Annotated in this window: 53 protein-coding genes and 1 riboswitch (2 of these 54 running past the window's edge); of the genes, 10 read left to right on the top strand and 43 right to left on the bottom strand. The window is 50.0% G+C overall.

Features of this window, described 5'->3' with window-relative positions:
• From LK536_RS36885 to LK536_RS36760, 26 genes are all read right to left on the bottom strand, one after another.
• On the bottom strand, nt 1-547 hold the 5' portion of the coding sequence (locus LK536_RS36885; RefSeq protein WP_227795249.1) for a LicD family protein. The gene continues 344 nt to the left of window position 1, outside the view; 547 of the gene's 891 nt are visible here — the first part of the coding sequence; it begins with the start codon at nt 545-547; its stop codon lies off the left edge, out of view.
• 115 nt (nt 548-662) lie between these two features.
• Nucleotides 663-1,472, bottom strand: coding sequence for a WecB/TagA/CpsF family glycosyltransferase (locus LK536_RS36880; protein WP_329602198.1), 810 nt, complete (start codon nt 1,470-1,472; stop codon nt 663-665).
• 11 nt (nt 1,473-1,483) lie between these two features.
• Entirely contained in the window at nt 1,484-2,272 is a 789-nt protein-coding gene (locus LK536_RS36875) for a sugar phosphate isomerase/epimerase family protein (protein WP_235712087.1), read from the bottom strand.
• The gene (locus LK536_RS36870; protein ID WP_227795248.1) at nt 2,242-3,198 is read right to left on the bottom strand and encodes an NAD-dependent epimerase/dehydratase family protein; all 957 of its coding nucleotides are present in this window, start codon (nt 3,196-3,198) and stop codon (nt 2,242-2,244) included. The genes LK536_RS36875 and LK536_RS36870 overlap by 31 nt, the downstream gene beginning before the upstream one ends.
• Nucleotides 3,199-3,202: 4 nt before the next feature.
• Nucleotides 3,203-4,087 carry a glycosyltransferase gene (locus tag LK536_RS36865; protein WP_227795247.1) on the bottom strand — a complete coding sequence of 295 codons (885 nt, stop codon included), beginning with the start codon at nt 4,085-4,087 and terminating at the stop codon, nt 3,203-3,205.
• On the bottom strand, nt 4,080-5,204 hold the full coding sequence (locus LK536_RS36860; protein ID WP_227795246.1) for an FAD-dependent oxidoreductase: 1,125 nt from the start codon (nt 5,202-5,204) through the stop codon (nt 4,080-4,082). Before LK536_RS36860 ends, LK536_RS36865 begins: the two co-directional genes overlap by 8 nt.
• 50 nt (nt 5,205-5,254) lie before the next feature.
• Nucleotides 5,255-5,548 (bottom strand): hypothetical protein, encoded by a 294-nt coding sequence (locus LK536_RS36855; protein ID WP_331472105.1) that lies wholly within the window; start codon nt 5,546-5,548, stop codon nt 5,255-5,257.
• A 200-nt stretch (nt 5,549-5,748) separates the two neighbouring features.
• Nucleotides 5,749-7,179 carry a sugar transferase gene (locus tag LK536_RS36850; protein ID WP_227795245.1) on the bottom strand — a complete coding sequence of 477 codons (1,431 nt, stop codon included), beginning with the start codon at nt 7,177-7,179 and terminating at the stop codon, nt 5,749-5,751.
• 117 nt (nt 7,180-7,296) lie between these two features.
• A complete protein-coding gene (locus LK536_RS36845; RefSeq protein ID WP_227795244.1) occupies nt 7,297-7,992 on the bottom strand; it encodes a hypothetical protein in 696 nt (231 codons plus the stop codon).
• 78 nt (nt 7,993-8,070) lie between these two features.
• Entirely contained in the window at nt 8,071-9,123 is a 1,053-nt protein-coding gene (locus tag LK536_RS36840) for an LCP family protein (protein WP_227795243.1), read from the bottom strand.
• A complete protein-coding gene (locus LK536_RS36835) occupies nt 9,120-9,869 on the bottom strand; it encodes a CpsD/CapB family tyrosine-protein kinase (RefSeq protein WP_227795242.1) in 750 nt (249 codons plus the stop codon). Before LK536_RS36835 ends, LK536_RS36840 begins: the two co-directional genes overlap by 4 nt.
• On the bottom strand, nt 9,866-10,648 hold the full coding sequence (locus tag LK536_RS36830; protein ID WP_008721480.1) for a YveK family protein: 783 nt from the start codon (nt 10,646-10,648) through the stop codon (nt 9,866-9,868). The genes LK536_RS36835 and LK536_RS36830 overlap by 4 nt, the downstream gene beginning before the upstream one ends.
• Before the next feature lie 9 nt (nt 10,649-10,657).
• Entirely contained in the window at nt 10,658-11,380 is a 723-nt protein-coding gene (locus tag LK536_RS36825) for a CpsB/CapC family capsule biosynthesis tyrosine phosphatase (protein ID WP_227795241.1), read from the bottom strand.
• Nucleotide 11,381: 1 nt separating this feature from the next.
• Nucleotides 11,382-11,840 carry an AfsR/SARP family transcriptional regulator gene (locus LK536_RS36820; protein WP_227795240.1) on the bottom strand — a complete coding sequence of 153 codons (459 nt, stop codon included), beginning with the start codon at nt 11,838-11,840 and terminating at the stop codon, nt 11,382-11,384.
• A gap of 267 nt (nt 11,841-12,107) precedes the next feature.
• Nucleotides 12,108-12,560, bottom strand: a complete 453-nt coding sequence (locus tag LK536_RS36815) for a hypothetical protein (RefSeq protein WP_008721474.1) — start codon at nt 12,558-12,560, stop codon at nt 12,108-12,110.
• 435 nt (nt 12,561-12,995) lie between these two features.
• Nucleotides 12,996-13,481 carry a xanthine dehydrogenase subunit XdhC gene (gene xdhC, locus LK536_RS36810; RefSeq protein ID WP_008721468.1) on the bottom strand — a complete coding sequence of 162 codons (486 nt, stop codon included), beginning with the start codon at nt 13,479-13,481 and terminating at the stop codon, nt 12,996-12,998.
• Entirely contained in the window at nt 13,474-14,361 is an 888-nt protein-coding gene (xdhB, locus tag LK536_RS36805; RefSeq protein ID WP_008721467.1) for a xanthine dehydrogenase subunit XdhB, read from the bottom strand. Before xdhB ends, xdhC begins: the two co-directional genes overlap by 8 nt.
• A 16-nt stretch (nt 14,362-14,377) precedes the next feature.
• Complete coding sequence (gene xdhA / locus LK536_RS36800) at nt 14,378-16,666, bottom strand: xanthine dehydrogenase subunit XdhA (RefSeq protein WP_227795239.1); 2,289 nt, start codon at nt 16,664-16,666, stop codon at nt 14,378-14,380.
• A 269-nt stretch (nt 16,667-16,935) separates the two neighbouring features.
• Complete coding sequence (locus LK536_RS36795) at nt 16,936-18,330, bottom strand: NCS2 family permease (protein WP_025483449.1); 1,395 nt, start codon at nt 18,328-18,330, stop codon at nt 16,936-16,938.
• Nucleotides 18,331-18,435: 105 nt separating this feature from the next.
• The gene (locus LK536_RS36790) at nt 18,436-19,710 is read right to left on the bottom strand and encodes an amidohydrolase family protein (RefSeq protein ID WP_008721461.1); all 1,275 of its coding nucleotides are present in this window, start codon (nt 19,708-19,710) and stop codon (nt 18,436-18,438) included.
• Nucleotides 19,711-19,817: 107 nt separating this feature from the next.
• A riboswitch (purine riboswitch) is annotated at nt 19,818-19,913 on the bottom strand.
• A 307-nt stretch (nt 19,914-20,220) separates the two neighbouring features.
• A complete protein-coding gene (locus tag LK536_RS36785) occupies nt 20,221-23,322 on the bottom strand; it encodes a beta-ketoacyl synthase N-terminal-like domain-containing protein (protein ID WP_227795370.1) in 3,102 nt (1,033 codons plus the stop codon).
• Nucleotides 23,309-25,552, bottom strand: coding sequence for a pentapeptide repeat-containing protein (locus LK536_RS36780; RefSeq protein WP_227795238.1), 2,244 nt, complete (start codon nt 25,550-25,552; stop codon nt 23,309-23,311). The genes LK536_RS36785 and LK536_RS36780 overlap by 14 nt, the downstream gene beginning before the upstream one ends.
• 116 nt (nt 25,553-25,668) lie before the next feature.
• Nucleotides 25,669-26,469, bottom strand: a complete 801-nt coding sequence (locus tag LK536_RS36775; RefSeq protein ID WP_268886853.1) for a hypothetical protein — start codon at nt 26,467-26,469, stop codon at nt 25,669-25,671.
• Nucleotides 26,470-26,485: 16 nt separating this feature from the next.
• Nucleotides 26,486-27,793, bottom strand: coding sequence for a hypothetical protein (locus LK536_RS36770; protein WP_227795377.1), 1,308 nt, complete (start codon nt 27,791-27,793; stop codon nt 26,486-26,488).
• Between the two features lie 4 nt (nt 27,794-27,797).
• Nucleotides 27,798-27,977, bottom strand: coding sequence for a hypothetical protein (locus tag LK536_RS36765; RefSeq protein WP_008721451.1), 180 nt, complete (start codon nt 27,975-27,977; stop codon nt 27,798-27,800).
• On the bottom strand, nt 27,959-31,909 hold the full coding sequence (locus LK536_RS36760; protein ID WP_227795237.1) for an NHL repeat-containing protein: 3,951 nt from the start codon (nt 31,907-31,909) through the stop codon (nt 27,959-27,961). The genes LK536_RS36765 and LK536_RS36760 overlap by 19 nt, the downstream gene beginning before the upstream one ends.
• A gap of 205 nt (nt 31,910-32,114) precedes the next feature.
• Here LK536_RS36760 and LK536_RS36755 point away from each other — a divergent pair, with 205 nt between their 5' ends.
• Nucleotides 32,115-32,540, top strand: a complete 426-nt coding sequence (locus LK536_RS36755) for a helix-turn-helix domain-containing protein (RefSeq protein WP_120057727.1) — start codon at nt 32,115-32,117, stop codon at nt 32,538-32,540.
• A 68-nt stretch (nt 32,541-32,608) separates the two neighbouring features.
• Nucleotides 32,609-33,121, top strand: a complete 513-nt coding sequence (locus LK536_RS36750; RefSeq protein ID WP_227795236.1) for an ImmA/IrrE family metallo-endopeptidase — start codon at nt 32,609-32,611, stop codon at nt 33,119-33,121.
• Here LK536_RS36750 and LK536_RS36745 read toward each other — a convergent pair.
• Both LK536_RS36745 and LK536_RS36740 read right to left on the bottom strand, forming a co-directional pair.
• Nucleotides 33,096-33,764, bottom strand: coding sequence for a potassium channel family protein (locus LK536_RS36745; RefSeq protein WP_008721443.1), 669 nt, complete (start codon nt 33,762-33,764; stop codon nt 33,096-33,098). The two genes, LK536_RS36750 and LK536_RS36745, sit on opposite strands and share 26 nt — an antisense overlap.
• A gap of 62 nt (nt 33,765-33,826) precedes the next feature.
• Nucleotides 33,827-35,119, bottom strand: coding sequence for a TrkH family potassium uptake protein (locus LK536_RS36740; RefSeq protein ID WP_008721441.1), 1,293 nt, complete (start codon nt 35,117-35,119; stop codon nt 33,827-33,829).
• Between the two features lie 200 nt (nt 35,120-35,319).
• Between LK536_RS36740 and LK536_RS36735 the strand changes: the two genes are divergently transcribed.
• From LK536_RS36735 to LK536_RS36720, 4 genes are all read left to right on the top strand, one after another.
• Complete coding sequence (locus LK536_RS36735) at nt 35,320-36,852, top strand: ATP-binding protein (protein WP_025483461.1); 1,533 nt, start codon at nt 35,320-35,322, stop codon at nt 36,850-36,852.
• On the top strand, nt 36,845-37,543 hold the full coding sequence (locus LK536_RS36730; RefSeq protein ID WP_227795235.1) for a response regulator: 699 nt from the start codon (nt 36,845-36,847) through the stop codon (nt 37,541-37,543). Before LK536_RS36735 ends, LK536_RS36730 begins: the two co-directional genes overlap by 8 nt.
• Before the next feature lie 398 nt (nt 37,544-37,941).
• Complete coding sequence (locus LK536_RS36725) at nt 37,942-38,145, top strand: helix-turn-helix transcriptional regulator (RefSeq protein ID WP_008721433.1); 204 nt, start codon at nt 37,942-37,944, stop codon at nt 38,143-38,145.
• Nucleotides 38,130-38,591, top strand: coding sequence for an NUDIX domain-containing protein (locus LK536_RS36720; RefSeq protein ID WP_506092096.1), 462 nt, complete (start codon nt 38,130-38,132; stop codon nt 38,589-38,591). Before LK536_RS36725 ends, LK536_RS36720 begins: the two co-directional genes overlap by 16 nt.
• Before the next feature lie 124 nt (nt 38,592-38,715).
• Here the strand turns inward: LK536_RS36720 and LK536_RS36715 are convergent, their stop codons facing one another.
• The 5 genes from LK536_RS36715 to LK536_RS36695 all read right to left on the bottom strand — a co-directional run bounded on the left by LK536_RS36715 (nt 38,716) and on the right by LK536_RS36695 (nt 45,144).
• Nucleotides 38,716-40,017 carry a hypothetical protein gene (locus LK536_RS36715; protein WP_227795234.1) on the bottom strand — a complete coding sequence of 434 codons (1,302 nt, stop codon included), beginning with the start codon at nt 40,015-40,017 and terminating at the stop codon, nt 38,716-38,718.
• Nucleotides 40,018-40,021: 4 nt separating this feature from the next.
• Nucleotides 40,022-41,377, bottom strand: coding sequence for a coiled-coil domain-containing protein (locus LK536_RS36710; protein ID WP_227795233.1), 1,356 nt, complete (start codon nt 41,375-41,377; stop codon nt 40,022-40,024).
• 99 nt (nt 41,378-41,476) lie between these two features.
• Nucleotides 41,477-42,691, bottom strand: coding sequence for an ABC transporter permease (locus LK536_RS36705; protein WP_008721425.1), 1,215 nt, complete (start codon nt 42,689-42,691; stop codon nt 41,477-41,479).
• Complete coding sequence (locus LK536_RS36700) at nt 42,681-43,496, bottom strand: ABC transporter ATP-binding protein (RefSeq protein ID WP_120057749.1); 816 nt, start codon at nt 43,494-43,496, stop codon at nt 42,681-42,683. Before LK536_RS36700 ends, LK536_RS36705 begins: the two co-directional genes overlap by 11 nt.
• 88 nt (nt 43,497-43,584) lie before the next feature.
• Entirely contained in the window at nt 43,585-45,144 is a 1,560-nt protein-coding gene (locus LK536_RS36695; protein ID WP_227795232.1) for an efflux RND transporter periplasmic adaptor subunit, read from the bottom strand.
• Between the two features lie 174 nt (nt 45,145-45,318).
• Here LK536_RS36695 and LK536_RS36690 point away from each other — a divergent pair, with 174 nt between their 5' ends.
• Nucleotides 45,319-45,537, top strand: coding sequence for a hypothetical protein (locus LK536_RS36690; protein ID WP_506092095.1), 219 nt, complete (start codon nt 45,319-45,321; stop codon nt 45,535-45,537).
• 88 nt (nt 45,538-45,625) lie between these two features.
• Here LK536_RS36690 and LK536_RS36685 read toward each other — a convergent pair whose 3' ends face one another.
• The 6 genes from LK536_RS36685 to LK536_RS36660 form a co-directional block, all read right to left on the bottom strand.
• Nucleotides 45,626-46,873 (bottom strand): aspartate aminotransferase family protein, encoded by a 1,248-nt coding sequence (locus tag LK536_RS36685; protein WP_227795231.1) that lies wholly within the window; start codon nt 46,871-46,873, stop codon nt 45,626-45,628.
• A complete protein-coding gene (gene argB / locus LK536_RS36680) occupies nt 46,866-47,756 on the bottom strand; it encodes an acetylglutamate kinase (protein WP_008721415.1) in 891 nt (296 codons plus the stop codon). Before argB ends, LK536_RS36685 begins: the two co-directional genes overlap by 8 nt.
• A gap of 55 nt (nt 47,757-47,811) precedes the next feature.
• Nucleotides 47,812-49,050, bottom strand: a complete 1,239-nt coding sequence (argJ, locus tag LK536_RS36675; RefSeq protein WP_227795230.1) for a bifunctional glutamate N-acetyltransferase/amino-acid acetyltransferase ArgJ — start codon at nt 49,048-49,050, stop codon at nt 47,812-47,814.
• Nucleotides 49,051-49,169: 119 nt separating this feature from the next.
• A complete protein-coding gene (locus tag LK536_RS36670) occupies nt 49,170-49,634 on the bottom strand; it encodes a GNAT family N-acetyltransferase (RefSeq protein ID WP_008721412.1) in 465 nt (154 codons plus the stop codon).
• Nucleotides 49,635-49,661: 27 nt separating this feature from the next.
• Nucleotides 49,662-50,702 (bottom strand): N-acetyl-gamma-glutamyl-phosphate reductase, encoded by a 1,041-nt coding sequence (argC, locus tag LK536_RS36665; RefSeq protein ID WP_008721411.1) that lies wholly within the window; start codon nt 50,700-50,702, stop codon nt 49,662-49,664.
• An 80-nt stretch (nt 50,703-50,782) separates the two neighbouring features.
• Nucleotides 50,783-50,932 (bottom strand): hypothetical protein, encoded by a 150-nt coding sequence (locus LK536_RS36660; RefSeq protein WP_506092094.1) that lies wholly within the window; start codon nt 50,930-50,932, stop codon nt 50,783-50,785.
• A gap of 57 nt (nt 50,933-50,989) precedes the next feature.
• Here LK536_RS36660 and LK536_RS36655 point away from each other — a divergent pair, with 57 nt between their 5' ends.
• On the top strand, nt 50,990-52,222 hold the full coding sequence (locus tag LK536_RS36655) for an argininosuccinate synthase (protein ID WP_008721409.1): 1,233 nt from the start codon (nt 50,990-50,992) through the stop codon (nt 52,220-52,222).
• Between the two features lie 104 nt (nt 52,223-52,326).
• Here LK536_RS36655 and LK536_RS36650 read toward each other — a convergent pair whose 3' ends face one another.
• From LK536_RS36650 to LK536_RS36635, 4 genes are all read right to left on the bottom strand, one after another.
• Complete coding sequence (locus LK536_RS36650; protein WP_008721408.1) at nt 52,327-52,746, bottom strand: HIT family protein; 420 nt, start codon at nt 52,744-52,746, stop codon at nt 52,327-52,329.
• Between the two features lie 76 nt (nt 52,747-52,822).
• Nucleotides 52,823-54,130 carry a TRAP transporter large permease gene (locus LK536_RS36645; protein WP_008721407.1) on the bottom strand — a complete coding sequence of 436 codons (1,308 nt, stop codon included), beginning with the start codon at nt 54,128-54,130 and terminating at the stop codon, nt 52,823-52,825.
• Nucleotides 54,130-54,627, bottom strand: coding sequence for a TRAP transporter small permease (locus LK536_RS36640; RefSeq protein WP_227795228.1), 498 nt, complete (start codon nt 54,625-54,627; stop codon nt 54,130-54,132). Before LK536_RS36640 ends, LK536_RS36645 begins: the two co-directional genes overlap by 1 nt.
• 80 nt (nt 54,628-54,707) lie before the next feature.
• On the bottom strand, nt 54,708-55,703 hold the full coding sequence (locus LK536_RS36635; RefSeq protein ID WP_025483483.1) for a TRAP transporter substrate-binding protein: 996 nt from the start codon (nt 55,701-55,703) through the stop codon (nt 54,708-54,710).
• A gap of 413 nt (nt 55,704-56,116) precedes the next feature.
• On the opposite strand from LK536_RS36635, the gene LK536_RS36630 reads away from it, so the two are divergent.
• Together LK536_RS36630 and LK536_RS36625 are read left to right on the top strand one after the other, a co-directional pair.
• A complete protein-coding gene (locus LK536_RS36630; RefSeq protein ID WP_227795227.1) occupies nt 56,117-57,265 on the top strand; it encodes an iron-containing alcohol dehydrogenase in 1,149 nt (382 codons plus the stop codon).
• A gap of 182 nt (nt 57,266-57,447) precedes the next feature.
• Nucleotides 57,448-57,671, top strand: the 5' end (the start) of a protein-coding gene (locus LK536_RS36625; RefSeq protein WP_008721403.1) for a GntR family transcriptional regulator. The gene runs 892 nt beyond the window's last position; the window shows 224 of its 1,116 coding nt (coding positions 1-224); the start codon lies at nt 57,448-57,450; its stop codon lies off the right edge, out of view.

The following is a 57,671-nucleotide window of genomic DNA, read 5'->3' as shown; positions in this document are numbered from 1 at the left end:
TTTTTGAACCATATTTAATAAGGTCATCTTTTTGATTTCTCGTAATTGAGCAAGAAACAATGAATAAATATACAGTGCATTTAATACCATGAAGGAAGCGCAAAGTATTATTATCATATGTATCATCAATCACAAATAACTCTATATATATTCCCTTTCCTCTTTTGTTTTTTTGAATCATTTCAGCCGTTGTAGCTGTGTTGAATATCCTCGGAATATGTGCATAATAATCTTTATCTCCAGGACAAAGGAAATCATATTTAGGATTCTTTTCGCTCGGGTATACTTTGACAAACTTCAGATAATCTTCTCTGGAAATAAAGAGATCAACATCATCATCCCAAGGAATAAAGCCTTTATGTCGAACAGCGCCAAGTGCGCATCCGCCAGCTATCCCCCACTTAATATTGTATTGATCGCAAACACGTTTTACATCATCAATCATCTCCAGAAAAATTTCATGGATTGTCACCAGTTCTTCATCTGTAACAACGTGAAGACCCATCTCTTGGGCATTTAGTGTTTTTATTTCATGAAGTAGCCCCATTATTACATCCTTCCTTTGTCTATATATATTGTCCGACCAGACACATATCAGAATAAAAAGATTCCTATTATTTCTCTTTACCCAGTTTTCTGCTGCTCAGTTTTTTCCCATCTTCTCATTTCTTTCTCACATACGCAAGCCACAAAAATCGCGGAATGATATTAAAGTACCTCTTCATCATTCTCTTCGGTTCTTGAAAAATCCGGTATAACCACTCAAGATCATGTGTCTGCATCCACATAGGAGCACGTTTGATATTATCAGCATAATAATCAAAGCCAGCGCCCACACTCATCATGAACCCTTTAAGAATTCCTTGATGATTCGCTGCAAAATAGTTCCCTTTAGGTGCTCCCAAGCTGAACCAAATGAAGTCAGGGTTTGTAGCGTTAATTTCCTCAACAGTCTGCCGGTTTTCCTCTTCTGTTAGATTTCTAAATCTCGAAGGTCTCATTCCAGCAATCTGAAGACTTGGATACTCCTTCTCCAGTTTAACTTTCATCTTGTCCAATGTATCTTGCGTCGTCCCATAGAAGTAATGCCGCAAACCTAATCCTTCAGAAGCCTTAAACAATTCAATCATAAGATCAGGTCCTGTGATACGTTCCATTTTCGTATAACCCTTCTTCTGACCGTAAGTCTTAAGCGGGCCTCCATCGGGAATAGACATCACACCACTATTTTGACATTTAAAGAACTTATCATCCTTATATGCCATAATAATTTCATTTGTTGCGGTAATGGTTAGGTAGTCGCCGGAAAGTTCTTTGATATTCTTAGTCAAATACTCAACCAGCCATTTTATATTACCGACAACTACTTCAGTTCCAAGAATAGTACATGTCGGCAATTCTGCTTTATTAACCTTTCTCTTATAGTCTGGTCTATATACCATCTTATTGATAGTTGCTTTACTCTTATCCACTATTTAATCCCTCACAGTGTCGTCAAATAATCGACTGTTCTATAGACATCATAGATATCCCCGCATCTACCCATTTCAATAGAAACATACCCAAAGTATCCTCCATCCCTCAACATCCCCATCAAGTCCTTGTGTTCATCTCTATGCTCAATCAGCTTTAGGTTCGGTTCACTGAGATGGACATGATTGATGAGATCAACATAGGGAGCAACCTCATAAATACTTTCCTCATTATAGATGATTGTTCCGAAATCCAGATTCAGTTTAAATCCTTTGGAACCCACTAGCTTAATCAGGTCAATGGCATCTTTGGTCTTATTAATGAAATTTGTTCCATAAATAACTGGATTTGCTTCCATCGCAAGAACGGTTCCATGCTCCGCCGCATAGTCGCCTAGCTCTCCGAAGAACTGAACGGCTATGTTCCTATCATCTTTTTCACTAATCACTCTATTCTTTGGACAACCGAACACAAGATTTCTGACACCGATTACCTCGGCAAAATCTATAGCCTGCTTTGTATAATCCAGCAGAATTCCTCTTTCTTCGGATGTGCCGAATATCTTATAGCCGTGTCCATACCAGATAGACTGCATTGAACAAATCTTCAATCCATATATTTTTTCCAAACTTTCTTCGTATTCTCTTGCTTCTGTCTTCTTCTCATATGGTTTATCAGGAAACAACCGCGTTGGAGCAATTTCCAATCCGAGGAAACCGGCTTTTTTTATATACTCATAGACTTGCTGATCATATTCCGAAGTCCATGCTATATTTGAAATGGATAAATATATCCCCATATCCTTCTTTTCTCCTCATCCACATATTTTTTTAAATCAGCAAGTTCATCGTCTCTATTTATCAGATACCCACTTTCGCCGCCAAACCGTTCTGCGTGAATACTCTTGATGTCATAGTTATATGGCACCTTCGCCAGTTCATTCTTAAAGTCATCTCCAGTCAACCCCCTATACACTTCGGCAACGCTTATCGGTTCAGTGACAATATTCAGAAGATGGATATCATTATTTAACGCATCCTGTATATCTGACCACAATCTTCCAAGGTTATAGAACTGATAGACTGACCTGCTATCCGTGAAGCTTATGGCATTGAACGAGGAGGTACTAAAATACTCATAAACCTTCTTCTTTCTATCGCCTGTTACTGTTAGATGATAAAATTTGTCATCGAACAACGTGTATGCTTTGCCTATCAGGGTACTCTTCCTCACAAGTTCCTGATACTTCTTTTCATTAAGCATTGCAGGTATAACATGGATATAGTCGTATATGAAGTTCTTCTTTAGGTTTATACCGTAGAGTGCTGGAAGGCGAACTATCAGATTATTATCACAGTTCTCTTCTATCCACTTCTCCAGATACAATCTGTTCTTACCATATGGTAACAACCGTCCTGTATCAATCACATGGTTTTCATCTACATCGTAGGTTTTGTCATATACAGCGACAGAGGATATTAGAACAATCTGCTTCGGACGGATAGCTTTTATGTTCTCGATAGCCTGAAGAATGTCTGCAAAATCAGCCTCTGGATTTGCATTGGCTTTATACATTGCAGAAGGCAATCCCGCATATACCAAAAAGTCCGGTTCTGTTTCGTAAGCCTCCTGGATATTCTTTGAGTTGTATAACTCCGTGAACTGGTATGAGACTTTAAGATTAGATCCTACAAAACCTGTATGCCCAACCAAAGCTGTTCTCATTACATTATCCTTTCTGTACCTTCTCAATATTGCTTATCAAATACTTTTTGTCTTTCTCCTCAAGAATGAGCCGTGAGTAATAAAGAAGAAACACAACATCCACGAGAATCAAGGCTACTCCAACTAAAACAGAAACGTTAAACAACCAGTTCAACTCTGTAGCTAATCCTACAATTCCCCCTACTATAAATAAGAATAAGAAAATCAGCGATAACGTACATACATTCCGACTAAATTCTGTATACAGAAGGAAGCTATCAATTGCCAAATCTAACCTTCTAGCTTTCCTTGGACTAGCTGATCCCTTATACTCAATTCTGGAATTCTTCAGACCACACGAAGCATATACAGCCTGTCTAAAGGCACTACTCATATTCAGTTCAAGAACGCGGTTTATTGCTCTTCTACTCACAAGTCTAAAAGCAGAAGCGTTTATGTCATAGTTCGCATTCGAATATTTGTTAAACAACTTGTAGAACAGACTTCTGCTCATATTATTCTGTTTCGATTCAATGGAGACCACATCGTTTCCTTTGAGCGCCTCCTGATAGACATCCCACAGAAGACTCTTATCAAACACCATCTCAAGTGTATCAAACTCGAAAACAAAATCTCCAATGGATACATCCAGTCCTGCGCGCAGGCATGCTTCTATCCCCTGCTTTACGCTCATATGAACCACAGTAATCGTACTGTCGGCGAGGGAGGGTAATACCTCTTTCAGGAATCTCCCATGTTTTGTGCTACAATCATCCACAATGATGACTTCATAATGGTCAAAATAAGACTTCATCGAATCAAGTAGATTTTTCGTAAACTTTCCTGCGTCGTTGGCAAAGTCCGAAAGATAGAGGACTGCACTAATAAAAACCGACTCTTTCTTATTCATTTAAGAGCACCTCATCCAAATCGTAGATAGTATTTATCTTCCCACTAAATGCACTAACGAAGGTCGGATTTTTTTTCTCTACCTTAATCATTGTGGGTCTTGAATCATCAATCTCCGCCACCTTTAAAATAGGCTTCATGGAGAACAGCGATTTCACATAGGTAAACTTAAGTTCCGGCAGCATATATTTTCTTGCCAACTGACTCATATAAGGCCATGCGGACTCAGGTTTTGCTGGACAATAGTTACAGTTTGCCAAATGTTGTGGGGAACACGCTCCGTTGCTCCGGCTCTGGCACTCGAATGTAGCTGTCTCATCATATGAAGTGATGTGCGGAGTAAAAGTCACACTGGTAAGGCTGTGGTATCCTGTTTTTCCGAAAGGCATAATGGAGAAAAATGGACCATCCATAACGGTCAGCCCCATGTCCTTCAGCTTTTCGTCCACTTCGCAAAGGATAATCTCACACAATTCATATTTGAGATTGAAAGTCACATACCCCATCATCTTCTGAATCTCGTTGATTCCAGCATATGTAGCATTCAAGATAAACGGAGATTCATAGTTCTCGCCCGATGATGAAACGACCCAACGATGACCACACTCTTTGATTTGCTCAATCTTCTGACTGTAGAGGATATCCACGCAGCCTGATTTAACTAACTCTTCTAAAAAGTAATCTTTAAGAATCATCGCATCATAGGTGAACTCTTCCGTGAGAAATGCACCATCACAAAGCCCTGTTCTGAAGTATTCTTTCTCATTTATCCGCTCACATGGAATATTTGAATCGCTACAGAACTTATGGAATGCAGTCGCATTTGTCCATGACAAGGCGGCACTGGTTGCATATATCTGTTTGAAATCACGTTTTATACAGAATCCATAGCCCTCACAAAAACGCTGGAAGTAATGAGCACTCTTAAGAGCCGTCATCTTGCTTCTGGGATAGTGGTATCCCATATGAACACGCGCCTGGTTAATGTAAGTTGCTCTCATAAACGCATTTGAATCACGTTCGAGAACAAGAATTCGCTGGCCTTGCTTTGAACAAGTTAGAGCGGAATAAAGGCCGTATATTCCGGCACCAAATACTATCTTGTCATAATATTTCATTGCAGCTCCACTTCCCACTCAATTTCAGTAAAATCATAATTAATTATTGTTTATTTTTCTTTGTATCTCTCATTATCCGAAATAATATCGGGTAGTTTGAGATTTCTGTCCTTGATACTTCGTTTCTTGGCGTAGCCGTCTCTCATGGTACGCTTTTCAAATTTGATATACTTTGGCTTTGCATGGTTTTCAGATTCCTTGAACAATTTCTTCACACCTGGCATCCGGCGCCCTTCTTTGGACTGCTTGACCCGGTCATCGGCAAGGACATGAAAATCCTCTTCTTTGTAAAGTGGTGCGTGCTCCCTGACGGCATAGAACCAGCGCTGGCGTATTTCTTCCAAAGACCTGGAAAAAGCCCAGAAAAAACGGAGTATCGGAAGATAACAGTCCGGTCCAAGTGCTGTCTTTTATGTAACCAATATCCAACGCATTTCCCTCTGCATCCTTTTTCTCGACTGCACTTACATGCAAAAGCACATACATAGGGGCGTTTGGCATCCTATATTTATGAGCAGCTATTATTATCTTTACCTTCCTCTACCTACATCGCCCCACCCTTCCCCAACACCACCTGCACCGTCTTCATCAATATTCTCATATCCAACGCGGGCTTCCACTCCGTTATATACTCCCTATCCAACTTCACGACTTCCTCAAAATCCGTAATCTCACTCCTCCCGCTCACCTGCCACATCCCGGTAATACCCGGCTTGATACTCAATCTGGCCCGGTGGTGCAGATCATACTTCTCCCACTCATCCACCGTAGGCGGCCTGGTGCCTACCAGGCTCATGTCCCCCTTCAGCACATTCCAAAACTGTGGGAATTCATCAATGGAGTATTTCCGAATAAAGTTCCCAATTCCATTTGCGCCCCCAATAATCCGGGGGTCATTCTCTATCTTGAACATCATCCCGCCCTCTACGCGGTTCTGATTCATTAATTCCTTTTTCCGTTCTTCCGCATCCATATACATGCTGCGGAATTTATATAGTTTAAACCGTCTTCCATTCCTTCCGATGCGAATCTGCGAAAAGAGGATTGGTCCTGGTGACTGGATGTAGATACAAGGGGCAACAATGAGGAACAGAAGCACGGTTAATATACAACCCACGATTCCCCCTGCAATGTCCATGGCGCGTTTGAAAAACGCCTGACGCCAGGAGGCCATGTTGATGCTGCTGGTCAAGACCGTATATGTACCCATGCGTTCCACATGCTGCATCTGGCCTTTCAGCCTCCCCATTTCGATAAGTTTCAGATGTACGGTTACACCCATGTCAATGAAACTATCCATCAGTTCCTGTGGCAAAGGCATCTTTTTGGGAAGATTGATAAATACCTCGTCCACCCATTCCCGGCATACGTATTCTGCCACGGTGTCTTTGTCTGCCACAATGTCTATCCCATTTATATTCCGCCCGGTCCAGTCAGCATCCAACAGCGTCACACCTACAATCCTGAAACACTCATAATTGTTGCTGCGGATGTTTTCCACCACTTCTTCTACCATATCCATTGAAGTCAGGATAAGAAGGGACCGTTTTCCCTTTCCGCCTTCTCCTCTGGTAAGGAGATATTTCTTCCAGATGATTCTGCACGCATAAGTAATTACTGCATACAGGATACCGGTCATTATCAATGTGATTCTTGAGTACTCTTCCCCTTGCTGGGTTGCGAACAGGTAAAATGCCGCAATCAATACCACAAGACCCACATGCTTTATTGTTGAAGTAAATTCTTTTAAGTACCCTCGTTTCAGCACATTCTTGAAACTTTCACCAAAGAATGTAACGAATATCTGAATCAGCAAAAAAACCAATACCATATTCCGGTATAACTGGCTTCCATAAGGCCAGTGGACCCCATGGCGCACAAAGTAGGCTGCAATATAGGCTAATTGCAGGCACATTGCATCGATTAATGTGAAATCCAGATGCTTCATCCATCCTTTATCTGCTTTTCGATACATTTTTCCCCACCAGACTTTTTCTCATAATCTCCCGGGACAATTCCCTTTAAAACCGGGGGCATGACACTTGTGTCCTGATACCCCCGGTCAGCATTTTTCAATGCAGTCAGTGCAATATTACTGGTTCTTGTACACTACGGATAATGTACCGGATCCAGGAACATTGACAGCTACGGTCTTGGTAACCGGATCCACCTTAACGGCTGGAATCAGCTGCCACTGGCCTGTAGCATTGTCGTAGAACAGTACCTGTACATTAGCCAGGTTTTCAACCAGGTTTGGTACATACAGGGATACTTCTACAGCACCTGTCTTCACAGCGCCTGTGTTGGCATCCATGGTAATGATTGCATGGGTACCGGTCAGGGCATTGTAGCCAGTCAGGTCCAGGGTCTGAACAGCCTCAGCCAGTGGCTTTCCTGCGTTGATCTCATTGATTGCAGATACTACGTTCTCAGGAAGACCTGCTGTTGCTGCCACGCTTGAAGCAAATCCAACTGCTGTATCGCCGATAACAGCCTGTCCTTTTGAGTTGGTTGTTACCTGCTGGCCTGTGGTTGTCACAGTGTCTACAGCAACACCGATTGTGCTTCCGGTTGGGCTTGCACTGGTTGTTGCGCCTGTGGTCTTTACGCCAGTAGACGATACAGTTACTGTGGTGTTGGAATTCTTGCTCGTGTTGGTTGTTGAGGAAGTGATTGAACCGCTTCCGTCACTGCCGCTGCTGGATGAGCTGCTGCTTGCAAACGCCCACATTGGCTGTACTGCCAGAGCTGCTGCCAACACTATAGCTGCTGCGCATTTCTTTTTCATATCCTTCACCTCTCCTTTCTTTTCTCCTAAGAGTTTTATATTCAATAAACAGCATGTTTCCACGCCGGTTATTGCACCTTATTGAAGTTCCCGGTAAAACAGTTCCAGTATGACAGGAGTCAGCGCCTCCTGGTCCGCGTAGAACTCATCATACCGGGGAGTTACTACTCCCTCTCCGGGAACCGTGTAGAAATCCTCATCGCTGAGTCTTCCGCTTCCCACGGCATCCATGGCAATCTTAAGGTACTGGTCCTTGGCCATATTGGTTACCATGTATTCCTGGACCTTGTCGAACAGCCGTACCACCAGGCCGCTGTCATGGGCAGACCCCTTTTGTACTGCCTCAAAAAATGCCTTGATGTATTGCTGCTGCTGATCCATCCGGAATAGGGCCGAATGCCCTATTTTTATATCCCTGAACCGGACAAATGTCTCTGCCTGTTTCCCCTTAAGTGTTACGGTTTCCCCCTTTACCAGGGCAGGGTCCCTCTGTTCCATGCCTTCTGTTTCAATGGTTACGGTCACGCCGCCCACCTCATCGTTCAGCATGGGGATTGCGCTCATGTCTGCCGCCAGATACCACTCTATCTTCAGTCCGCCTAATAGGCCGGATACCGCATCCACCATGTATTCGCAGCTTTTTTCCCTGCCGTCGCCGTAAGCATAGGCCAGGGTCAGATGCTGCATATCCTTTCCTAATATATTGCCGCTTAAATCCGTCAGCGTTATATCTGTCATGGTGTCCCGGGGTATCATCAGTATTTTTATGGTATTGCGGACCGTATCCTGGGCAATGAGGAATATTCCGTCGGACTGTCCCCCAAAACCAGATGTGGTCTTTTCTGTCATTTCCCCTGCGCGGTCCACGCCCATGCATAGGATGGCTTTTACATAACTGTTGCGCCTGTATTTTTTTCCGTTATATTCAACAATGTCCCCGCTGAACAGGTATGTATCATTCTGCTGTCCGCCCGTGTCTGCCGTGTAGTTCCTGGCTGCGATTTCTGCTTCTATGGCTTTCCGCTGTCTGTACAGACCCACGCCTGTCCATATGAAACCAACCAGGGAAACCGCCGCTAACCCAATACCGACACGGTATACTGTGGTTTTATGATTGCGCAGCCAGCTCATGCATTCGCCTTCTCGTATTTTTCATATTTTCCGTATTTGCCATACTTCCCATATTTGGAGTATTTTCCATATTTCCCGTAACGGCCATAGTACTTACTGTAGTATCCGCTGCGTTCCATGCTCACCTTGTTGAGCACCACGCCCAGGATACGGCAGCCGCTCTTATCCAGCTGGCTTTTTACCCGCTGTTCCAGGCGGTAGCTTATGCATCCGCTTTCCACCACCATCACTGCGCCGTCGCACTGTCTTGCGACAATGGCCCCGTCTATCAGGTTGGCCATGGGCGGCGTGTCTATAATCACATAGTCGTATTCTTCCTTAAGCGTATCAATCATTTTGCCAAACAGGTCCTCTTCCAGAAGTTCGGCGGGATTGGGAGAGTATGGACCGGCAAATACCATGCTCAGGTTCTCCACATTCGTATCATAGAGGACTTCCTCCAAGGTCTTCTGACCGCTTAGGTACTGGGACAGGCCGTATACTTCCGTATCCAGCTGATACCTGGACACCAGGACGGATTTACGTATGTCGGCGTCTATCATCACCACCTTTTTCCCAATCTGTGCCAGGGATGATGCCATTGCAAATGTAATGTCACTTTTTCCTTCATCGGGAAGGGAACTGGTCAGCATGATGGTCCGGATGCCGCTTCCGCAAAACTGTATGTTGGTCCTCAGGGTCTTGATGGCTTCGTTGTAGTGATAGTCATCTTTCATTTCCCTGTTTAGTGTAATTATCTGCTTCATGATGCACGGCCGCCTTTCTTTTTCCTGGATTTCCCGGGAGCTGTCTTGGTTTTGGATTTGGAAGATATCATGGCTTCCTTGTCCTCCGGCTTTTCTCCCTCCCTGATTGGCACGGATGCCAGTACGGACAATCCCAGGTATTTAGTAACGTCTTCTTCAGTACGGATTGTATCGTTCATCACAACCTGGACCGTAATCAAGCCGCATACGATTACAGCTCCCAGCAACGCGCCGATAAGGGCGTTCTTCACATTGCTTGGGCTGGATTTCTGTATGGGGATTTCTCCTTCTTCAATCAGCTTGGGCGGCACCATTTCCATGATGTCCCCGATATAATCGGAAGAAACAGTGGCGATTTTGTCTGCAATCAGTTTTGCCATGTCAGGCGCCGGGTCTTCCACTGATATGGACAGGATACGGGTATCCTGGGGATTGTCTATGGTAACCTTTTCCAGCAATTCCTTGTATGTAAGATTCAGCTTCATATCATCAATTACCTGATTCAGCACCCTTCTGCTGGTAACGATGATTTTATAGTCCTTTGTCAGCTGGCTGCCTATCTGCAGGTCTGCCAGTGAGGTCAGTGTGGTTTCCTTGGAGAGGATATAAACCATGGCAGTGGATTTGTACTGGGGCGTGAGGACAAATTTACTGAATGCGCCAGCTACTCCGCCGAACAGGACTATCACTCCCAATATAATCCATATCTTGCGCCGGAACTCCCCCAAAAGCTCCAAGAGGTCTATCTCAATCTCGTCATCTTCATATGTCTTTTCCATACTTTTTCCCTATTCTCCTGTTTTTCCTTTTTGTAATATCTTGTCTGCATTGCTGCTGACCAGGGCATTTAATGCATGTTCCCCAACATGTTTTTCCAGCCATCCAAGGCTCGACTGGATATCTGGTTTCCTGTAATCCATCCTGTGCATGTCCGTACCCAGGATATGGATCCTTCCTTCCAGGACCTGCCTGCGGCACCACCGCACCTCCCGGTTCCATATACCATTCCCCTCCAGGCTGCTGTAGTTCATTTGAAGCCTGCAGCCGCATTGGAGCAGTTCTTCCAGGTTCTTGCCTTCCCTCAGGCAAAAGTACCGTTCCACATGGGCAATGACCGGTATGTATCTGGCCATGGTCATTTTCCTTACTGCCTGATACAGGCTGTGGTAAGCTTCCTGTGGGTCGAATTCCACCAGCACGTAACGGGTTCCCGCGAGGGTCAGGGCCTGTCCCTGTTTCAGGTTTTCAACCAGCCCCTCATGGTAATAGGTCTCCTGTCCCAGACCCGTCTTAAAATCAGATGCAATCTTTTGGGCCTCCTCGGAAAGTCTGGCAGACAATTCGTATATCTCAGGACGGAGCCCTCTTCTGGAATAGTGGGGCGTGGCCACAATATGGCGTATCCCCTGGCTGTAGGCCGTTTCCAACATCCTCCTGCTTTCATCCCAATCCCTTGCCCCGTCATCAATGCCCGGAAGGATATGGGTGTGTATATCAATCATTCCTGTCATGTCACTTTAACGCTCCATTGTATTTTCGGTATAAATTCTTCAGATACGGCAATGTATCCTCTGCCCAGGAATATTCCGGCATGTAACTTCCGGAAAACAGGGTAATATAATCAGGATTGCCCTCTATGAACTCGTAGAAATCGCACAGGAACAGTTCCGTGTCAACCGCATAACTGCCCCGTTTCTTTATTAATATGTGTTCAATCCCATATTCTTCAAGGTTTCTGCGCAAGCGGTAATAAATTACCCTCAGGTTGTTTTTTGCGGTCTTTTCTTCTATACTTTCATATAATAAATATGTCATCTGGGATAACGATACGCTGCTTCCTCGTTTTTCGACCAAAACCGCCAGCATCTCCTTAGCCTTGCTGCTGGGAAAATAAATTAACCTGCCATTCACATAGACATCAAAACCATCAAAGGTCTTTACGAATATCTTCGCATTTTTCACTACCGACATCAGCGTTGTTACTCCCATTAATTCCAGCCGCATAGTACTGTTCTCTGTAAGGATATACCACCCTATTGCTTTCAGTTTCGTTACAAAACCGTTTCAATTCCATGCTGCGAGTAATTTTTTGTAGTTTTCTGGAAATATTGGTTATATTTTGTTATTTATGTACATATAAAAAAAGAAGCTATCTTTTCAGATTGCTTCTTTTTTGTTCCCAGAAAACCAAATATATTGTTATTATTTGATTTTTTACGTATTTAATTTAGAATTTTTCTAAAATTTTTCTTCAAAATAATCCCTCATAAGACTTGACAAAGTTACTTCCGCCCAACTGTACTCAGGCATATATTCACCTGCAAAGTAATTAGATGCGCCTTCTACCTGGCGCACCATATCATAACTATCGCAGACAATCTGCTCCTTATTAATGGCATATGTACCTCTTCCCTTAATGACGATTTTTTCGATTCCGTACTTTTTTAGAGTCTGCTTCAGCCTGTGCCATGCCAGATGGACAGCCTGCTTGGCTGCCGCCTCATCCCGCTCTCCCTCTGATAAAACGCCTGCCAGATGGGCCAGCGTGACCGCCTTACCTCTCCAGTCCACAAGAACTGCCAGTAATTCCTTGGCCTTACTGCTGGAAAAGTATATCAGCTCGCCTCTATAATACAGATCAAAGCCGCCAAAGGTTTTTACATATACTTTGTCCATATTAATATCAAACATGTTGCATACTCACCTTTATCCCACATTTTTGGAACACATAGTTCCGTTCTCTCTCCACAGGGCCTGATTGCCCCTACCTATATGTTAACATAAATGCTCCTCTAATTCCAGTAATATAGGCCTAAATCCCCCTCCATATTTTACACAAAAACAATACTTTTTCAACACGTTTATGATGTATATCTAAAAAACCGTTTAATCTTTTTAGATTTCTTCATCCAAAAGCAGCGAGGTATTTCCTATAAAAAACTCCCCTTATCCCCAAGAGTTGCTTCACCAGTCTTTCAATAGAACCAGTTAATGAATCGGGCGCCGCATTACCTGCGGCGCCCTCTCTTTTCACTATGGGTTATCCCAAACCCTTATATTTTAAGATGCCGGCCAGGACTTCCTCAGGGTCCCGGCCATACACCGCATCTTCCTATCCATGGGCCGTTATTTCCCGACCACCTTATATGTTTCCTCCACAATACGCTCCATTGCATTGAGGATGTTCTCATATCCGGTACACCTGCACAGATGACCGGAAATCAGCTTGCGCAGTTCCTCGCGGTTGTACCGCTTGCCTGTGCCTACAATCTCCACCGCGGACATGATTAATCCCGGTGTGCAGAAACCGCACTGTACGGCTGCTTCCTCAATAAATGCGGTCTGAATGGGGCTTAGTTCGCCGCCCGGTCCCTTAAGGCCCTCCACTGTCATGATCCGGCGTCCCTCGGCCCACATGGTCAGATAAATGCAGCTGTCAATGGCCTCGCCGTCAACCAGCACGGTGCATGCGCCGCATTCCCCAACCTCGCAGCCTTTTTTCACGCTGGTCAGTCCAAGGCGGTTCCTCAGGGTGTCTAACAGGGATTCCCTTGGGTCCACGGCCAATTCCACTTCTTTTCCATTGACAGTCATATGAACGATATTAAGCATCCCACTCACCTCCTGCGTTGATTACTGCCTGTCTGAGAGCCCTCTTGCCCAGTTCTTCCACCAGCTGCAGACGGAACTCCTTGGATGCCCTCCAGCTGGAACGCGGATTCACTTCCGTCAGCGCTCCCTTTCCAACCTTCTCAGCCAGCGCCTCCCCAATCTCCATGCCGATGACCGACTGCTCTGTCTCACGGCAGCGGATGGGTGTGGGCGCAGCCACTCCGTATGCAAGGCGCAGATCTGCTATCTGTTTTTTGTCTTCTGTCAGTTTTACGGTTACGGCGCAGCCCAGGGTTGCTATCTCCATGGCTCCCCTTTTTCCATATTTGATGTAATGGCCGCCGTAGCCTTCGTAATTTTCCTTTTTAATCCGGATGGAAACCAGCACTTCCTCATGCTCCCTCACGGTCCTGCCTGGCCCGGTGTACCACTGGCTGATTGGCACTTCCCGCATGCCCTTTGGTCCTTTTAATACCAGGATGGCATCTAGGCAGCAGAGGCTGCTGGCGCTGTCCGCACTGGTGACGCCGTTGCATACATTGCCGCCCACTGTCCCGATATTGCGAAGCTGGGGGCCGCCTGCCATGTCCACTGCATCTCCCAGGATTGGGATCAGCTCCTGTATTATCTTATTGTTTGTAATATGGGAAAATGTGGTAGCCGGGCCTATTGCTATGGTGCCGTCCTCCTCCACACGGATGCCTTCCAGTTCCTTAATCCCGTGTATGCTCACCAGGGAACAGCCTGCCAGCTTTCCTTCCCTGATTTTAATCAGTACGTCGCTTCCCCCGGAAATCACCACTGCTTCCGGGTCCTTTGAGAGGGCGCGCACCGCATCGTCTACATCAACTGCCTGATAGTATTTTTCAATATCATACATGCCAACACCGCCCTTCCTATATAAGTCCTGCTGCTTTAAAGTGTTCCACCAGTTTCTGCGGGTCCAGGGGCAGGGAATCCACTGCGACTCCCGTGGCATGAAGCACCGCATTGCGCACGGCCGGCGCCACCGGAATGGCCGGCGGCTCGCCCAGGGCCTTGTTGCCAAATGGTCCCGTTGGGTCATCCAGTTCCACAAACAGCGCGTTAAGGTCCGGCGTGTCCATGGATGTGGGCAGCTTGTAATCCAGCAGGTTGTCATTTAACGGCCTTCCCTTTGCATCAAAGAGCAGCTGTTCGCTGAGTCCGTATCCAAGCCCCATGCTCATGCCTCCGTGTACCTGGGCAGCCGCCAGCTTGGGGTTAATCAGGTTACCGCTGTCATGGACATTTACAATATTGGTAACCTTTACCTTGCCCAAAGGCATATCTACCTCTACCTCGGCAAAGCATACGCCGGTTGCAAAGGTATTGGTCTTGCAGTGGCTGGTTGCCTCTGCCGTGATATGGACGGAACGGTCCAGGCTGTAAAAAGCCGTGGTAGCCAGTTCCTCCATGGCAAGAAGAGTTTCCCCCGTCTCCTTATCCACCACGGAATTGTTCTCCACATCCAGTGTGTCCTGGCTGCGGTCCAGCATATAAGCGCCGTATTCCAGTATCTTTTCCTTAAATATGGCCCCGGTCTTCTTAATCGCCATGCCGCTTACATAGGTCTGCCTGGATGCATAGGCCCCTGTGTCAAAGGGCGTTATATCCGTATCCTGTGTGGACATGACATTGATCCTGTCTTCTGTTATCCCTGTCACTTCCGCCGCCATCTGGGTAAACACCGTGTCGGCGCCCTGGCCGATTTCGGTTGCTCCCATGGAAAGCTGCATGGAGCCGTCCTGGTTCAGTACCATCCGGCAGGCCGCTGTCTCCAGGGAAATGGGATATACGCCTGTCTTGTAACAGAAGATGGCCATTCCGATTCCTTTTCTTATGGGACCTGTCTGGTTTTCATATTCCTTGCGCTTCTCGTCCCAGTGAATGAACCGGCGGCCCTTTTCCATACATTCCTCAAGACCGTAGGTGTTGCATTTCACATGGGTGTGCGGGTCTTCATATCCCGGTCTCATACAGTTCTTCCTGCGGAACTCCAGAGGATCCATATGTAGGGCCAGGGCCAGGTCATCCGCCATGCACTCCGCCGCAAAGGCTGCCTGGGGGATTCCGTATCCTCTCATGGCCCCGCCTGTAGCAATGTTGGTGTACACCGTATACGCGTCGGACTCCAGAACCTTTTCATCATGATATATCTGCTTAAACTCATTGGATGTGTTGGCTACGATGGCATGTGCATGGGACGCATAGCCTCCCTGATTGGAGTAAGCCTCCAGCTTCCTTGCCACCAGGGTGCCGTCCTTTCTGGCAGCCGCCTTTACCTTAAGCTCTATGGCATGGCGTACACGGGTGCATCCAAGGGTTTCCTCCCTGGATATTTCCATCCTCACGCCGCGCCCGCCCACCTGGGTGGTAAGGAATGCGTTCAGCGGCTCATAGAGCACATCCTGCTTGTTGCCGAAACCACCTCCGATGTACGGCTTGATGACGCGGATCCTGCCCATGGGCAGCCCCAGGGCCTGACTGATGACGCGGCGCACGATGTGGGGAATCTGGGTGGAGGTGGTGACAATGATGCGGTCCTTTTCCATATAGGCAAAGGAAACAGGCGTCTCGATATGGCAGTGCTGCACGCTCTGGGTCTTATAATCCTTGTCAATCACCACCAGGCCGTCCTCTTTCACCGCCTCCTCATAAGTACCCTCCCCCACTGTAAAGGAGGAATGTGCAATCACATTGCCGGGTTTTTCATCGTGCAGCCGGGTTGCCCCCTCTGCCATGGCTGCTTCCACTGTCAGTAATGGTTCATATTCCTCGTACTCCACCTTTACCAGGCGGGCCGCCCTTGCAGCGGCAATCTCATCCTCTGCAATCACGGCAGCGATGTCATCGCCGTATACCCTAATCCGGGTATTGAGGAGCTTCCTGTCTGCAATATCCTGGTGGGCAGTCTCCACGGACCATGGATGGCCGGGAGTGGGGAATTGGATATCCGGCACATCGAAACATGTGACAATCTTCACAACCCCCGGGACAGCCAGTGCCTCGCTTAAATCAAAGCTTTTTACCACGCCGTTGGCAATGGTGCTGCGCACCACCTTGGCCGTCAGAAGGCCCTTGGGCTCTAAATCTGCCGTGTACCTGGCTTCCCCGGTCACTTTATCCTTTGCATCAACGCGGGTCATGTTCTTACCAATTCCCATTCTATCTCCCTCCTGCATTGAGCACTTAGCGCCTGTCTTTTAGGCGCTTAGGTGCGAAAGCACTCCGTGATACTTAGTGAGGTCCTTTCGAACTTAGTATCACGAAGTTTCCTCTGTGGCACTTAGCGCCTGCCTTTTAGGCGCTCAGGTGCGAAAGCACTTCGTGATACTTAATGAGGTCCTTTCGAACTTAGTATCACGAAGTTTCCTCTGTGGCACTTAGCGCCTGTCATTCAGGCGCCTGTGTGCAAAATTAATTATATCAGTAGTTAAATCAATACGTATTTCAGAACAAACAGCACAGCCAGGACATACATTAACAGGCTGATTTTCTTATCTTTCGCATGGCCGGTCACTACATTGATTACCACGTAGGAGATGACGCCCATTGCAATACCTTCGGAAATACTGTACATGAAAGGCATTGCGATGATTGCGATGTAGCTTGGGATGGCTTCCGTGAAATCGTTAAAGTCAATCTTCAGGACAGAGGATATCATCAGGAAACCTACGATAATCAGGGCCGGAGCCGTTGCAAATGACGGGATGGCCAGGAAAATCGGTGACAGGAACAGGGACAGTCCGAAGAAAATAGCAGCTACTACGGATGTAAGGCCTGTTCTTCCGCCTTCAGCAACACCGGATGCACTCTCTACAAACGTGGTTGTGGTGGATGTACCAAATACAGCGCCAAGGGAGGTACCGATGGCATCGGACAGCAGCGCGCCCCTGATTTTCGGAAGCTTTCCGTCCTTATCCAGCATGTCGGCCTTGGATGCAACACCAATCAGGGTTCCCAGTGTATCAAACATATCCACGAACAGGAATGCAAACATGATGGTCACGAAGTTCAGTGACAGGATACCGGAGAAGTCCATCTTGAAAAAGGTAGATGCCATGCTTGGGATACCAAGTCCGCTTGAAAAATCCGGTAATACGCTGAACATGCCAAGCTCTGCATTGGGCTGGTACAGTCCGGTCACTTCACAGATGATTCCTAAGATCCAGGTAATCAGGATTCCCCAAAGGATGTTACCCTTTACATTCTTCACAACCAGGATACCGGTTATCAGTACGCCTAACAGGGCCAGAAGCACCGTGATGCCTACTGAGTTAAAGGTCCCTGCCTCCAAGGATCCCTTAAATGAAAACACGGATACAAGCGTGGCGCTGTCCACTACAATCTTGGCATTCTGTAAACCGATGAATGCAATGAAAAGTCCGATACCAGCGGATACTGCATGTTTCAGGTTCATTGGTATGGCGTTGAAGATGGCTTCACGGACATTGGTCAGTGACAGCAGGATGAAGATGACGCCTTCCACGAATACGGCTGCCAGGGCCATCTGCCATGTGTAACCCATCTGCAGTACAACGGTGTAAGCAAAGTAGGCGTTCAGTCCCATGCCGGGAGCCAGTACGAAGGGATAGTTTGCAAATGCCGCCATGAGCAGGGTCGCCACCAGTGACGCAAGTGCGGTGGCTGTGAAAACAGCTCCCCTGTCCATGCCTGTGGCGCTTAAGATGTTCGGGTTAACTGCAAGTATGTACGCCATGGTCATGAATGTCGTGATTCCCGCGATGATTTCTGTCTTCACGTCTGTGTGATGTTCTGATAGATGAAATACTTTTTCTAAAAACCCCTGATTTGCTTTGTTTTCCATACTTCATACCTCCTTGGTTTTAAGTACATGTGGTTTTACTTCTATCTAAAGAACGTTTACCCCTTACCGCTCTTTCTCACATATTCAGTTTTAATTCCGGCTTGTTCAGAATACCTGGCAGCCGGCTACATACTTGGCATCTATATGACGTTCATCCGAAATGTAGATGAACCGCTCCAGCCTGTCTTTTAAATCCAGCGGCTGCGGATGCCTGAGGCTTTCATCATTCAGTACCACTGCGTCCAGTTCATACCCCTGTTCAAAGCTTCCTGTCTTTCCAAAGAAGGCCCCGCCGCCCTTGGTTCCCAGGTAAAATGCTTCTTCCACGGTCAGTGGCTTAAGGCTCTCATCCACCAGTCTCCAGCGCAGCTTTGATACCTGGATGGCGTCTGCCATGGCCCGGAATATGGATTCCCCAACGCCCCCGGCCACATCTGTCCCAAGTCCCACCTGGATGCCCTCATCGAGATAGGTCCTCACCGGCGCGATTCCGGATGACAGGTTGGTATTGGACTGGGGACAATGGGCAACAAAAACTCCGTTATCCCGCATCCTGGCGACCTCCTCCTCAGGCGGCCATACGCAGTGGGCCATGATGGTCCTCACGCCATTGCCAAACAGTCCGAAATGGTCGTATGCATCCCCATAAAATCCGGACCATGGACAAAGCTCCTTTACCCATGCAATCTCCCCCTGGTTCTCCGACAGATGGGACTGCATGGCCAGACCATAGCGGGTCTGTATCTCTTTCAGCCTTTCCATCAGTTCATCGGAACAGGTGGGGATGAAACGCGGCGTGAGGATCGGTTCCGTGTTCCTGTACCTGCCGCTTATCTCCTCCAGCCATCTCACTGTTTCTTCTGCAGACGCCTCTGCGCTGTCCTCAATCAGAAAGTCAGGACTGTTCCTGTCCATGTTCACCTTTCCAATCATGGTCTTTAATCCGCTTTCCTCCATCAGATCCATCAGTACCTCGGTGGCTTCCCTGTGAAGGGTGGCAAAAATACATGCTCTTGTTGTAGCGCTGCGTTTCATGTTATCCGCAAATATGGAATATGCTTTCTTCGCATACTCCGTGTCCCTGTACTTGGCTTCCTCCGGGAATGTCCTTGTATTCAGCCATTCCAGCAGTTCTAAGTCCATACCAAGTCCCCTGAATGAATACTGTGGCGCATGGAGATGCAGATCCACAAGCCCCGGAACAATCATCCGGTCTCCATAATCCGTCAGGGGAAATGATGCATACTCTTGGGGAAGTTCTCTGTACACTCCGGCCGACCTGCCATCCAGACATACCAGATATCCCTGTTCTACGGTTACAAGGGTCTGGGCATCCTGGCTGTAGCAGATATTGCCTTTTAATACAAAATTCTCTGCCATATGCTCCTCCTGTCCGTATCCACCTGGACAGCGGCGGGCCCGGGCAAATAAAAAAACCACCGCTGTTCCTAAGGTTCCACAACTGTCTGTCCCCGGCGCCCCGGGCAGTACTGATTGTGAAAACTTATAGTCAACTATTACGGTAGTTGGTAGAAACGCTCAACCTATTTTGAGCATATATAAGTTTTGAATACTTATACTTTTATTTAGTTACGTCATCTTCTGACAACTTGAGTCTATCACAATAGACAACTGTATGTCAATACATCGCATATTTTTTGTGCATTTTCTACATTTTGAATAAAATTTCTGTTAATTATTCTGTTAAAACCAATATTCTTTGTAAGAAATCGATATTCTTGTCAAAGTATAACGTTTTCTTTTGGCAGTATGGCACGGTCCTATCCGCTGACCAATCAGATGTGCTTTCCATGCCTGTAAGACGGAAGTACCGCCTGGTGACATGGTATGGTGCCTGTACCATATTCCATGTCAGGAGCGGCACTTCTGCTATTGGTTTCTAATGTATCCATAATCCTTAAGAATCGTATCCATCCATTCCCCCAAGGGCTGACTGCCCTGAAGTCCATCCAGGGACACTTGTATCTTAAGCATATCTTCCAAATCAGCCTTGATTGCGTATATGGATAAGGAATCCGGCTCCATTTGCGCAAGGGACTGCCCCTCATCCAGGGAATCAGCATCCAGGCTTAAGGCATCTGCAATTATATCCAGTATCTTATTTCTGACAGAAAGGATATCCCCGGTCTGTCCGGGCATATATGAACCGGGGTACCAGGACCCGTCAGCTGCGCCAGTTCCATCAGCTGCGCCAGTCCCGTCAGCTGCGCCAGTCCCGTCAGCTGCACCAGTCCCATCAGCCGCACCGCCCCTTCCACCAACCGGGCCATTCCCGTCATATACACCGGCCCCGCGGGTTTGTTCCAAAAATGTTTTATCCCAGAGACTTTCCTCTTTTCCAACCGGCTTGTTTCCCTTATCCGGCGATTCCTTTATAAAACCTTCTATCCGGCCCAGACACTCCCCTGCCGCAGAATAGATAAAGGCATTACCAACCGTAGAGATTCCTGTCCTGGACTCCAATGCAGTATAAACGTAAATATACGGTCCCTTTTTCCGTCCCATGACACATCTGCGGATTCCCGACGGAATCTGGAACCCAAAATCCCCGTTTAAATCAGTCTCAAACTCCGCTGCCAGCAAAGCCTGGAAACAGCAGTCAACCTCCCAGGTATTCCATTCCCTGCTGTCTGCCACGGATATCCTGGCAAGACAGGCGTCCGTGCCGCACCATGCTTCCTCAATGCCTTTAAAGTGACCTTCATAGAGAAAGCCCCGTTCTTTCAGTTTTCCATAAACCTCCTCCTGGTCCATATGGACCAAAAGCCCGGATTTCAGACTTTCCGGATTGCCGGGCAGCCAGCTGCCTGATTCAAAATTTCCCCTGTGCCCGGAGGCAAGAAGCAGGAATCCACCGTTACGGTGCTGGCCATATATCCTGCTGTTTCCTGTCAGCTCATCTGTGAATATCTGAATCCACGACCTTTCATTTCCCATATACAACGGGTACTGAAAACAGATATTGTTCAGGCACCAGCCGTTCTCCTGTTGTACCGGATACTGCCGGATGTTTTTATCCATTTCCAGGATCCTGCCCGCATCTGCCATAGTGCATATATATCCTGCCCCTGGATAAAGCAGCCGCCCCTTCACTTTATGGCCGGACAGATACCGATGGCTTTCCAAGGATATCTCCTGTTCCCATCCATATCCCGCCACAGCCAGACGCCGTCCTAATAACGGACTATCTGCAGGCCAAAGTCTGTAGGACCTGCTCTCCCTGCTCTCGTTCCAGTAAGATTTTTTCTGAAAGCAGCTGCCTGGCAATGCAGCCAGCTTCCCATCCGGATAGATGTGTTCCCATTCAAATTCCTCCCCATCCAGATACGACCGCACATACTGGTATATTTCTTCCTGTCCTGAATGACCCAGATGCTGCTTCAGCCTGCCGGACATTACCAGCTGTCCTTGCGGTAAAGACCGTACTCCCCCTGTCTTTGTCCATGCCTCTGCCAGTATATCGACCAGTTCTTCCCTGCTGGTAAATGCCAGTATGGCCCGGAAGGGATAGTGGCTCCTCCTTACCGCCGCCGTGTAACATATATCCCATAATGTATCCTTGCCCGGCAATGTCTCTGCGTACCTGCCTGCCAGATTGTCCAGGGCAGCCTCACTGGTTCCGGAAAGGGGCAGGAGATAAATTTCCCTTGTATGCACTGTCCCGTTTTCCTGTGCTTCCTCTTTTTGCACAATCATATGGACATTCGTCCCGCCATATCCAAAGGAGTTGACTGCCCCTATCCTCTTTCCATGTTCCGGCATCCACTTCCTGTTTTCTGTCACCACCTCAATCCCGTTTTCTTTCAGGGCCAATTCCCTCCTTGGATGATTGCAGTGAAGGGTGGCCGGAATCTCCCCATGCTCCATGGCCAGAAGAAGTTTTATAAGCCCGGCCATCCCGGCAGCGGATTCACCATGTCCGATATTTGTTTTGACGGAACCGATATAGAGCGGATGCTCCTTTTCCCTTCCATATATCCTGGAGATGGACGCCGCCTCCACCTGGTCGCCTGCTTTGGTGCCGGTTCCATGGGCTTCCACATACTGCACATCTTTTGGCCGGATCCCAGCGCGGCTGCAGACAGCCTCCATGAGCCGTGCCTGCGCCTGTTCATCAGGCGCATATATGCCACTTGATTTCCCATCCTGGTTCATTCCGCTGGACAGGATGATTCCACATACCCGGTCATGGTCACGTACAGCATCTTCCAGGCGTTTGAGCAATACCATACCCGCCCCCTCGCCCCTTACGTATCCATCTGCCTCCTCTGCAAATGCCCTGCACCTGCCGGTTGGGGAAAGAAAGCCGCTTTTGCTCTCCACAATAAAGGAATCCGGTGTCAGCAGGAGCTGTACCCCTGCCGCCAGGGCCATATCACAATCCCCTTCTTCCAGGCTTAAGCATGCCTGATGGACGGCTGCCAGTGAAGAGGAGCATGCCGTGTCAATGGACATGGACGGCCCCTTGAAATCATATAGGTAGGATATCCGGTTGGACAGCATGGTAGCTGAACTGCCGGCCGCGGAAAAGCTGTTGATGTCCCTTCCTCCCTGTTCCCTGCGCTGCATGATCAGGTAATCAGAACCAAAATTCCCTACAAATACCCCAGTGCGGCTTCCCCTCAGTTTTCGGGGTACATAACCGCCATTCTCAAGCGTTTCCCAGGTCAGTTCCAGAAGGATCCTCTGCTGTGGATCCATATATTTTGCCTCTGTCCCGGATATGCCGAAAAAATCCGCATCAAATAAATCCACGCCTTCAAGAAAGCCGCCCCACTTGGAAATACTCTTTCCCGGAGCCTCCCTGTCCTTGTCATAAAAATGTGTGATATCCCACCGGTCCTCCGAAATCTGGCTTATGGCATCTGTCCGGTTTTTAAGCATGTCCCAGAAATGCTCCGGCGTACCGGCTTTTCCCGGGAACCTGCAGCCCATTGCCACCACCGCAATTCTGCGGTCATCTTTCTGCATATACACTTATACTACATCCCCTTTCCCGCGAACACCATGTCATGGGACCGGGTATGCACTCCGGTTCCCTTGGCAGGAGCGCGGCCTTTAAAACCTGTTCCCAAGTCATGCGCACAGAGGGTCTTTTATCGGTAACCACTGATATATTCTGTCCGTTTGGGCAGATGCTTTCACCCTTTAATAAGTCAGGTATCCATTTGGTGGCTGCCATCACATTCCTCTGCTGTTCATAAACATGTCCAGGTCCAATCCTCACTGTTCCAAATACCGTACCGTATACATTAAGGCTTCCTCCCGGCTTGCGTACAATATAAAACTCCAGGTATCCCCATTTCAGTTTTGCCTGATGGAAGGTGCCATTGTCAATACTCCAGCACGTTCCGGCTTCTACAACATACACTGCCGCATCCTTGTCCAGCCCATATCCGCTGTCCCTGAAAATGCTTTGCAGCCCGGTCGGTATGACGCAGCGGTCCAGCTGCCGGATAATATCTTCCCTGCCGTCTATGGACATAAGCGGGACACCGTCAATCCCTCCCCTTACCTGAAGCAGGCCAAATTCCATTGTAATCTGGTAAACAGGCTCCCCTGTCCCCGACATGATCTTCCATCTATAATTATCCTCTTCAACCTTTACATAGGCATCCTTTGCAAGATGGATTCCATGATAAGAAAAAACCTCCCGCAATTCCTCAAACACCGGTTCGTTATCATGGTTCAGTATCTGCCGGTATTGGGCGGACTTTTTCCCATCCAGGGAAAAGTACCATTCCACAGGAACCGCTGCCGCGGCATTGGTAAATATGGCGTCTTCAATTTCACTGGCAAAGAAATCCGCTCCCTGGATGGATGCGTCAGCAAATGAAACACGCCTGCCGCCATCACCAGGGCGCAGCACGGCTCCTCTGAAGTTTGTGCCGATAAGCACGGCCCGGTCAAATATGCAGCCCTTTAAATCAGCCTGGGTGAAATTCATGGTGCCCAGGTTAGCCCCTGTAAAATTAACATGATGCATATATGCTCCTGTGGCGCCCGCATGGGAACCGTACCAGTTAACCCCGCTCATATTTACCCCGTTTAAGTCTGCCCGGTTGAACACGGCGTCCGGCATATAGGCGTCTGTCAGGTCCGCTGCAAGGGAGTTTAAATCCATGCTGCTTCCAAGGACAGCGCCTGTAAAGTCAGATTCCTGCAGGCAGGCATTGGCAAGACATGCATTCATCAGACAGGCTCCCTGTGTAAAACTGGCCCTTTTCAGATTTGCATAGCTAAGGTCCGCTCCTGTCAGATCCGCCCCGTCAAAATACGTCTCTTCCAAATCCGTACCTTTCATGTGCAGCCCTTTCAGGTTCATCCTGCGGAAATTGCACCGGATCATCTTAGCCCCTTTAAACACAGTGGTGCCATCCAGGGCCGATTCCGTAAAGTCTGTTTCCAGACAGGAGGTGTCCGAAAAATCCACTCCCTGCAAAATAGCCCCCCGCAGGCTGGCCCGGTCCAGACAGCTCCCCCTGAGCACTGCCTGGGTAAATGTCCCCCCAGCCGCGTTAAGGTCTGAAGCATTACACTGTATAAGGGAAGACTGTATGAAGCTGGCGTCTCTGCAGTCCATGTTCCTACAGTCACATAGGTTCATCAGCGCCCGGTCAAACATGGTACCGCAGACATCCGCACATGCCAGTGTGGCTTTTATCATGGAACATTCCGTCATATCCACATTCCGCAAAACCGCATATCTTAAATCCGCCCATTCCAGGTCTGCCCCCCTGGCCCCGCAAAGCACCAGCTGGCTAAGGCTGCCTGTAATTGTCTCAACATGGAAACAGGCTGTATCCGGCAATCCTTCCTCCTGACCGATGGATATCTCTGACAGATGACCATCCTCCACATTCATGTAATATCTGTTTCTTTCTTTATCTTCACGGTAAAAAAACCACAGTTCCTCTGTTTTTTTGATAATCCGTAAAATCTCTGCTGTCTCCTGGTCTGCCTGATAGCCAAACCGCGGTGTCCATGAAATATAATTTCCATTCATTGCCTGGATGACTGTTTCATTTTTATGCATCCCATAAAGATTAAACCTGTCATCCATACCGCTTTCGGATACCGGGACCCCTCCGCCTTTTTCTGCCAGGACATCAAGGCTTCCGTCTGTTTTCATTATTATCCTGCTTTTATCCCATGCAGCAAATCTGTACTTGCCCTGGAATACCATCCGTACGCCTGCCATTTCTTTCTCCCTTTCCTTTTTTGTAATAAGCTGGGCAAGCCCTTGGGTGTGAAGACTGCATTTTGCCTGTTGGCCGCAATGAACCTTCAAACAGGGCCAGGGCTGCCCAGCCTATCTTACTCAGCTTTCTCCCTGTCTTTCGCTACCTGTTCCACTGATATCCGGCCAGGGCTTCCTGGATTTCCAGGCCTGCCTGGACTTCCGCACACACCGGGAGAGCCGCCCTCAGCCCTGGATGACATCCTGGGTCTGGCAATGTAGCGTTTTTTCCTGAACAGCCCCATGAATCCTGATTTTGCGGAGTTGCTGTCTATTCCTGTATCCTTCCCATTCATTCCGCCCGGACCTCCCGGGCCACAGCCGCCGCCCGGACCGGGCTTCCCTCCGATTCCGCCATCCGCCTGGACCGTTACAGGTTCAGGAATCCGGGAGGAGCCAAAGCGCACGGTCACACTGCCTCCGTTTCCGCCATTCCCACCGGAACCGCCATCGCCTCCGTTTCCGCCGCGGCCTCCCTTGCCGCCTTTTTGAGGTCCATATTCATTGATGTATGCTGCCAGCTGCTCGCCTGCGTCCCCGCCAGCGCCTCCGCGTCCGCCTCTTCCGCCGCTTCCGCCGTTTCCTCCTGCTCCGCCCACAGCCCATATGGATATGGGCCGGTCAACCGTAAATACCCTGCATTCCAGGAGCAGGCCGGGACAGTCCTGCCCCTCTGCCCCATTCTCTCCATTGAATCCGTCCTGCATCTTTCCTGCATCCTGTCCATTCCCGCCTGGTGTGGCCTGTATATAGCGTTTGTGCAGGAATCCTTTTACCCGGCCCGGCTCCCCATTCCTGGCTTTTTCCAAAAGATCCATACCGTCCTGTCCATCCTTTCCCCATATGCCGGACGCCGTCTCAATATAAATGTCTGCCATATATCCACCCTCCTGGCTAACCAATGAATAAACCATTTACATATACTTCCCCAGGAACACCCGGGTTACCTGGAGACCCGTTTCCTCCTTCACCCCCGTTGGGGCCGTTATATTTGGCTTCACTGGGCACATAATTTCCCTTATCATCTATGTCTTTGCCCCCTTTTCCTCCAAGTCCTGTCTTACCGCCTTTTCCTGCCTTTCCTCCCCTTCCGCTGACACCTTTTAATTTCTCAGCTTCATCCGGTGAAAGAAGCTGGATCCGCGCATCAGGAGACTCTTCCTGGCTGAAGTAAATGATTACCTTTCCTCCCTTGCCGCCATTACCTCCGGCTCCTCCATTACCTCCGGCCCCGCCTTTTCCTCCGTATCCCGGATTACCTTTAGCGCAATAGCCGGTTGGCTTGGCTGCATCTCCTCCATCCCCGCCGTTGCCGCCGTCCTTTCCCTTTCCTCCGTTGCCCCCGTTGCCCCCATAACTGAAGACATAGTGGGTACCAATCATCTGCTTCACCTTGTACTCCACACCCGCGCCGTTGGTACCGGATGTTCCGTTCTGACCATTTTTTCCATTATCACCATTAGATCCCCGGTCTGCATCCCGGGCTTTCACATCACAGCTGTCCTTTGAATCCCGTCCCTGGCCTCCGTCATTCCCCTTGCTGCCATCCGCGGCCCTTCCGGTTTCATCCTCTGCATCGGTTCCGTTCCCGCCAATACTGAAGGTGGATCCACTTTCGGACTCAAGCTTATCCGCAGTTACCTGGCATTCACCATGTGCAATGATTTCCGCCCCTTCCTCCACAATCAGCTCATTACAGTCCAGCACCGTACAGCTTGTCCCTTCATCTCCCAGAACAAGGGGATGGCCTTTTTTTACAACCACTTTTTCTACACTGTATATAGGAATAATCATCGGTTCTTCAAAATACAGGCGGTTCAGTATATCCCTGTAAGACTCAGCAAACCTGGAATCCCCATATATGTACTGCTGAAACGCATGGCAGATATCCACCCTTTCCAGCGGACTAAGCTGCTCCACCGTATATTCCCCGGACTTCTTTTTCCAGCCCTTGAGGCCCCAGTTCAAATTACCTCCGTTATTCATCACAGCCAGCTTGTCCGGTACGCACATCTGCTTCAGCTCATCAATATTCCTGAATACAAGGTAGGACGGCTGTATCCCGCTTTTTCCCTTTGGGTTCAGATGGACCCCTTCCGGATAGTCCGATGTGAGGATGGGGGATTTCACTCTGTAATCCCCATCCCTGTGACACTTAAAATATTCCCTTTGCTCTTCAATTACCTTACTGATGATATCCATTGTCTTACTCTCCTTTTTTTATGATTTCCCTTACCTGGATTATGGTCCTTTTAACATTCCCCGGTTTTGCCTGTATCCGTATCTGGCCTCCCGGCATCAGGGTGATGGTATCAAAGCCATATGTCCCTCCTGCGGCCAGTATAAGAGGGTTCCCTTCTGTCACCACTACCTGTTTCTTCTCCATGTATCCACCTCTTTCCTGAGAAGCCTGTAGACATAGTACTCATCCACACAATAAATGATATCAAATACCACCGGTCTTACAGTGCCGTCCACTTTCTGGTCATCCTCAATCTGATACCTGTCCTCCTGCCTTACCAGTCTGGCCGAAGCTGTAAGCGTAATACCGTGGGTTCCAAAACGCTCCCTGAGTTTTCCCAGATTTCCGCTCTCCAGTTCCTGCTGCGCATCCTTTTCCAGGGTAAACAATGGGGAAGTAGGCACCCATCTGCTGACAGACGGCTCTGTCTTGCCATTGCTGCCTGTAATTTTCTCAAAGTTCAGCGTATACAGGTTCCTGAATTCATCTGATTCCAGCCTGCCTGCATTGATATACTGAGGCGCTTCCGGCTGCAGTCTGGAATCCGGCGTCCTCACGAGGAAGCTTCCGTCCGGATTATAAATATCTACATGATAATCGGAAACCTTGTTCCCGCTACCGTGATAAGACAGTACGGACAGGTACCCTTTCGCATCGGTACAGAAGTCCAGATACGTATCATCCTCCAATCCGTTCCAAAGATTCATATAGGACAGGTTTTCATAAAATACAGCCTTTTCCCTGTCAATCCCATCCTGTTCAGCCACGTAGGACTTACCCCCTTGCAGGTCATCCAATATCCAGCGTCTGCCCTTATCGGCAACAGACACCGTCATCTGGGACAGGCCGTCCCATACCAGCAGGCTTGCATCTGATTTCGTGACCACATAGGATGTATTCCTTTGTGTCTCACATATCTTCCACATATTCCCCGGTTCCTTTGTCTGCAGCTGGATGTTATCTTCTTCACGGTAAATATAGACGCCTGCGTCTGAAAGTTCACGTAAAAATGCATCCGACACAATACCTTCATCCAATTCACCCGAAAATCCTTTGTCCGTTATCCCGCACAATCCAGTGAGACCGGCATTACGGTATGCCTCCTCCATCACATCCGTGAACAGTTCCCCGTCCAGGTCATTCTTCACTGCCTGCAGCGGCATCTCAAACAGACGCCTTCCCTGAAAACCTGCCACCGGGTTCCCGTTCTCATCAAAACCCTGTATACGCCTGTTACCGGATTCCAGAATCAGGATCCTGCCGTCCGATGCTATCTTTACAGCCTTTGGCCCATTAATCAGCCCTTCCCTGAATCCTTCTCCTGAAAGCATCTGCGACTGGGGCGCATCCGCGTCAAGGCATCCCTCCCCGGGCAGCTTCAGGACCTCAATCTTATCCGTCTCCCAGTTAATGCCGACCACGGTTCCGCTGGGGTGGATTACCAGGTCATCCAGATGGGCCTGCATGAACCTGCCATAGCTGTAGGCTGGTTCTGACAGCTTAAATCCCCGCTGTCCGTCCATCAGATCCACCTTTCTTAAATGGCACTGGCTGTTTCTGGTATCCAGGATAAAATTATCCTCCCCTGTCCCGAATTTGTCATAAACAATACAGGGTTCCTCTGTAAAACCAACTTCGGATTCCTTAAAACGTTTGTTGACTTCCTCGTCAGACAGCGTGGAAATGTTCTGGATCATGAACGATATCCCACCTGTCCGGTCCCCGGATACCTCACTGCCAGACAGGACCGGATGGGGCGCGGATGCATCGGCGCCGGCTGCGGCGGCGCTCCATACATACCCCGCCTGCTTATAGGCACTGTTGTATGTAATGCCTCCCAGACGGTACAGGCATCTGCCTTCTGACGCATGCCCCAGGTCAGCCACGGTTCCTGTGGGCATCTGGCCGGATTCCCACTTGTATGCGCCGTTTTCATAGGCCAGCTTTTCCTTGTGCTCATACTGCACATCCATTGTAAGGGGAATCAGGAACTCTTCAATGGCTCCCTTTACTTCCATATAGTCCTCACCGTCATCCGGCATCGCATTCTTCCAGCCGCTGTCCCATCTCCCGCAGATCCAGTCATTTTTAGTGAATACAGACAGGACCAGGCGCAGAGAACCTCCGGCAGGCACGTTGCTGAATGTTGCAAAAACCGGCTTCTTGGTACTTGTCTGCCCAAAAACACCTGTTACAGTTTTGGTGGTTCCTCCCTTGTAGGACAGCATAAGCTGCCATCTGTGGGCTGTGGCGGGCCAGACCGCTGTATCGGGATGTCCTTTTTCCCCATGTCTTGGATCGGGGCTTACCTCTGCCTTTAAATCCATGGATCTTGTAATCTGGGTGGTCATGACGGCAGGGGACGCACACACTTCAATGGTTGTCTCTAAAATCATGGCTGCATCAATGGCAACGTTGGCAATCCTCATGATCCATCCCGCAACCGGAAGGCAGGCAGCAGCCTCCTGAAGCGTGATCTGTCCGATTATCCATACCAGGATCTTCTCAAACAGTTTCTTTACAAGGATGCCTCCAATGGTTTTGGCTGCCAGCTTCAGCCATCCGTAAATCATCTCTTCCGCGCTTTGGCTGCTGATGGGCGGCTGTATGATGGATGTTATCAGCTTGGCCACGTCTTCCACAAACACACGGTCCTTAAGTGCATCGGTCAGTACCTTTGTATTTAAAAGGCCGGCATCCGCTGCCAGGAAAAAGGAAGGGATACCCATCTGGAATATAGCTGTAAGTGCAATCCCCGTGGCACACAGTTGAGAATCATATGCCGAGGTTCCCATTCCTGCAAAATACAGGTTTACACCTGAAGCGTCCTTAGGGAGCGCTGTCTCAATGGTTGTTCCACCGGCTGGAATCGGGATTCCCATAATGGTGTCTACCGGACCTATGATCCGGTTGTAGGACCTGCCTCCCATGGGCTTTCCTGAATCATCAAGATATTCCACATAGGCGGCCAGGGTACGCAGATAACTGTTAAGCGCATCCACCTTCAGGGTATCGCCTGAAACCTTCAGGGTCTTTTCCTTTACCTCCACCCCGCACATGGACGCTGACTGGCTGACGGTCCACTTTGCGCCTTTTCCCGTCTCCGGGGCAGCCATGGCCTTCTTCTGGTCCATCCACTGCCTTGTCTTATACTCCTGGTACTGCGCGCCCTGTCCATGTTTCAGATGCCAGGACTGATTCTGCAGGCTTCTGTCCTGGCTTGCCGTTTTCAACGCCCCCTTAAGGGGAGCTCCGGCCTCCTTGAGCACATCTTCATCCAAATCGTAAATCTCTACCTTGTCCCCTGCCTTATGGTCCAGCACGTCGTACTCATATGTCATGGCTTCCTTTTTCTTTTCATCCCATGCATAGGTCCTGAAGGCCCAGCCCTCTTCGCCCTTTGCCCCGATTGCCGTGGCAAAATCAAGAAGCTTCTGGTACTGTTCCCTGTCATATGCGACCGGCGGCGCAATATGCCGGTTCATCACCACGGTTGCCGTGTATGGCTGGGCATTGGCCAGGTTCGGATGCTGGAACAGGAGTGACTTGGCAATATCCATGGGAGTCAGCACCAAGTCAATGTCCCTGTTGATTCGTGAGATCTGTTCCATTACCTGTGATTCCTCAAGTCCCTGTCCGCCTAACCTGATGCATGCCTCTGCATGATCCGCACCGTACAGACTCATCTTGGCATCCCAGTACGCTCCGGAACCAGCCTGGTTCAACGCCTCGTGTTTCAGGAAACGTTCCTTGTGGCAGGCTGGAATATAGAATGAGAAGTGATACATCTTCGGCAGGGTATATCCATTTCCATCCCTGCTGGCAGATACTACCTGAAGCCGGTGCAGCCTCCGGTCAAAACCATCCCCATTCCCCAGTCCCTCTTTCCTTACCTCTGCATAATACATGACATCCCTGAGTCTGTCCTCCGTCATGAGCGCCAATGCCGCGTTTTTCTCCCTGGCCTTATTCAATGTTTCGGGGGTATGCTTCATCACCTTATGCCTTTGCCCATCCACCATAAGAACCAGTTCCTCCCCGTCCCTTACCCCGGGCAGCATTAATTGAAAATACATATGCCTGTTCCTCCTTTTTTATTGTGTCTTTTTAAGACACTTTCAGGATACCACCCCTCTCGTCACCTGTCAAGCTTTTTCGAATCTTTTTAAGACACTTTATAGGATTATCATTGCTTTTATATAAATAATGTGATATTATTAAGACACTAATTACAGTTTTGAAGATATATCCCCTTAAACGAAAAGGACAGGAGCACTTATCATGGAACTAGGTGAAAGAATACGCAGTCTCAGAAAAAAAAAGGGTCTGACCCAGGAAGAGCTCGCGTCCAGGCTCGGCCTGCAGAAGTCAGCGGTTGCCAAATATGAGAATGGACGCGTGACGAACATTAAGCGTGCCACCCTCTTTAAGATGGCGGAAATCCTGGAGGTCAGTCCGGGTGAACTGATGTACGGCAAGGAGGATAAGGGCCAGGATGACCATGGACTCGCCGTATTGTCAGGTTATTATGGGATGCTCAACAAGGCTGGGCGCACCAAGGTCCTGGAACATGTCCATGATCTCACACTGATTCCCGCGTACCGTCTGGACCGCGGACTGTCCCTGGTACCCGTGGCTGCCCATAATGATGATGCCAAAGACGCGGAACAGCTGCGCCTGATGGAAGAAGACCTCGACAATATGTAACCGGCTGAAGCATATTCTGTACTGCACAGCGAGCGGTATTTTGGATAGCGTTTAAAGGAGGGAATGATTTGAATTCATTTGAACGGCTGCTTGAACATACAGATGCGGAACATATCCGTGTTCTGGAAAAACAGTTTAAATCCAATGCCAAAGGACTGATAAAAGGAAATAAGATAGCAATCCGGCAGGATATCCCCACTGTGGAAAAGGCATCCGTGCTGGCGGAGGAACTGGGGCACTATTACACTACCGTGGGTAATATCCTGGACCAGGAGGATACGGGCAACCGCAAGCAGGAGCACAAAGCCCGCACCTGGGCCTATAACAGGCTGATTGGCCTGTCAGGACTGGTGCGGGCATATAAAAAAGGATGTGCAACTATCTATGAGATGGCGGAAGAGTTGGAAGTAAGTGAAGATTTCCTCCGCTCCGCCCTGGATTATTATCATGACAAATATGGCTGTTGTACGGATTACAAAGGCTACCATATATCCTTTGAACCTTCTTTTTCAATCACATCCCTGGATGACGGGGAAACGTATCGTACCGTTCCTCCTACAGGTCATCGGCCAGACGTTTGATTTTATCCCTGTCCCCAATGACAACGATGGTGTCATCCTGGTTCAGCACATACTCCGGCTTAATGTCCGTGGTAAGCCATCCGTTCCGGCTGATGGCTATGATATTTACTCCATAAAGGTTGCGCAGCTGAGCCTGGATAACGGTCTTACCCGCTATCTTGGAGGTCATCTTAAGCTCGGAGATATCTATATTCTGCTCCAGTTCAAAGAGGTTGAAGATCCGCTTTGATATCAGCCGTTTGGCCAGCCTGACAGCCATATCCTTTTCAGGATACACCACCTGGGCGCCTATTTTCTCCAGTATCTCCCCCTGCTCCGGGCTGTTGGCCTTGGCTACCACCTGAGGCACTCCCAGGTTAATCACATTCAGGGTGGTAAGGATGCTGATATCCACCTTATCACCTATGCACACCACCACGATATCGCAGTTCTGGATTCCCGTTTCCCTCAGTGTCTCCTTCTGCAGGTCCTTTACAACATATGCGTGTTCCGTAACCCCGCGTATCTGGCGGACCTTTTCTTCATTGCAGTCCAGCACCATGATTTCCTTCCCAGCCTCCGCCAGGGTGTATGCCAGGGCGCTTCCGAAACGCCCCAGTCCAATGATTCCATATGACAGTTCTTCCGATTGTTTCCGTGCCATCTTCTATCTCCTCCTTACGGTTATTTCTGTCTGATGCCTCTATAATAGTCCTGCCCATCCCCTTACCCAATCGATATACTCCCCTCAGGAAAGGAAACGGATGTATCCGGCTTAAATATCCAGATTGTGACAATGGTCAGGGGACCAAGCCTGCCAATATACATGATGAGTATCTCAAGCAATTTGCTCCACGGGCTTAAGCCGGGCGTGATTCCAGTGGACAGCCCCACGGTTCCAAAGGCCGAGGTAATTTCCAGCATGATGTCCCCAAAGGGAATCCCCGGCTCCAGTATGCACATGGTAAAGATTCCTGTGAATACCACCAGGGCCGACAGTGCGGTCACGATTGCTGCCTTGTAAAATGCTTCCTGCGGTATCTTATAATGGAATGCATGGGGCTGTGTATTGGTGGCGGCGCCCTTGATGGTGTGGAATAACGTAAACAGTGTGCTGGTCTTGATGCCCCCTCCGGTGGAACCTGGGGAAGCGCCGATAAACATAAGGATGGACACGGTCAGCAGGCCTGCCGATGTAAAGTCTCCCAGGGGAAATGTGCTGAATCCCGCGGTCCTGGCTGACACGCTTGTGAAAAATGCCCCCAGCCAGGTGATATCCTCCGTAAGCCGGATTAACAGTGTACCTGCTGCCAGCAGTATCAGCGTGGTCACTATCACCGCCTTGGAGTGGAGGCACAGCTTTTTAAAGGAGCGTTTCCTGAAGATATCCATGATGACAAGGAAACCAAGCCCGCCAAAAATTATAAGTCCGGCCGTGGTCAGGTTCAGGAGAACATCATCTTTGTATCCGGTCAGGTTCTTAAGCCCGCCCAGTATATCAAAGCCGGAGTTGTTAAATGCAGCCACGGAATGGAACAGGCTGATGCCCAACGCCCTTATGGGCGGGTAATCCCTGGAGAACACCAGATAACTCAAAACCACGCCAGCTCCCTCAAAGCACAGTGTCACCTTCAGTACATTCTTAACCAGGCACACAAGGCCTTTTCCCGAATCCAGGTTCAGGGCCTCCTTAATCAGCAGGCGCTCCTTTAAGTTTACCCTGCGTCCCAGGGCCAGTATGACGCCCACTCCCACAGAGGTAACCCCCAGGCCGCCAACCTGAATCAGCAGGGCCACCACGGTCTGTCCTATGGCCGTAAAGGTATCCGCCGTATCCACAGCAATCAGCCCTGTTACACATACCGCGCTGGTGGATGTGAAAAGCGCGTCCACATAGTGAAGATCCACTCCCGGCTTCACACACGCCGGAAGCATTAAAATAAAAGATCCTGTCAGGATCACAGCCAAAAAGCCAAGTGCAATGATCCTGGCAGGCGATTGTTTTTCAATGGATTTCATATCATCTGATCCTCCTGTTGACTAAAGGGTATCATGGTTCGCATAAAACAGGTATAACGGAAACAGCCTTGGTATAAAGATTATATAAAGATACTGCCAACTTACTGTTGAATACGGTTGGATTATGTTATAATGACGTCAGGCGTTACGCGGCAGTTCCCCGTAAGGACCGCTGCCGCCGTACAAGGAGGATAGGAATCATGAAGCATACAAAGCTCGCCGACACCCTGAAAACAGCCGCCGTCCTGGCGCTGACCACGGCCATCGGCTTTCTTTTGGAGGCAATGGGGCTTTCCCAGACCAATGTCATAACCGTATATATCCTGGGTGTTCTTGTGGTTGCGGCCGTCACTTCCAGCAGATGGTACAGCACAGCCGCATCCCTGGCCAGCGTCCTGCTGTTCAACTATATTTTCACAGAACCCATGTTCGTGCTCAAGGCAGAGGACGCAGGCACCCAGCTCACACTTTTAATCACCTTCCTGGCGGCTGTCTTTACCAGCACCTACACGGTACAGATAAAGGAAAAGGCGCGGCTGTCCCAGCAGGATGCCTACCGCTCCGGCGTCATCCTTGACACCAGCCAGATACTTCAGAAAGCCGGGGAGCCGGACGGCATCCTTTTTGCCGCCGCAACCCAGCTGAATAAACTCCTAAAACGTGACATTGCATGTTTCCAGACGGATGGGAACGGCATATTGCCGCCGGTCAGCTTTACGGACTGCTCCCCGCACCCGGGAAGCCGCGGGCCTTCCCCCGACACACTGGAGGAAATGTCCGCTGCCAGAAAATGTTATATGGAGGGAAATGAAACCGGAGCCGCCACTTCCATCCTGTCCACGGCCGCATTCCACTATCTTCCGGTCCAAAGCGCCGGAACGGTTTATGGGGTTATCGGAATACGGATGGGTGAGACAGAGCCGGATGACTTTGAAAACAGTCTTGCAATTGCCATCCTGAACCAATGCGCCACCTCCATGGAAAAAGAATTCATTTCCAGGAAAAGGGAAGAAGAAACCGCCATGGCCAAGGCGGAACAGCTCCGCAGCAACCTGCTGCGCTCCATGTCCCACGACCTGCGCACCCCACTTACCAGCATTTCCGGCAACGCCGGTGTCCTGTTAAAGGACGCGGGTACGCTGGACGAAGCCCACAAGCACCGTATCTACAGCGATATCTACGATGATTCCATGTGGCTGATTTCCCTGGTGGAGAACCTGCTCTCCATCACCAGGATGGAAGGCGGCGCGGTCCAGCTGCACATGGAGACCGAGCTTCTCGAGGAGGTCATTGACGAGGCCATGCGCCACGTGAACCGGAGGCACGAAAACCACTCCATCCATGTAACACAGGAAGGGGATTACATCCTGGCATGCGTGGATGCGCAGCTGATCATACAGGTCATCACAAACCTGGTTGACAATGCCATCAAGTACACGCCCGATGGCTCCAGCATCACCATAAAAAGTTATAAAGATAATGGAAATGCCGTCATAGAAGTCAGCGATAATGGCCCGGGAATCCCGGATGAATCCAAAGACAGGATTTTCCAGATGTTTTATACCACCGGCCACAAATCCGCGGACGGGAAACGCGGCATGGGCCTTGGACTGCCCCTGTGCAGGGCAATCCTGAATGCACATAAAGGAACCATCGAAGTATTGGATAACACACCGTCCGGAAGCATTTTCCGGCTTACATTACCCGCAGAGGAGGTATCTTTCCATGAATAAGGCAGGAATTTTAATCATCGAGGATGATAAAGCCATAAAGAATCTGATTGCAACCACGCTGGAGATGCATGAATACCATTACATATGGGCTGATAAAGGGGAACAGGGCATCCTGATCGCTGCTTCCCAGCGGCCGGACATCGTCCTTCTGGATCTTGGCCTGCCTGACATGGACGGGGTGGATGTGATACGGAAAATCCGGTCCTGGTCCAACATGCCCATCATTGTCATCAGTGCCAGAAGCGGGGATGATGATAAGATTGCCGCCCTGGACGCTGGCGCAGATGATTATCTGACAAAGCCCTTTTCCGTGGATGAGCTGTTAGCCAGGCTCCGCTCCACCCAGCGGCGCTTAAACTACATGCAGTCCCTGGAAGATGTCCAGTCCTCCGTGTTTACCAACGGCGGGCTGACCATTGATTATGCGGCCGGGTACGCCTCCTTAGATGGTGAGGAACTTCACCTGACGCCATATGAGTATAAGCTCCTCTGCCTTCTGGCCCACAATGTGGGAAAGGTTCTGACCCATTCCTATATTACCCGGGAAATCTGGGGCGCTGCCTGGGAAGGGGACGTGGCCTCCCTGCGGGTGTTCATGGCTTCCCTGCGCAAAAAGATTGAAAAAGAACCTTCCCAGCCACAGTATATACAGACGCATGTGGGGGTGGGGTATAGGATGCTGAGGATTTAAGGGTCTGGGGTGGGGTGCATCTGTCTCCCCATCCCCATTCCACCCAGCGGCTGCGTATTGTTGTTACTGCTTCCTACTGCTTCCCTTGAATCCGGTATGAGGGGAATAACCACATGCTCAGGTCTAATCCGAAGGTCCTGTTTTTTCTGGTGGTATCTTAACTATATTTCTGTCCTTGTTTTCCATGTATTCCATTATTTCCCAGTTTTTTATAAATAAGCCGGGACATTTGCTGTCATAGTAGTATATATCCTATTCTGTGTGATTGAAGGTCTGTACCATTCGGTTACAAAGGGCGTTTCTGTGGAGGGGATGAATCCGTTTATTACCCTGACCGTTAGTTCCATCATTTATTTAGCGCATCTTCTGTATTACAGAAGAAAATATGGTGACTGAGCATGGAGAATTCGATTCGGGAAAGGCGTAAGGAAAGGGGTATTTCCCAGGAGGAACTGGCTGGGAAGTGCGGTGTTTCCCGCCAGACAGTGAACGCCATAGAGAATAATAAGTATGACCCTACCCTGGCTTTGGCATTCCATCTGGCTCAGGAACTGGGGACTACGGTTGATGGGCTTTTTAAGCCAGGATGGGGTGGGAAGTAATGATGGAAGTAAAGTTCTATGATTGTATGGATGTTGAGGATGATAAAATCAAGTTTGCGGTCATCGTGGCGCGGCATATGGGGGCATGGGTGTTCTGCAGGCATAGGGACCGTCCTACGTTTGAGGTGCCAGGCGGTCACCGTGAGACAAATGAGGATATCCGGCGTACCGCTGAAAGGGAATTATTTGAGGAAACAGGGGCCGCGGAGTTTACGATGTCGCCTGTATGTGTATATTCCGTCACTGGGAAAAACCGGGTAAACGCCACGGGACAGGAAACCTTCGGCATGCTGTATTATGCGGAAATATTCCGTTTTGGTGAAAAGCCGGAGTCAGAGATAGAAGAAGTACGGCTGTTTCCCGGACCTCCCTCTGAATGGACCTACCCACTGATTCAGCCAGAATTTATAAAAAAGGTCATGGCTTCCAGTTTCTTTGGAAAATAGGAAAAAGGGGTAAACCGTAGCCTTGATGTCAGGTACGGTTTACCCCTTTTTCCATTCTTTTTATCCCTCTTACCCTTTATAAAACAGCACTGCTTTTTCCATCAGCACTTCTGTCATGTATATATCAGATTCCGGTCAATCCCTTTACCGCCCAGTCATAGGTGTCCATCGCCTGTTGAAAATTAACATCAGCCTGGGCCTTTGCAGCCACCCCGTCAAGATACGCTGCCCTGGCCTCCATATATTCCTGTCTGGACAGCATACCCAGTTCCATCCTGCGGGATGCCGCCTTCCACTCTGCCTCCCTGGCAGCCTGGGCCGTACAGGCGCCTTGCCATGCGGTCCGGCTGGCTAATGCGTCCTGGTACAGGGTATCAATCTGCGCATACAGGTTTTCTTCCTCCTGGTTGATGGCTCTCTGACGGGCGTGAAGTTCTTTGTTGGTTCCGCCGGAGGCGCCGCCTCTTTGCTGTCTAAGCTCATAGTTATTGCCCATCGCCCTCCATTTGTCCACTTCCAGGGTGATATTGTCCATCCGTCCCTGCTCCGGTAACGGCATGGAGTCGATTACAGCAGCAGAATCCGCCGGATACCCAATGACCATGAGAAGATTTTTTCTGACACGTCCCATGTCGTCTGCAAGGGCCTGGGCAGTGTTCACAGCTGCCTGGGCAGCCTTTCCCGCCTCGTCCGCATCAGCCTGCGAAATGGTCCCAAGGGCTGCCTGTCTTACTGCCTTCTCATATTTTCCCTGCATAAGCTCAGCGTTGGCAGCAGCACTCTCCTGCTCCGCCCTCAGGCTGTGGTAGGTACCCATAAGGCTCTGGGCCGTCCATATCATGGTATCTTCCATCTTCCGCAGCGACATGGTGCTGGAACTGCCTTTAGCAGACCGTATCTGCTTATCTATGTCCTTGGCTGCATCTTCAAGGATTTTTGCCTGGGCGCGGTAACTTCTGGCGCCCTCGGTGTCTCCGTTTTCCTCCATGTCATCCGCCTCTTCCCTTAAAAGGCGTCTTGTCTCCATGATATCTTCCCTGGCAGACTCATACCGGCCCAGCCTGCTTTCATATTGGATGCGTTCCATCTCCACCTGAGGCGAATAGGCCTTTACCAGCTCCGGAAGGTCGCTGTATCGGATGACCATGGACTCATCCGCATCTGCCGGAATCCCATCTGCGCCTGCCGGAATCCCATCCGCCCACACCACACCGGTTCCGTCCTTTGCCGGGACCGCGCCGGTTCCGGCCAGCATTGCACAGGAGAGTAACAGGGCCAGGAACCTGGCGGAAGGACTGGTCAGTACTCCGGTTATACGTCCGCGTCCGGCCTGCCGTTCAAATACCACTCCTGCACCATGTCCATCCCTGCGCCCCGCCGGGTCCCAAAAGCCGGGCATATGTTCCCGCTTATATCTGAATCCCATCCTGTCACGCCCCTTCTGTCTGCGCCAGCCCGTTCACGGCCCAGCGGTAGTCCTCCAAGGCCTGCCTGAATTTCAGGCCCGCGATATCCCTGGACGACTCCTTGGATGCCAGGCCGCCCTGCTGCTGCAGGTATTCATTTTTGGAAATGGCTCCCAGCTGGTAGCGGCGTTCTGCTGCCTGTGCGCTTCTGGCTTCTACCTGGTACTCGCCCTCTGCCTGTATATAGTCTGACTGGGCCTGTTTCAGCTGCTTGTATCTGGCTTCCACATCAGCCTCTATGTGCTGCAGTCCGCTTTCCACCTTCCGCACCATGACGTCAAACTGGTTCCCATTGCCAGTGTGCTTCAGGCGGCGTTCATTGGCAGCCTGGCTGTAGTTGGTTTCCTGGGCCTTTTCCTTATCAGCTGCCAGGTCAATCCGGTCCACTTCCTCCATCCCCGGTATGCTGATTTCCCGTATCTCCGGTTCAGCGTCATAGCTCCAGCCCGTCATCACACACAGTTCACGGCGGAGCGCGTCCTGTTCCTTTTCATTGGTTTCTATGGCTGCCCTGGCCGCCTCTACTTTTTCCTGGGCCGCCAGAAGTTCTGCCTGGGTCGCCATGCCCTGGGCTGCCTTTACGCCCATGGATTCATACTGGCTCTGGGCTGTACGGGCCGCTTCCTCCAGTGCAGGCGTCTGTTTGGCTTTCTGCCAGTAAGAATTCATTTTGGTCTGGGCCTCCTTTACAAGGGAAGCCTCCTGTCTGTCATATTCCATTTTCTTTACATAGCCGTCCTCATTCATGGCATCGGCCGTGTCCTGGTTCTGCTCGGCCTGAACCCGTGAAAGGGCTGCGTTGGCAGCCACGCTCCCGTATCCCGGCTGGTCCTCGTCCGTGGTATCCATCATTTTATCGCTGGCATCATAGAGATGGTCAGCCACGTCCTGATATGCGTTTTTCAGGTCATCGTTGCTCTTGCCCCTATAATCATCATACTCAAGCCGGTTGTTGATTATGGTTGCATTGTATTCATGAATCAGGTCCGCCAGCTCCTCATATTCCATCACATTATCCCTGAGGGACGCCCATTTTTCCGTGGAATAGGCAAACTCCGGGCTGGCCCATGCTGTCACCGGAAGTGATACGCTTAAAGATGCCGCCAGGCACAGTATCCTAAGGCGCATACCCGGATTCCTGACCGTACTTGCGCCAGGCATCCTGACAGATTGTTTGCCAGCTTTTTTGCCGGATTTTTTTCCAGCTGTTTTTCCGGCTGCGCTGTCCGCTCCTCCGATAACGCGTCCATTGGCCGCATGTTCACGAACACCGCCATATGTTTTCAGCCTATCTTCTGCCTTCCTTCTGTTCTCTGTCATCCACTACCTCTTTTCCAATGCACGCCGGAAGATGATCTGGTTCTTTCTTCCGGCACACATGAACCGTTTCACTTTGTGCTGCCATACAGCCATACTACCCTACTCATACCGCAGCGCATCAATGGGATCTGACTTGGCTGCCTTGGACGCCGGGTAGAGTCCGAAAAAGATTCCAACCACAGCTGAAAAGGATACAGCCACCAGTATGACTCCCGGCTTAATGATGACCGGCATCCCAAGGAGCGCTCCTCCCATGGACACAAGCCCAACGCCCATGATTACCCCGATGATGCCTCCGCACGCCGACAATATGGCGGATTCTGTCAGGAACTGGATCAGTACATCACGGGTCCTGGCGCCCAGGGCTTTCCTGATACCGATTTCCCTGGTCCTCTCGGTCACGGATACCAGCATGATGTTCATGATGCCGATGCCTCCGACCAGAAGGGATATGGCCGCAATCCCACCCACCGCCATGGACAGGCCTCCCATCATGGAATCCACGGAGGTCATCTCCTGCATGGCTGTGTACATATAGATATCCTCGGGCTGCCTGCCGTGCATTTTCGCAACATAGGATTTGAACTGGCTGAAAAACAGGTCCAGGTTCACATCCTCCTTTGCATACACGTGCAGCTGGTAAAAATTATCATTGGGCCATGTCAGCAGGGTATAGGGAATGAACGCCGACCCCTTATCGCTGTTGCTGCCGCCCATCATGAGGGCCTGGAAGGCATTGATATTTTTCCGGTACACGCCCACCACCGTAAAATCATCGGTGGAGCCGTACAGGGTGGTCCTGAAGGTCTTGCCCACTGCATTTTCCACCCCAAACAGCATCCTGGCGCTGTCCGTATCCATGACCACATTCTTTTTCCTGCCAAGGATATCGCCCTCGTTCAGATAACGCCCGTACACAATGTTCACAGGCTGTACATCCTGGTAATTATAATCAATGCCCTGATAATCGAACTTAATCTTTGTCCGCTTATAGGAGGCTTCATCGCTGGTAAAGGCGCTGCTGTCAATATACGCAATCTGGTCGCTGAAGGCCTCCCTGGCCCGCTCCATCTCATCCAGGTTAAAATAGTCGCTCTGCCTCACATCATCCACCCAGTACCCGATGGAGAAATACGCCTGGGTGATTCCCACATCCTTATACAAATCGGCGAACAATCCTCTCATGGTATCGCCGATGGATACAATGGATATGACGGATCCAATACCGATGATGATGCCCAGCATGGTCAGGGCGGAACGCATCTTATTGGCGCGGATGGCGGAAAATGCCATCTTCATATTCTCAATCAGCATCTTCTGCCTCCTCTTTTAGGATATCTTCCACTTTTAGCATATCTTCCACCCTGTCATCCGGACCTCCGCCCGGATGATGGGTGTTAAGTGTATCACTCTGTACCTGCCCGTCGCTGAACCGGATGACCCGGTCCGCGAATGCGGCTATGTCTTCCTCATGGGTTACCACCACAACCGTGGCCCCTTCTTTGTGAAGCTGCCGGAACAGTTCCATGATTTCAATGGAGGAAGCCGTGTCCAGGTTACCGGTAGGCTCATCCGCCAGGATTAAAGGCGGCTCGTTGGCCAGTGCCCTGGCAATGGCAACCCTCTGGCGCTGTCCGCCTGAAAGCTCATTGGGCATATGGTCCTGCCTTGCGCCCAGCCCCACCCGTTCCAACAGCATATGCGCACGCTCCACACGCTTTGCCTTGGGAACCCTGGCATAGGTCATGGGAAGTTCCACATTCTTAAGCGCGGAGGTCCTGGATATCAGGTTAAAGGACTGGAACACAAACCCAATCTTCCGGTTCCTGATATCAGAAAGTTCATCCGGCGTCATCTCAGCCACATCCACGCCATCCAGATAATAATGCCCCAGGGTGGGCCGGTCCAGGCACCCCAGTATGTTCATCAGGGTGGATTTACCGGAACCGGAATGTCCCATGATTGCCACGAACTCCCCGCGGTCCACGGTCAGGTTTATCTTTTTAAGGCCCAGCACCTTGATGGCGCCTGTGTCATATATCTTGACCAGGTTCTCAAGCTTCAGGAGGGGACCGCTTCCTGCTGTCTCATGGAGCGGCTTTTTCCTGCGCAGGACCATTTTGATGATATCTTCTTTGGAAATCCGGGCCGGACCGCCGCTGCCTGCATCCATGGTCTTCTTACTTTTTATCATAAGGCGCCTCCCCCTACTGCGGACGCACAATAACATCTGTGCCGTCCATAAGGTGGGGTCCCGGGTTCATGACAACCTGCATCCCTTCTTCCAGAACCGTGTCGTCTGCCGGGATGACCTCCACGGACACATCCCCGTCCACCCCAAGGGTTACCGGTATCCGCTTAATCTTCATATCCTGGACAATCAAAATATATGTAGTGTCCCCTTCATCCAAAAGCGCGGTGGTCGGCACCACGAACGCGTCTTCTGCTTCACGGATCAGGAGTTCCGCCTTGGCAGTAATGCCTGCAATCAGCTTGGTATCCTGACCGTCCACGCGGATGGTTGTGGGGATGACGCGCTCCGTTGAACCGCCGCCCTTTTCCTCGCCTGTGGGAGAAATCTTAATGACCTCGCCATTAACGGTACCTCCATCCAGAATGTCCGCGCTGATGACCGCTTCCTGCCCTACCTTCACCTTGCCGATGGAAAACTCGCTGACCTTAATCTCCAGTTCCAGCTGCTCCAGATTCTCGATGCTGAATATGGGCTTGTCATCCTCCACCTTGTCGGCAAACTGGCCAACCTTGGAATTCACCCGGACCACGGTTCCGTCAATGGTGCTCTTTATCTGTGTATTTTCCAGCTCTTCCTTTTTCTTCTCCAGGTCAAACCTTGCATTCTCTATCTGTATGTCATAGGATTTATCCGCCCTGCCCCTGCCGTTTTCCACGGTATATCCTTCCATGGCGCGTCTGGCATCGTTCAGCGCGTTGGCGCTGGCCTCCATTTCCATCTGGGAAATGTCGCCGCTGGCAAACAGCTGGCTGTTGCGGCTGTGGTCCAGGCTGGCTTTCTGGAAGTCCTGGACTGCCTTCTCGTATCCAAGGGCCGCTTCCTTATCTTTTTCCTGCTTGTTATTCACAGCAAGGTCGTATGCGTTCTGGGCAATCTGCACTTCCCGCTCCAGGTCCGTGCTGTCCAACACCGCCAGCACCTGGTCCTTCTTTACCTGGTCGCCTTCTTTTACGTTCATGGTCACAATCTCGGCATGGATATTGGATACCACGTCAACGCTGTCGGTACCGGACACAGGACCACTGAGGGACAGCTTCTCCTGTATGGCCTGTTTTGCCAGAGGCATCACATCCACCATGATTCCCGGGCTTTTGCCGCCTCCCCCAAGCTTTGAACCAGCCAGAAGGGCGATGACCACCACACCGGCAGCCGTAAGGATCTTCCTTCTGCGGCTCCAGCCTTTGATACGTTTTATAAGGCCCGTCTTCTTTTCCCCGGCCTCTCTTTTCTTCTTCCTCTTTTTCTTTTTCCTGCCGTTCCCGTCATCCTCTTCCGGCGCCATCAGTTCCTCTACCCTGCGGTCTATTTCTTCGGATTCCCTTATACCTTCGTCCGTTATTCCGCCTGTTATTCCATCCGTCATTCCATCTGTTATTCCATCCGTTGTCCTATCCGTTTTCTCTTCCGTTGTCTCTTCTGCGGTTCCTTCCATTGTCCCGTCTTGCATGCCATCCCCTATTGCGTCCGGAGCAATCCTGCGCTCCATGTCATCCGTCCTTTTGTCACTTTTCATGCTGCCCTCCTGAATCCATGCCTGCACTGTACTATTCATATTAATACAGTTATATCATACATCGCCCTGTACTACAAGAAAAATAAACACTTTCAGCCAGGTTGTTCATTTCATAAGGCCATTATAGATGTTTACACTAAATATTTCATCCATTATTTATATAACATTTTATAAATGAAAACGAAAGAATATCTTAACATCAGGAAAAATCGGGCATACCGCCAGCCTTACGCCGGCAGCATGCCCGATTTCTTATGGGAAAGTACATCTTTGTATGGAAATGTTTCCTTATATGGAAAATACATCCTTGTATGGAAATTAATCTTTATTATGAAAGTACATCCTTACGGAAAACTGCCTCCTTACAGGAAACAGTTCAGAAATACCCAATAATATGTAATATATGCTTCGAAAGATGCAGCCGCTCAAAGGAGGCGGGCCGCCCGGCCTGCCTCCTTTTGTATCCGCAACAATCCATCTTCTATTTTCCGTATGCCGAATCAATGGCAGCCTCCAGCCGCTTCACCATCTCATCCACATCCGCCTTCCCAATCACCAGCGGCGGCACGAACCGTATGATATTAGTCCCCGCGCTGATAAGCACCAGCTTCTGCTCCAGCAGAGCGGCGGTCACCACGGGCGCAGCCGGTCCGGTCAGTTCCAGTCCCTGAATCAGGCCCATTCCGCGGCGTTCCTTCACAACTGCATACTTTTCCACAACCTGGTCCAGTTTCCCGGAAAGATATGCACCGGTTTCCTTTACATGGTCCACAATGCGGCGCTCCTCAAAGATATCAAGGACCGCCTTGGCGCCCGCGGTCACCAGCGGGTTGCCGCCGTAAGTGGTTCCATGGTCCCCCGGCACCATGGCCCCGGCCGCCTTGCCGCAGGCCAGGAAGGCGCCTATGGGAAGCCCGTTTCCAAGGGCCTTTGCAACGGTCATCACATCCGGCTTCACCCCATAGTGCTGCCAGGCGAACATTTTCCCGGAACGCCCCATGCCGCACTGGATTTCATCCAGGATAAGAAGCAGGCCATGTTCATCGCAGAGTCTGCGGACGCCTTTTATGAATGCTTCGCTTGCAGGGTAAATGCCGCCTTCCCCCTGGATTGTCTCCATGATGACCGCGCAGGTCTTATCATTAATCAGCGCTTCCACGCTTTTAAGGTCATTGAAGTCTGCAAAGCGGATTCCCGGCACCAGTGGTTTAAACGGCTCCTGATAATGTGCGTTGCCTGTCACGGACAGGGCGCCGAGGCTGCGGCCATGGAAGGAATGGTTCATGGCAATGATTTCTCCGGTCAGGTCCATTTCCACGTCCTCACAGCCGTCGCTGCCGTCCCCCATGGACTGGCGGAGCATGTTGTAGTGGCAGCGCTTCGCTATCTTCAACGCGCCTTCAATGGCCTCGGTCCCGCTGTTGGTAAAGAAAACCTTATCCATCTGGGATACCTCCAGCAGCTTTTCCCCGGCTTCAATTGAGGGCTGGTTATAAAACAGGTTGGAAATGTGTGTCAGCTTGTGAAGCTGGTCCTCCACTGCCCTGGTATATTCCTCATCGCCGTATCCAAGGGCCATGACCGCAATACCTGCCCCAAAATCCAGATATTCATTGCCCTCCGTATCGTACAGCATGACTCCTTTCCCGTGGTCAAATACCACGGGAAAACGGTTATATGTCTTATAAAGGACGTGTTCCGCCCGTTCCATCAACTGATTGTCAGCCATGATAGTACCTCTCATCTTCTTCAGAATTAAATATTGCAGTGCCGATACCTTTGTCCGTGAAGACCTCCAACAGGAGGCAGTGGGGGATGCGCCCATCCATGATATGTACCCGTGACACGCCGTTCTTCATGGCATTGATGCAGTTCTGGAGCTTAGGGAGCATGCCGCCGCCCAGCATACCGCTGTCCACGAAATTCTGGGCCTCTTCCACCGTCATCTCGGATATCAGGGACTCCTTATCGTTAAAATCCTTAAACACGCCCTCCACGTCCGTGAGGAATGCAAGCTTCTCAGCCTGTACCGCGGTGGCTATGGCGCAGGCCGCGTCATCGGCATTGATATTGTAGCTGTAGAAATCCCCGTCAAAACCAATGGGACAGATGATGGGCAGGAAATCCTTTTCCAGCAGGTCATAGATGATCTTCGGGTCAACCTCATCCACATCGCCCACAAACCCGATGTCCTCGCCGCCGGAAAGCTTCTTATGGCATTTTAACATCATGCCGTCCTTGCCGCTGATGCCCACTGCCTGGATGCCCAGCTCATTGACCAGCTGGACCAGGCTCTTGTTCACCTTGTTGAGCACCATCTCCGCAATCTCCATGGTAGGCTCATCCGTAACCCGCAATCCGTTCTTGAACTGAGGCTCCATCCCCACCTTGCTTACCCATCTGCTGATTTCCTTGCCGCCTCCATGGACGATGATAGGCTTAAATCCTACCAGTTTTAAAAGCACCACATCCTGGATGACCTTTTTCTTCAGTTCCTCGTCCACCATGGCGCTCCCGCCGTACTTGACCACCACAATCTTCCTGTTAAACCGCTGGATATAGGGAAGCGCCTCTATCAGCACGGCTGCTTTCTGCATTGGTTCCAAATTCATCTCATTTTCCTCCTTATGGCTGCCTGACGGCTGCCTGATGCCTATCCGGCTGGTCTTATGACCTGTAATCCGCATTTATCTTCACATAATCATAGGTAAGGTCGCAGCCCCAGGCCGTTGCCCGGGCATCCCCCATCTTAATGTCCGCAATGGCAGTGACCTCCGGTTCAGACAGGATTTTCGTGGCCTCCTCCTCGCTGTAGTCCACTGCCACGCCGTCCTTTATGATCTGCATGCGGCCGGCCGCGCTCTCAAAGAACAGGTCCACCTTTTCCGGGTCAAAGTCAGCGCCTGAGTAACCCATGGCGCAGAGGATCCTTCCCCAGTTGGCGTCATGTCCGAATATGGCGGCCTTGGTCAGGCTGGATGTGATGACGGATTTGGCCAGGACCCTGGCCTGGTCTTTTGTGGCAGCGCCCTCCACCGTCACCTCAAACAGGGCGGTGCAGCCCTCGCCGTCCCCGGCCATTTTCTTAGACAGGGTTTCATTTATATAGTTGAGCGCCTTGCAGAAGGCCATGTAATCGCTGTTCTTTTCCGTGATTTCGGGATTTCCCGCCAGGCCGTTGGCCAGCACGAGCACGGTGTCATTGGTGGAGGTGTCCCCATCCACGGAAATCATGTTGTATGTATCCTTGATGTCCTGGCTCAATGCTTCCTGCAGCAGTTCCTTGCTGATGGCCGCGTCCGTGGTCACAAACCCCAGCATGGTGCACATGTTGGGATGAATCATGCCCGAACCCTTGCACATGCCCCCGATGGTCACCTGGACGCCGCCCAGCTCAACCTGGACAGCCACCTCCTTATTCTTCGTGTCGGTGGTCATGATGGCCCTGGAGGCATCGGTGCCGCTCTGGACGCTTCCGTCAAGAAGAGGCGCCATGGCCTTAACCCCGGCCTCAATCCGGTCCATGGGAAGCTGTTTCCCAATCACGCCCGTGGACGCCACCAGTACGCTCTCCTGCGGTATCCCCAGGACCTGGGCCGCTGCCGCCGCTGTCCGGCTGCAGTATGCCATGCCTTCCTCACCGGTGCAGGCGTTGGCAATCCCCGCATTGATGACCACTGCATGGGCCGCTGCCCCGCCTGTGACCTGCTCCTTATCCCACTTAACAGGAGCAGCCTTCACCACATTGGTGGTAAATGTACCCGCCGACCTGCAGGGGGCCTGGCTGTAAATCATGGCCATATCCTTCCGGTCCTTATATTTGATGCCTGCCGCCGTGGACGCTGCCTTAAATCCCTTTGCAGCCGTCACTCCCCCAGGTATTTTCTTTAATGCCGCTTCACTCATTTCCATTCCTCCATCCCGCTCATCCTTGGTTCTATATGGTTATATATAGCTTTATATGGTTATGCATGCTTATGCATGATTCCATATGTTTTTCATACCGGTATCCATATGCATCCCTGTCAACGCACGAACCTGGTTATGTTTTCCTCATTTAATATAAACTCATAGCTGTTCACATCTTCCCGTTCCGTCCATCCGATTCCCTGCCAGAAAGCATTGCCCACATCGTTGCTTTTAAATGCAATCAGGCTGATTTTACTCACGCCCTCCTTCTGAAGGGCCTCCATGGCCGCGCGCACCATACGGTAACCGATTCCGTGCTTCCTGTAACCCGGCGCAACGCACACGTGGTAAAAACACCCGGTCCTTCCGTCGTGGCCGCACAGGATGTTGCCCACCACATGGCCGTTCTGGACCGCCACCACGCTGGTGGTTGGATTCCTTTTAAGGAAACGCTCCACACCTTCCCTGGAATCATCCACGCTTCTGATCCCAAATCCTTTGATTTCCGTCCACAGGTCATATACCTGGTCGTAATCCTCCATGGTCATCTCACGGATAAGTATATCCATTGTTCCTGACATGTTCTGATAATTCCTTTCCCGGCCAGCCTATGGAAATACAGGAATCTGCTTCAGCCCCGTATTCTCCGGAAGACCGAACATCAGGTTCATGTTCTGGATGGCCTGGCCTGCCGCCCCCTTCACCATGTTGTCAATGGCGCCCATCATCACAATCCGCCTGGTTCTTGGGTCTATCTTAAAGTTCACGTCCGCAAAGTTGCTGCCCTCCACCCAGCGGGTCTGGGGCACCACATCCTTCTCCAGGACGCGGACAAAATATTCATCCTCATAATACTTATCGTAAACAGCCTTTACCTCTTCATAGGTAACTTCCTTTGTAAGGGAACCATAAGCAGTCACCAGGATTCCCCGGTTCATGGGAACCAGATGGGGAGTGAAGCTGATGGTCACCGGCCGGCCCGCCGCATAGGATAGCTGTTCCTCAATCTCCGGCGTATGTCTGTGGGTACCCACGCCGTACGCCTTGATATTCTCATTCACTTCGCAGTACAGACTGTCCATCTTGGCTCCCCGGCCGGCGCCGGATGTGCCGGACTTGGCGTCAATGATGATTGTGCCTGGGTCTACCAGTCCCTCCTTCACCAGCGGATAGACAGATAAGAAGGAGCAGGTGGGGAAACAACCCGGATTGGCAATGAGCCTGGCGGTTTTCACCTTGTCACGGTTGACCTCAGGCAGTCCGTATACCGCTTCCCCTATGAACTGCGGTGCGGCGTGGGTCAGTTTGTACCACTCCTCATATACGGATACATCCTTAATCCTGAAGTCGGCGCTTAAATCAATGACCTTAACCATGGACAGGATTTCCTCGTCCACCAAGGATGCGCATAAGCCCTGGGGCGTTGCCGTGAACACCACGTCCACCTGTCCGGCCAGTTCCTTCATATTATCATCCATGCATTCCTCATCCACGATTTTATACATATTCGGGTACAGGGACGCATATTTCTGTCCGGTGTAGCTTCTGGAACCATACCACTTAATCTCTATGTCATCCCTTTGGAGCAGAAGCCTTGCCAGCTCCCCTCCCGCATATCCTGTGGAACCGATAATCCCTACCTTAATCATACTCAGTCTCCTTCATTCATATTTCTTCATTTACATTTATAATTATAATGTAATCATCTTCCTTCGCATTTTCATTATAGTTACTTTTCCTTTAAAAGGAAAGCTTGTTTTGTGGTTTTTATCCACTGTATTTCCCTGCTTGCTTCCCGATTTTCATAATTATACATTACAAATGCATAATATGCAAGTTTTTTTAAATATTTTATTTTTCCGCTTGCATTTTCCTGCATAATGTTGTATATTTATGAAAGTTCATTGAGATATGATATTTTCAGGAGGATATAAATATGAAAGAGAAAGTAATTTTAGCTTATTCCGGCGGACTGGATACAACCACAATCATCCCGTGGTTAAAAGAAAACTTTGGATATGAAGTAATCTGCTGTTGCATTGACTGCGGCCAGGGCAATGAGTTAGACGGACTTGACGAGAGGGCCAAATTATCCGGCGCTTCCAAATTATACATAGAGGACCTGGTGGATGATTTCTGCGACAACTACATCATGCCTTGCGTAAAGGCCAATGCAGTGTATGAGTATAAGTACCTTTTAGGCACATCCATGGCACGTCCCGCCATTGCAAAATGCCTGGTTGACATTGCCCGCAAGGAAGGCGCTACCGCCATCTGCCATGGCGCCACAGGCAAGGGTAATGACCAGATCCGTTTCGAGCTGGGCATCAAGGCCCTGGCTCCTGACCTTAAAATCATCGCTCCATGGCGTATGACCGATGTATGGACCATCCAGTCACGTGAGGATGAGATTGAATACTGCAAGCAGCACGGCATCGACCTTCCCTTCTCAGCTGACAACAGCTACAGCCGTGACCGCAACCTCTGGCACATCAGCCATGAGGGCCTGGAGCTGGAGGATCCGTCCAAGGAACCGAACTATGACCATCTGCTGATGTTAAGCGTAAGCCCTGAGAAAGCGCCTGACGAAGCCGAGTACGTTACCATGACCTTTGAAAAAGGCGTTCCCACCAGCGTTAACGGCGAGAAGATGAAGGTTTCCGACATCATCCGCAAGTTAAATGAACTGGGCGGCAAGCACGGCGTCGGCATTGTTGACATCGTGGAGAACCGTGTGGTGGGCATGAAGTCCCACGGCGTGTATGAGACTCCGGGCGGAACCATCCTTATGGAAGCACACCAGCAGTTAGAGGAGCTGGTATTAGACCGCGCCACCATGGAGGCCAAGAAGGACATGGGCAATAAGCTGGCCCAGATTGTATATGAAGGAAAATGGTTCACCCCTCTGCGCGAGGCGGTCCAGGCATTTGTTGAGTCCACCCAGGAATATGTTACAGGCGAAGTGAAATTCAAACTGTACAAGGGCAACATCATCAAGGCCGGAACCACATCCCCCTACTCCTTATACAGCGAATCCCTGGCGTCCTTCACAACAGGGGATTTGTATGACCACCATGACGCCGACGGCTTCATCACACTGTTCGGACTGCCCTTAAAGGTCCGCGCCATGAAGATGGCTGAGGCAAAAGCAGCCAAGAAGGATAATTAATTAATAGGAAAATGCCCCGCAACCAGGTTTATTGATGTATGGTCCTGGTCCGGGGCATGTTTTTTGCCTGTGTATCTGTGTATATTAATGTTCGGAGCTTATTTTCAACCCAGTATTTCCTTCCTCAGTTCCTCCACCATTTCCTTATACTCCTCCTCCGGCAGAAGCACCTTGTCCACGTCATCATGGAATGCCTCGCCCCACTGGAGGCCGCCTTCATACTTGGGAACCACGTGCACGTGGACATGGGGAACGCCGTCGCCAAAGGTGGCATAGTTGATTTTATCAGGCTGGTACAGGTTCCAGACAGCCTGGGCCACCTTTGCCAGTTCCCCAAAATAGCCCTTGTTCTCCTCCGGTGTCAACTGGAAATACTCCGTCTTATGGTCCTTAAACATCACGATGCATCTTCCCTTGTGCTTCTGGTCCCGGTTCAGGTACACGGTGGAATAGTCCAATTTACACACTTCTATCATCAGGCTTTTGAGTTTATCTCCATTTTCACAGTAAAAGCAATCGTTCATCATCATTTCCTCCATATTATATATCATTCTTAGGTATCAGTGCAATCCTGTCAATGTCATATTCCAATCATATCCGTCACTTCACCAGGCCCAGCATGGACGGAATCCACATGGACATGGCCGGAACATAGGTTACCAGCAGCAGCACCACTGCAATGGCTGCAAAGAAGGGAAGCAGCGTCTTAATCACTCCCTCAATGGATATCCCAACCACCTTGCAGCCCGTAAACAGGATGACCCCAACCGGCGGCGTGATGGTCCCGATACACAGATTAAATACAATCATGATACCGAACTGGACCGGGTCCATGCCAAAGCCCTGGCAGATGGGCAGGAAGATAGGCGTGAAAATCAGCACGGCGGGCGTGGGGTCCATGAAGGTGCCCACCACCAGCAGAATCACGTTCATCAGCAGGAGTATTACGTATTTGTTGCTGCTAAGTGTCAGCATGGCATTGGCAATCGCGTTGGGAATCATGGTATAGGCCATCACCCAGGACATGATGGATGAAACCCCAATCATGAAAATAACGATACATGTGGTCTTGCAGGAACTCAGGATAATGGCCGGAAGGTCCTTCACCTTCAGGGAGCGGTAACAGAAGCTGAGTATCAGTGCATAGACCACTGCAATGGCAGAACCTTCCGTTGCGGTGAACACGCCCTTTAAGATGCCGCCGATTACAATGATGATCAGAAGCAGGCTTGGAAGGGCATCCAATATTATCCTGACAGCCTCCTTGGGTGTGACGGAAAAGGATGATACATAGCCTCTCTTTTTCGCCATATATCCGGCAATGACCATCAGGGAAATACCCCAGGCAATCCCCGGTATGTAACCAGCCATGAACAGGGCTGCCACGGAAACGCTTCCCGCCACGGTCGCATACACAATCAGGGTATTGCTGGGAGGAATCAGCTGACCGGTGGGGGCAGAAGCGATATTGACCGCCGCCACATAATCCTTGTCATAGCCCTCTTCCAGTTCAATGGGCGCCATGGTGCCGCCGATGGCCGCGGCTGCGGCCGTACCGCTTCCGCTGATTGCGCCGAACAGCATGTTGGCAACAATATTGGTCTGGGCCAGGGAACCCGGCAGACGGCCGCTGATGAGCCTGGCGCAGTTTACCAGGCGGATGGCGATACCCCCGTTATTCATGATATTGCCCGCCAGGATAAAGAAGGGGATGGCCAAAAGGGAAAATGAATTCACTCCCGTGAACATCTTCTGGGCGCAGGTAACAATACCCGGTCCAAAGGGAAGTATGGTAATCATGGCCAGTGCAGAGGACATACCGATACTGATACCGATGGGCACGCCCATGACCAGCATGACGACCACCGAAACAATCATTATAATTCCAGCTACTACAGCTACATCCATCACGCTTCCTCCTTACCGCACACTGTATATTTAAACTCCTTAAGGAGCTTTGAGACATTGTAAAAAAAGTAAAATACAATACTGATCCCGCTTAAGGGAATGGCCGCATAGATGATTCCCATGGAAATCTGCAGGGCGGAATCCAGCTGTCCCATCTGACGCATAGCGCCCGCATATCCACCTGACACCATGACCCCAAGGCCGAACAGGGCAATGATGACCTCGCCGATGATGTCACACACAATCCTTCCCCTTGGTGGCAGCTTATCCTTTACAAACGGGATGTTCATGTGCTCCCTCAGGCCGAACACATAGGCGGCGCACAGCAGCACCATCCACACAAACATATACCTCGCCAGCACCTCGCTGACCGCGCTTGGCTTATTAAATATATACCGGGTGATTACCTGATAGGAAACCAGAATGGTCATCACCGACATAAGGGCAATACAGCTGGCCTCCAGGACCCGGTCAAATAATTTCTTCATCTTCTCCATGTCATTTCCTCCTAGTTATGGGCGCCAAACCGCCTTCCTCCGGCTGTTTAGGCGCGATACATACCATCCCCGTCCAAGGACTATCTGGCCAGGGCGCGTATCCTGTCGTACAGTTCCCCGGCAAAGGAAGAACCGCTGACCGCTTCCTCATGAAGCTTTTTACAGTTTTCCTGAAACGGCCGGATATCCACATCCACGAATGTAACGCCCTGTTCCTTTGCGGCTTCCTTTGCAATCTCAATCTGTTCATTCCACAGGTCAAACTCATCTTCCACCGAATCGTTCAATATCCGGGTCAGAAGCTCCCTGTCCTCCGGTTTCATCCGTTCAAGATACGCACTCTCCGCAATCACCAGGTCAGGAATCATCACGTGCTGGGTTCTGGAGAATACCGGCGCCACCTCGTAGTGTTTCAGGTCCACATATGTAATCTCATTGTTCTCCCCTCCGTCCAGCACGCCCTGCTGGATGGCGGTATATACCTCACCCTGGCTCATGGGGGTTCCCACGCCGCCCATATACTTCATCATCGCAACCATGGTAGGCGATTCCATGACGCGGATTTTCATGCCGTCAAGATCCTTTGGGGTTTCAATGGGCTTCTTCGTGTATACGTTCCTGGAACCGGCGGTATAGGCTGCCATGACCTCAAACCCTTCCTCCTTAGTGGATTCAAACAGCGGGTCCAGTACGCCTGAGGTAAATACCTCCTTCTGGTGTTCCTGGGAATCAAAGATATATGGAAGGCCCAGGATTGAAAAATCCTTATTATAGTTTTCCACCATGGCATTGTTGACAATGGCCATCTGGATTGCTCCGTTCTGTATCAGCTCCAGGGTAGCCCTCTGGTCCCCCAGCACCTCGTTGGGATAAATCAGGAACTCATATCTCCCCCCGGTGGCCTCCTTAAACTTCTCACCTGCGCGTTCCAGAGCCTGGTAATGGGGATGGGTGGGCGCCTGATTGTAGGCAATCCTTATAATCCCTCCGTCTAACTGCCCGCTGTTCCCGGAACACCCGGTACAGGCCAGTCCCATGACCAGCGCACCCATGGCCAGCAGATATCTCTTTTTCATGAAATATTCCTCCTGTCGGTTATTTTGATACAACCTGTTGTGTTTTTACTATTTTGTCATCCCCTTATATCTCAAATATTAGCACATGTTGTGTTCTTTTTCAACCGTTTTTTAATAATTTTTATGGAAAATGTATCCTTTCCATATTATGCTTTTCATTTTTAGCTACCAGTTGTATCTTTTTCTTAACTTTTTTACATTTCCCTATTGACATCATGGTTTTTTCGGTATATCATAAGGGCACATTCAAATACAACCTGTTGTATTATAATCCCTATGTGATTTACCTGCCACATTAATGATTATTACCATTTAACAATCACTACCATTTAACAATCATTACCATGTAATAATCATTACCATCCACTTTACCACAAATAAACCATATGAAAACATTCAGGAGGATTAAAACCATGTTCGAAATCGTAAACAACCGCCAGGTCATCTTCGGAGAAAACAAGATCAGTGATATCCCGTCCCTCTTAAAATGGTACGGATGCAAGAAGGTATTCTTTGCTACATACAGCAGCAGCGCTGACAGCTACCATAAAATCGCAGGACTTTTAGAGGAAGCAGGCATTGGACACGTATGCTATGACCAGGTTGCCGGGGAGCCGGACCTGCATATGATCAACGGAGGCAGGGACATATTCCTGGCCGAGGGCTGCGACTGTACCCTTGCACTGGGCGGAGGAAGCGTGATTGATACGGCCAAGGCCATCGGCATGCTGGCTGTCAACGGCGGCAACGTGGAGGACTACCAGATGAACGGGAAACAGGTCACCGCGGTTCCGCCCCTGTTCATCGCCGTCCCCACCACCTCAGGCACCGGAGCGGAAGCCACCAAGACCAGCGTGGTGCTCAACAACTACAACGGACTTAAGAAGAGTCTGTACCACACCACCATGATTGCGGACATCGTCATCCTGGACCCCACCCTTACCACCGGGCTTCCAAGGCACATAACGGCTGCAACCGGGATGGACGCCCTGAGCCATGCCATTGAATCCTACGTTTCCTTAAACGCCAGCCCGCTGACTGAGATGTACGGCCTGAAAGCAATTGAACTGATAAACAAAAGCCTTAAGGATGCATGTGATGATCCACAAAACCTGAAGGCCAGAGGCGACATGATGCTGGGCAGTTATCTGGGCGGTCTTGCCATCACGGCAGGAATCGGAATTGCCCATATCATGGCACAGCCCCTCGGCGCCATGTATAAGATTCCCCATGGCGATGCCTGTTCCATCTTCCTTCCGGCTGCCATGGAGCTGAACATGGATCATGCAGAAGCCCGGTATGCCAGGATTGCAGAGGCCCTTGGCGTTGCAGAACCGGAATCCACGGACCGGGAAAATGCCAGGAGGGCCGTTGCCCGCGTAAGGGCAATCCGTGAGGAGATCGAAGCGCCGGTGTGTCTCGCCCCCTATATCAAGGAAACCCCTGACATGGACTTCATCATTGATACGGTGAAAAAGACCACAGGACATATCACCTGTAATCCATGCCCCCTGACAGAACAGCTGATGAAGGATGCATTTGAAAAAGCAATGGAACAATAGGACACGGGACGTAATTGGAAATCATCCGCATACCCACCCCCTCCCCATTCCGTCAGGCGCAAGTTCTGTCTTGAGATTTCATGCATTCCATGATAATATTTATAAAGATACAACATGAGGTATGTAATGGCGTGTTTAAACATTCATCACTGCCATGTGCCTGAAGGAACGGAGGAACCATTGTGGCCCAGAAAGAAAACAAGACATTTTTATATAAAAGAGTGTACCAGGACCTGAAGGAACGGATTCAGGACAGTGAATATCTGAGGGATGCCCTGCTTCCCTCAGAGCGTGAAATCGGGGAAACCTACCAGGTAGACAGGACAACGGTGCGCAAGGCGCTGCAGCTTCTTGTGGACGATGGACTGGTTGAGAAAAGGGCGGGCAAGGGCACGGTCGTGGTATG

The sequence above is a fragment of the Clostridium pacaense genome (genome assembly GCF_020709765.2).
GTDB classification, from domain to species: Bacteria; Bacillota; Clostridia; order Lachnospirales; family Lachnospiraceae; genus Enterocloster; species Enterocloster hominis.
The sequence above is the reverse complement of the archived record's forward strand: the minus strand, read 5'-3'. Positions and strand labels throughout refer to the sequence as shown.

What these genes read in the sequence shown, in the direction of transcription:
- LK536_RS36875 (WP_235712087.1), bottom strand. Translation starts at nt 2,272, where the DNA reads ATGGGGATATATTTATCCATTTCAAATATAGCATGGACTTCGGAATAT.
- LK536_RS36870 (WP_227795248.1), bottom strand. Translation starts at nt 3,198, where the DNA reads ATGAGAACAGCTTTGGTTGGGCATACAGGTTTTGTAGGATCTAATCTT.
- LK536_RS36865 (WP_227795247.1), bottom strand. Translation starts at nt 4,087, where the DNA reads ATGAATAAGAAAGAGTCGGTTTTTATTAGTGCAGTCCTCTATCTTTCG.
- LK536_RS36860 (WP_227795246.1), bottom strand. Translation starts at nt 5,204, where the DNA reads ATGAAATATTATGACAAGATAGTATTTGGTGCCGGAATATACGGCCTT.
- LK536_RS36850 (WP_227795245.1), bottom strand. Translation starts at nt 7,179, where the DNA reads ATGTATCGAAAAGCAGATAAAGGATGGATGAAGCATCTGGATTTCACA.
- LK536_RS36845 (WP_227795244.1), bottom strand. Translation starts at nt 7,992, where the DNA reads ATGAAAAAGAAATGCGCAGCAGCTATAGTGTTGGCAGCAGCTCTGGCA.
- LK536_RS36840 (WP_227795243.1), bottom strand. Translation starts at nt 9,123, where the DNA reads ATGAGCTGGCTGCGCAATCATAAAACCACAGTATACCGTGTCGGTATT.
- LK536_RS36835 (WP_227795242.1), bottom strand. Translation starts at nt 9,869, where the DNA reads ATGAAGCAGATAATTACACTAAACAGGGAAATGAAAGATGACTATCAC.
- LK536_RS36830 (WP_008721480.1), bottom strand. Translation starts at nt 10,648, where the DNA reads ATGGAAAAGACATATGAAGATGACGAGATTGAGATAGACCTCTTGGAG.
- LK536_RS36825 (WP_227795241.1), bottom strand. Translation starts at nt 11,380, where the DNA reads ATGACAGGAATGATTGATATACACACCCATATCCTTCCGGGCATTGAT.
- LK536_RS36820 (WP_227795240.1), bottom strand. Translation starts at nt 11,840, where the DNA reads ATGTCGGTAGTGAAAAATGCGAAGATATTCGTAAAGACCTTTGATGGT.
- LK536_RS36815 (WP_008721474.1), bottom strand. Translation starts at nt 12,560, where the DNA reads ATGTTTGATATTAATATGGACAAAGTATATGTAAAAACCTTTGGCGGC.
- xdhC (WP_008721468.1), bottom strand. Translation starts at nt 13,481, where the DNA reads ATGCTTAATATCGTTCATATGACTGTCAATGGAAAAGAAGTGGAATTG.
- xdhB (WP_008721467.1), bottom strand. Translation starts at nt 14,361, where the DNA reads ATGTATGATATTGAAAAATACTATCAGGCAGTTGATGTAGACGATGCG.
- xdhA (WP_227795239.1), bottom strand. Translation starts at nt 16,666, where the DNA reads ATGGGAATTGGTAAGAACATGACCCGCGTTGATGCAAAGGATAAAGTG.
- LK536_RS36795 (WP_025483449.1), bottom strand. Translation starts at nt 18,330, where the DNA reads ATGGAAAACAAAGCAAATCAGGGGTTTTTAGAAAAAGTATTTCATCTA.
- LK536_RS36790 (WP_008721461.1), bottom strand. Translation starts at nt 19,710, where the DNA reads ATGGCAGAGAATTTTGTATTAAAAGGCAATATCTGCTACAGCCAGGAT.
- LK536_RS36785 (WP_227795370.1), bottom strand. Translation starts at nt 23,322, where the DNA reads ATGCAGAAAGATGACCGCAGAATTGCGGTGGTGGCAATGGGCTGCAGG.
- LK536_RS36780 (WP_227795238.1), bottom strand. Translation starts at nt 25,552, where the DNA reads ATGGCAGGCGTACGGATGGTATTCCAGGGCAAGTACAGATTTGCTGCA.
- LK536_RS36775 (WP_268886853.1), bottom strand. Translation starts at nt 26,469, where the DNA reads ATGGCAGACATTTATATTGAGACGGCGTCCGGCATATGGGGAAAGGAT.
- LK536_RS36770 (WP_227795377.1), bottom strand. Translation starts at nt 27,793, where the DNA reads ATGGATATCATCAGTAAGGTAATTGAAGAGCAAAGGGAATATTTTAAG.
- LK536_RS36765 (WP_008721451.1), bottom strand. Translation starts at nt 27,977, where the DNA reads ATGGAGAAGAAACAGGTAGTGGTGACAGAAGGGAACCCTCTTATACTG.
- LK536_RS36760 (WP_227795237.1), bottom strand. Translation starts at nt 31,909, where the DNA reads ATGTATTTTCAATTAATGCTGCCCGGGGTAAGGGACGGGGAGGAACTG.
- LK536_RS36755 (WP_120057727.1), top strand. Translation starts at nt 32,115, where the DNA reads ATGGAACTAGGTGAAAGAATACGCAGTCTCAGAAAAAAAAAGGGTCTG.
- LK536_RS36745 (WP_008721443.1), bottom strand. Translation starts at nt 33,764, where the DNA reads ATGGCACGGAAACAATCGGAAGAACTGTCATATGGAATCATTGGACTG.
- LK536_RS36740 (WP_008721441.1), bottom strand. Translation starts at nt 35,119, where the DNA reads ATGAAATCCATTGAAAAACAATCGCCTGCCAGGATCATTGCACTTGGC.
- LK536_RS36735 (WP_025483461.1), top strand. Translation starts at nt 35,320, where the DNA reads ATGAAGCATACAAAGCTCGCCGACACCCTGAAAACAGCCGCCGTCCTG.
- LK536_RS36730 (WP_227795235.1), top strand. Translation starts at nt 36,845, where the DNA reads ATGAATAAGGCAGGAATTTTAATCATCGAGGATGATAAAGCCATAAAG.
- LK536_RS36725 (WP_008721433.1), top strand. Translation starts at nt 37,942, where the DNA reads ATGGAGAATTCGATTCGGGAAAGGCGTAAGGAAAGGGGTATTTCCCAG.
- LK536_RS36720 (WP_506092096.1), top strand. Translation starts at nt 38,130, where the DNA reads ATGGGGTGGGAAGTAATGATGGAAGTAAAGTTCTATGATTGTATGGAT.
- LK536_RS36715 (WP_227795234.1), bottom strand. Translation starts at nt 40,017, where the DNA reads ATGGGATTCAGATATAAGCGGGAACATATGCCCGGCTTTTGGGACCCG.
- LK536_RS36710 (WP_227795233.1), bottom strand. Translation starts at nt 41,377, where the DNA reads ATGACAGAGAACAGAAGGAAGGCAGAAGATAGGCTGAAAACATATGGC.
- LK536_RS36705 (WP_008721425.1), bottom strand. Translation starts at nt 42,691, where the DNA reads ATGCTGATTGAGAATATGAAGATGGCATTTTCCGCCATCCGCGCCAAT.
- LK536_RS36700 (WP_120057749.1), bottom strand. Translation starts at nt 43,496, where the DNA reads ATGGTCCTGCGCAGGAAAAAGCCGCTCCATGAGACAGCAGGAAGCGGT.
- LK536_RS36695 (WP_227795232.1), bottom strand. Translation starts at nt 45,144, where the DNA reads ATGAAAAGTGACAAAAGGACGGATGACATGGAGCGCAGGATTGCTCCG.
- LK536_RS36690 (WP_506092095.1), top strand. Translation starts at nt 45,319, where the DNA reads ATGAAAACGAAAGAATATCTTAACATCAGGAAAAATCGGGCATACCGC.
- LK536_RS36685 (WP_227795231.1), bottom strand. Translation starts at nt 46,873, where the DNA reads ATGGCTGACAATCAGTTGATGGAACGGGCGGAACACGTCCTTTATAAG.
- argB (WP_008721415.1), bottom strand. Translation starts at nt 47,756, where the DNA reads ATGAATTTGGAACCAATGCAGAAAGCAGCCGTGCTGATAGAGGCGCTT.
- argJ (WP_227795230.1), bottom strand. Translation starts at nt 49,050, where the DNA reads ATGAGTGAAGCGGCATTAAAGAAAATACCTGGGGGAGTGACGGCTGCA.
- LK536_RS36670 (WP_008721412.1), bottom strand. Translation starts at nt 49,634, where the DNA reads ATGTCAGGAACAATGGATATACTTATCCGTGAGATGACCATGGAGGAT.
- argC (WP_008721411.1), bottom strand. Translation starts at nt 50,702, where the DNA reads ATGATTAAGGTAGGGATTATCGGTTCCACAGGATATGCGGGAGGGGAG.
- LK536_RS36660 (WP_506092094.1), bottom strand. Translation starts at nt 50,932, where the DNA reads ATGCAGGAAAATGCAAGCGGAAAAATAAAATATTTAAAAAAACTTGCA.
- LK536_RS36655 (WP_008721409.1), top strand. Translation starts at nt 50,990, where the DNA reads ATGAAAGAGAAAGTAATTTTAGCTTATTCCGGCGGACTGGATACAACC.
- LK536_RS36650 (WP_008721408.1), bottom strand. Translation starts at nt 52,746, where the DNA reads ATGAACGATTGCTTTTACTGTGAAAATGGAGATAAACTCAAAAGCCTG.
- LK536_RS36645 (WP_008721407.1), bottom strand. Translation starts at nt 54,130, where the DNA reads ATGGATGTAGCTGTAGTAGCTGGAATTATAATGATTGTTTCGGTGGTC.
- LK536_RS36640 (WP_227795228.1), bottom strand. Translation starts at nt 54,627, where the DNA reads ATGGAGAAGATGAAGAAATTATTTGACCGGGTCCTGGAGGCCAGCTGT.
- LK536_RS36635 (WP_025483483.1), bottom strand. Translation starts at nt 55,703, where the DNA reads ATGAAAAAGAGATATCTGCTGGCCATGGGTGCGCTGGTCATGGGACTG.
- LK536_RS36630 (WP_227795227.1), top strand. Translation starts at nt 56,117, where the DNA reads ATGTTCGAAATCGTAAACAACCGCCAGGTCATCTTCGGAGAAAACAAG.